This window comes from Pseudomonas syringae group sp. J254-4 (assembly GCF_032586855.1).
GTDB lineage: Bacteria > Pseudomonadota > Gammaproteobacteria > Pseudomonadales > Pseudomonadaceae > Aquipseudomonas > Aquipseudomonas amygdali.
The window spans coordinates 115,344-171,947 of sequence record NZ_JAWHOO010000002.1 but is presented as its reverse complement, the minus strand read 5'-3'; the positions used below and the strand labels follow the sequence as shown (position 1 = coordinate 171,947).

Here is a 56,604-nt window from a genome sequence, read left to right as displayed (position 1 = left end):
TTTAAACCTATGCCGCGCATGCAATAAACGGCGAAATCGCGCAGGCGTCAGCGGTGTTCATTTCGCATTTGATTCTGCACCTCGGTCTGGCACCTCGGGTGACGTCGGTTGAGGCGCTGAACGGACGCAGACGACTGACAATTACTGTCTATGCTTATTCCAAAAAGCACGTTTTAAAAAATTTTATACACGCTTAGGGTATATATACCGGACCACCGGACATCGTGATGTTTTCCAGCCGCACTTGATGCGGTCTACTGCTACGAGGTTCCGATGGTCCCTTTCACAACTACCCCTGTGGATAAACCCAGGGCTGTACCTACTGACGGTGAGCGACGCGAGTCTGATCCGGCGGCGGTAGCAGCCCACCACGTCGAGGCTTCACAAGAGCCTGACGTAGCTCCCCGACTGCTTGCGGCCAAGGTGTTGCAAAACGACGCCGAGGCCATTGCAGCCGCTCATGAACTGGCAGCGTCAGCCAGGATCAATGCTGCAAACCGCGATCGGCAACGCGCTTTGCCGTGGGCTGAAATCGAACAATTCACCCGTAGCGGACTGGGCAGCATATCCATCCCGCGCGCGTACGGCGGTCCGCAAGTATCGTTCGTCACGGTGGCCGAAGTGTTCAGGATCATTTCTGCTGCCGACCCCGCATTGGGACAAATTCCGCAAAACCAGTTTGGCATTCTGCACCTGCTGCAGGGCAGCGCCACCGAACAGCAGAAAAAAACACTGTTTCAGAGCGTCCTGGACGGCTGGCGCATTGGCAACGCCGGGCCGGAACGCGGCACCAAAAACACGCTGGAACTCAAGGCACGGATCACCGCCAATGGCGACCGCCTGACCATCACCGGACAGAAGTTCTATTCCACCGGCGCATTGTTTGCGCATTGGGTCGCGGTCAAGGCGCTGGATGATCAGGGCCGACAGATCATGGCCTTCGTCAAACGTGGCACACCGGGCCTGCGCATCGTCGATGACTGGTCGGGCTTTGGCCAGCGCACCACCGCGAGCGGCACCGTGCTGCTCGACAACGTTGCGGTCGACGCCGGGCAGGTGGTCGACAACTGGCGTCTGGCCCTGACGCCCAATATTCAGGGTGCGGTATCGCAGTTGATCCAGGCCGCGATAGACGCGGGCATTGCTCGCGGTGCAATTGATGATGCGATTGCGTTCGTTCGCGAGAAATCCCGTCCGTGGATCGACGCCAACGTCGAGCGTGCCAGCGACGATCTCTACGTGATTGCCGACATCGGCAAGCTGAAACTTGAGCTGCACGCCGCCGAAGCGTTACTGCGCAAGGCGGGTCAGGAACTCGACGAAATCAACGCTGCGCCCATAGACGAGCACTCGGCAGCGCGCGCTTCCATTGCCGTGGCGCGTGCCAAGGTACTGACCACCGAAATCTCCTTGTTGGCCAGCGAAAAGCTGTTCGAACTGGCGGGCAGCCGCGCGACCCTGGCCGAGTTCAATCTCGACCGCCACTGGCGTAACGCACGCGTCCATACCCTCCACGACCCGGTGCGCTGGAAATACCACGCAGTCGGCACCTGGCATTTGAACGGCACCCTGCCTGCTCGCCATTCCTGGATCTGAACCAGACCACTGGAGAACACCTTTGATGAGTTCCAACCTTCAGGCGCGCGACAACGCAGCGCTGATTACCAGTGACGTTCAGGCCCTGCAAACAGCCCGCGAACTGGCCCTGTACTTCAAGACCGACAGCGCGCAACGCGACCGCGAGCGTCGTCTGCCTCATGCCGAACTCGACCTGTTCAGTCAGTCCGGTCTGTGGGGCATCAGTGTCCCGAAGGCCTTTGGCGGCGCGGGTGTTTCAAACGTGACGCTGGCCAAGGTGATACAGCTGATTTCCGAAGCCGATGGCTCGCTGGGCCAGATTCCGCAAAACCATTTCTACGCCCTCGAGGTGTTGCGCGTGAACGGCAACCCGCAGCAACAGGCGCAACTGTATGCCGAGGCGCTGGCTGGCGTGCGGTTCGGCAACGCGCTGGCCGAACTGGGGACCAAAACGGCACATGACCGCACCACTCGCCTGACCCGTGACGGCGACGGTTATCGCATCAACGGCCGCAAGTTCTATGCGACCGGCGCGCTGTATGCGCAACGTATTCCCACCTCGGTGATCGACGACGAAGGCGTGCAGCAACTGGTTTTCGTCGCGCATGACAGCGAGGGCCTGAGCGTCATCGACGACTGGAGCGGTTTTGGGCAGCGCACCACGGGCAGCGGCTCGGTGGTATTCGACAACGTGTACGTCCGCGCCAACGACATCGTGCCGTTCCAGAGCGCTTTCCAGCGCCCCACTACAGTCGGGCCGCTGGCGCAGATTCTTCATGCCGCGATCGACACCGGCATCGCCCGCGCAGCCTTTGAGGACGCCTTGACCTTCGTGCAGACGCGCACCCGGCCTTGGATCGACTCGGGTATCGAAAAGGCCGTGGACGACCCGCTGACGCTGCACAGCTTCGGCAAGCTGGGTATTCGCCTGCACGCCGCCGAAGCACTGCTGGAGCGGGCCGGGGAGTTTCTCGACGTTGCCCAGGCAGACAGCAATGCCCGCACCGTGGCCGCCGCATCAATAGCCGTGGCCGAAGCCCGCGCCATCAGCACGGAGATTTCCCTGGCGGCTGGCAGCACGTTGTTCGAACTGGCTGGCAGTCAATCGACACTGGCTGAACACGGCCTGGATCGCCACTGGCGCAATGCGCGCGTTCATACGCTGCACGACCCGGTACGCTGGAAGTTTCACGCCATCGGCAATTACTACCTCAACGACACCAATCCTCCGTTGCGGGGGACGATCTGATGGCGCGTAAAAAGATCCTCCTCAACGCGTTCAACATGAACTGCATCGGCCATATCAATCATGGTCTGTGGACGCATCCGCGTGACACCTCAACGCAATTCAACAGCCTGGAATACTGGACCGAGCTGGCGAAACTGTTGGAGCGTGGTCTGTTTGACGGTTTGTTCATCGCCGACATCGTGGGCGTGTACGACGTCTATCAGAACTCGGTGGACGTCACCCTCAAGGAAGCCATCCAGTTGCCGGTCAACGACCCGCTGCTGCTGGTTTCGGCGATGGCTGGCGTGACCAGACACCTGGGCTTCGGCCTGACAGCCAACCTGACCTACGACGCGCCCTATCTGTTCGCCAGACGCATGTCGACACTCGATCATCTGAGCCGTGGCCGGGTGGGCTGGAACATCGTGACCGGCTACCTCGACAGCGCGGCTCGGGCGATGGGTCTCACCGAGCAGAACGAGCACGACCGCCGTTACGATCAGGCCGATGAATACCTGGAGGTGCTCTACAAGCTCTGGGAAGGCAGCTGGGAAGACGATGCCGTCATCAACGACCGCGAGCAGCGCGTCTATGCCCAGCCAGGCAAGGTGCACAAGGTACGGCACCAGGGCGAGTTCTATCAGGTCGAGGGCTACCACCTGTGCGAGCCGTCACCGCAACGCACGCCGGTGCTGTTTCAGGCTGGCAGTTCGGAGCGCGGCCTGCAGTTTGCCGGGCAGAACGCAGAATGCGTGTTCATCAGCGGCCAGAACAAGACCGCGACCCGCGAGCAGGTAGACAAGGTGCGCGCCAGCGCAGTGAAGGCCGGGCGCAACCCGGAGGACATCAAGGTGTTCATGGGCCTTAACGTCATTGTCGCCGCGACCGAGGCGCTGGCTCGGGAGAAACACGCCGAGTACCGCCACCATGCCAGCGCCGAAGCAGGCGTGGCGCACTTTGCGGCATCGACCGGTATCGATTTTGCCGAATACGAACTGGACGAACCCATTCAATACGTGAAGAGCAACGCCATTCAGTCCGCGACCAGAAACCTGAAAAACAACGACTGGACCCGCCAGAAACTGCTCGATCAGCACGCGCTGGGCGGCCGTTATATCACCCTGGTCGGCTCGCCTGAACAGGTCGCTGATGAGCTGGAATCGTGGATTGCAGAAACCGGCCTGGACGGTTTCAACCTGACCCGCATCGTCACGCCAGAGAGCTACGAGGACTTCATCGATCTGGTGATCCCGGAGCTGCAACGCCGCGGGTCCTACAAGACCGCTTACGAAGACGGCAGCCTGCGCAAAAAACTGTTTCCGGAAGGCACGGATCGATTGCCGCAACGGCACGCGGGAGCGGGCTTCAGAGCTTGATTATCGTACCAATGCTCCGCGTTGGCACGCCGTTCAGGACGCTCCGCGTCACGACATGCATTCCCACGCTGGAGCGTGAGGAACGAGACTTTATTAAAGGACCGCACCATGAGCAAAACCCTCGCTGCACTGGCCCTCGGGCTGTTGACCCTGACCGCTTACGCTGACGACAAGCCCTTGAAAGTCGGCACCACGGCAGCCTTCGCCATACCGCTTGAAGCCGCTGTCGAAGAAGCTGGCAAGCAGGGCCTGAAAGTCGAGCTGGTCGAATTCACCGACTGGATCGCGCCCAACGTCACCCTCGCCGCAGGCGATATCGACGTGAACTACTTCCAGCACATCCCTTTCCTGACCAACGCCAATGAAGCCGCCGGTTTCGGCCTAGTGCCCTATGCGCCGGGGATCATCAACAACGTGGGTCTGTACTCGAAAAAGTACAAAAGCTTTGATGAGCTGCCGACCGGCGCTACCGTGGCCATTGCCAATGACCCGATCAACAGCGGACGCGGCCTGCAATTGCTGGCCAAGGCCGGGCTGATCACCCTCAAGCAAGGCGTCGGCTACAAGGCGACCGAGGAAGACATCACCGCCAACCCGAAAAAGCTCAAGATCATTCAGGTTGAAGCCGTGCAACTGGTGCGCGCCTACGATGACGCCGATCTGGTACAGGGCTACCCTGCCTATATCCGTCTGGCCAAGACCTTTCCCGCCGACTCGGCCATCCTGTTCGATGGTCTGGACCACCCGGAATACGTCATTCAGTTCGTGATCAAACCTGATCATAAAGATGATCCGCGCCTGGCGAAATTCGTCGATATCTATCAGCACTCGCCCGTCGTCCGCGCTTCGCTCGACAAGGTCAACGGCAAGCTTTACCAGGCGGGATGGAAAGAATGACCGCAACCGCGCAACGCCAACTGCCAATCAACACCCCGAGCGCAAGCACACTGGCGCAACAGGCCGAACTGCATCCGGAACTGAATCGCGCCCATGTGCGGTTCATCAACCTGGGCAAGACCTATCACGGCAAGCAAGGCCCCGTTGAAGCGCTGGGCAATATCGACCTGGCTGTCCAGCGCGGCGAGATATTCGGCATCATTGGCCGCAGCGGCGCAGGCAAGTCCTCGCTGATCCGCACCATTAACCGCCTGGAACAACCCAGCAGCGGCCGGGTGCTGATCGATCAGGTGGACATCGGTGAGTTCGACGAAGACAAACTGGTGGAGCTGCGCCGACGCATCGGCATGATCTTCCAGCACTTCAACCTGATGTCGGCCAAGACCGTCTGGCAGAACGTCGAACTGCCGCTCAAGGTCGCCGGTGTGCCCAAGGAGCAACGCGCGCGCAAGGTCGCGCAGTTGCTGGAACTGGTGGGTTTACAGGACAAGCACAAGGCGTACCCCGCGCAACTGTCCGGCGGACAGAAACAGCGTGTCGGCATCGCCCGCGCGCTGGTGCATGACCCAGCAATTCTGTTGTGCGACGAAGCCACTTCAGCACTGGACCCGGAAACCACTCAGTCGATCTTGGACCTGTTGCGCGAGATCAACCAGCGCCTGGGCCTGACCATCGTGCTGATCACCCATGAAATGGCGGTTATCCGTGATATCTGCCACCGCGTGGTGGTGCTGGAACAGGGGCGAGTCGTCGAGCAGGGGCCGGTATGGCAGGTGTTTGGCGACCCGCAGCACGACGTCAGCAAAACCTTGCTGGCTCCGCTGCAAACCGGGCTGCCCAAGGAGTGGGCCGAGCGTCTGAGCGATCAGCCGCAACGACCTGATGCAGCCCTGCTGCTGGACGTGCATTTCACCGGTGTCAGTGACCAGGGGCCGGATCTGGCCGCGCTGTTTGCCGCGCTGGGCGGCAAGGTGCAATTGCTGCAGGGCGGGGTCGAGCGCATTCACGAGCGGGCCATCGGCCACTTGATTCTGTCGGTCGCCGGCTCGCCGCACAGCCGGGACGAACTGCTGGCACGCGCCCGTCAACTGGCGCCACGCGCGGAGGTATTGGGTTATGTGGGTTGATCGCTTGCTGCAAGGCACCCTCGACACGTTTCTGATGGTCGGTGTGTCGTCACTGATCGCACTGCTGCTGGGCATCCCGCTGGCGGTGATTCTGGTCACCAGTTCCAAAGGCGGCATCTATGAGGCACCGGGGATCAACCGCGTGCTGGGTGCCTTCGTGAACCTGTTTCGCTCTATTCCCTTCCTGATCCTGATGGTCGCGCTGATCCCGTTCACGCGGATGATCGTCGGCACCACGTACGGGGTCTGGGCAGCCGTCGTACCGCTGACCATTGCTGCCACGCCGTTCTTTGCGCGAATTGCCGAAGTCAGCCTGCGCGAGGTCGATCACGGCCTGGTCGAAGCGGCGCAAGCGATGGGCTGTCGGCGCTGGCACATCATCTGGCACGTATTGCTGCCAGAAGCGCGCCCCGGCATCGTCGGCGGCTTTACCATCACGCTGGTGACGATGATCAACTCATCAGCCATGGCCGGTGCCATCGGCGCAGGCGGGCTGGGCGACATTGCCTATCGCTACGGCTATCAGCGCTTCGATACGCAGGTGATGCTGACCGTAATCGTCTTGCTGGTGGCGGTCGTAGCGCTGGTGCAACTGGGCGGTGACCGGCTGGCGCGCAGCTTCGACAGGCGCTGAGCAGCCGAAACGCAGCGAGGGTATATTGGCGGTCTTCCTTTACCGGACCGCCCCTGATGAAACTCGACCCTCAGACGCTTGCGCAGATTACCTCGACCACCGTCAGCCATTACAACAGCGTGGCCGACGAATTTCGCGAAGGCACACGCGACCACGACGTCAGCCAGAATATCGATGCCCTGTTGCGGCATATCGAAGGCCCGGCACCGTGGCAGATTCTCGACTTCGGCTGCGGGCCGGGGCGTGATTTGAAGACGTTCACAGCGATGGGCCATATGGCGGTCGGGCTCGACGGCTCCGAACGTTTCGCCGAAATGGCCCGCGCCGAGACCGGTTGCGAAGTGCTACAGCAGAACTTCCTCGAACTCGACCTGCCGCAAGGCCGCTTCGATGGCCTCTTCGCCAACGCAGTGCTGTTCCACATCCCCAGACAGGAACTGCCACGCGTGCTGCGCGAACTGTATGCCACGCTCAAACCGGGCGGCGTGCTGTTCAGCTCCAACCCGCGTGGTGAGAATCAGGAAGGCTGGAACGGCGAGCGTTACGGCGCGTACCACGACCTCGAAACATGGCGCGAACTGCTGACCGAAGCCGGGTTTAGCGAGCTGGAACACTACTACCGCCCCGCCGGGTTGCCGAGAGAGCAGCAGCCTTGGCTGGCAAGCGTCTGGCGGCGTCAGTGATGTGCGGCGCTGCGCAGTTCGTGTGCTGGTACTTCTGACAGTATCGTTCAGCAACCGGTGCGCCTTAGGATAGATTCAGCCACTTAAACAGGCGGCTTGTATCCCTCCGAATCGATCAAAGGAACTGATCATGGCGACCGAATATCTGAAAAATGGCGATTTCAGCGACAATCTTACTCACTGGACAGCCCCAGCGGGCTTTGAGCCAGATTTCAGGCCCATGGAAGGTGAAGGTCAAAGCATCAAGCTGAATACCGGAGTGACCGTAAGCCAGTCGATTATTGAACTGCCCCCCCAGCGTCTGCATCTCGAGTTCGACGTTCATAACGCAGAGAACGTAGGCGAGGTGTTTTTCGTTGTAGTCGTGGGCGGCTACAACATTGAGGGCACGATTAATCTGACGCAGGTCGTAAACTTCGCAACTCAGGAATGGGTGCATTATTCTGGCGACTTCGATTTCCAGGCGCAGCTCAGGAAATGCTTCTTGAATATATCTGCCCCGGCGGACACCTCCAGCTTTTCGCCTTCAGGCCTGACAAAGGCCTCGCCGTTCGGCCCAGTGCGGTTCGCCAACCTTAGCCTGACTTTGTCCGACTAATTACCGCACCAGCGACTCTGCCACCTTTCAAAGGTGGCAGAACACATATTACTCAATGCGCAAGCCGTACCTGCTCATCGTCATCCTTGTCCGCCGCTTCGCGACGCTGTTCGTCGGTTGGTTCCTTGATGCGGTACCAGGCCACGTACAACGCAGGCAGGAATAGCAGGGTCAGCAACGTGGCGATGATGATGCCACCGATCATGGCGTAGGCCATCGGGCCCCAGAACACTTCCCGCGCAATGGGGATCATGCCCAGGCTCGCCGCGGCCGCGGTCAGCAAAATCGGGCGGCGGCGGTGCTCGGTGGCTTCGACTACGGCGTCCCACGGCAGGTAGCCGCTCTTTTCATAGGCATCGATCTGGGTCACCAGAATCACCGAGTTGCGGATGATGATGCCGATCAGCGCCAGTACACCGAGAATCGCCACGAACCCCAGTGGCGTCCCTGTCGGAATCAGCGCCAGTACCACGCCGATCAAGCCCAGAGGCGCGACACTGGCCACCAGAAACATCTTCTGAATGCTGTGCAACTGAATCATCAGGAACGTTGCCATGAGGAACAGCATCAGCGGCGCAACGCTGGCGATCGGCCCCTGCGCCTTGCTGCTTTCTTCGACCGTGCCGCCCGTTGCAACCTTGTAGCCGACCGGCAGGCCAGCGGCGAACTTGTCGATTTCAGGTTGCAGCTGTTTGACCAGATCGGTTGGCTGAATCGCGTCCCGTACCGCGCCTTTCACGGTGATGGTCGGCATGCGATCGCGGCGCCAGACCAACGGCTGCTCCAGCTCGTAACCAACGGTGGCGAACGCCAGCAGCGGAATGGATGCTCCAGTCTGGGTCACGATTTGCAGGTTCTGCAGGGTTTCCGGCGTGCCGCGTTCTGCGTCTTCAGCACGTCCGATCACATTGATCAGATAGATATCATCACGCACCTGGGTCACGGTAGAACCGCTGACCACGCTGTTCATCAGCTTGGCGACGTCTTCCGACGACAGGCCCAACTGCCGGGCCTTGTCCTGATTGATATCGATGCGCAGCACCTTGCCCGGCTCGTTCCAGTCGTAGATCACTTCGCCCACATGCGAGTTGTGATCGAGCAGTTTGGCCAGCTCGATGGCGTGCTGGCGCACCTTGTCGATGTTCTCGCCGCTGACGCGATACTGCAACGGACGACCTACCGGAGGGCCCATCTCCAGCGCCTGCACATACGAACCGATGCCGACGAAGTCATCACGCAAGCGTTTTTGCAGACGGGCAGTCAACGCGCCCCGCTCCTCCAGGCCTTTGCTGACAATCACCAGCTGGGCGTAGAACGGATTTTCCAGCTGCTGATCGAGTGGCAGGTAGAAACGCAACGCGCCCTGGCCGATGTAGGTGCTCCAGCGCTCGATATCCGGATCGTCCTTGAGGCTCGCTTCAAAACGATCCACCACCTTGCGCGTTTCGTTGATCGAGGCGTTCTGCGGCAGGTTCAGGTCGACCAGAATTTCCGGGCGGTCCGAAGACGGGAAGAACTGGTTCTGCACGAACTGCATGGAGAACAGCGACGCGGCGAACAACCCTACCGTGATGGCAATTGCCAGCCAGCGATGGCGCATGGCCCAGAGCATGCTGCCGTTGAATGCCCGGCCGATGCGGCCCGGCTCTTCGGACTTCGGCTTGATGTTGGCGCTCAGAATGTGCACGCCGATCACCGGTGCGAACAGAACGGCGACCAGCCACGACACCAGCATCGCCACGGCAATGACAGCAAACAGCGTGAATGTGTATTCCCCCGCAGAGCTGTTGTTCAGGCCGATCGGCACAAAGCCGGCCACGGTCACCAGCGTACCGGTGAGCATCGGGAACGCTGTCGAGGTATAGGCGTACGTTGCGGCCTGCTCCTTGGATTCCCCCATTTCCAGCCGTGTGACCATCATTTCCACGGTAATCATGGCGTCATCCACCAGCAGGCCGAGGGCGATGATCAGCGCGCCGAGGGAAATCCGCTGCATGGTGATGCCGCTGTATTCCATGAACACGAACACCATCGCCAACACCAGCGGAATCGAACACGCGACCACCAACCCTGCGCGAAACCCGAGGCTGACGAAGCTGACCAACAGCACGATAATCACTGCCTCGAACAACGCGCTGGTGAAGCCGCCCACAGCCTTGTTCACCACCTCGGCCTGATCCGACACCTTGTGCACGCCAATGCCGACTGGCAGCTCCGCTGTGGTAGCGTCCATACGTTCGTGCAGCGCCTTGCCGAACGACTGGATATTGCCGCCCTTCTGCATCGCGATGGCCAGGCCGATCGCCGGTTTGCCATCGAAGCGGAACAGCGGCTTGGGCGGGTCGGTGTAGCCACGGGTTATGTCAGCAATGTCGCTCAGACGATAAAAACGGTCATTGATGCGCAGATTGACTGCAGCCAGATCCTTCTCGGACGCGAACTGGCCTGAGGTACGCACCGAGATCCGCTCCGGCCCGGCTTCTATCACCCCGGCAGGCGTCACCGCGTTCTGCGATTGCAGGCTTTGCACCACCTGGCTCTGGTCGATGCCCAATGCCGCGAGCTTGCGTGTCGAGAAGTTCAGGTACACCACTTCGTCCTGCTGACCGATCATCTCGACCTTGCCCAGCCCGGGCACGTCGCGGATGTCGGCGCGAACCTTCTCGACGTAGTCACGCAACTGGCGCATCGAGAAACCGTCTGCGGTAAACGCATAGATCGAGCCGTACACATCGCCGAACTCGTCGTTGAACGACGGGCCTTGCAGCCCCTGCGGGAACTGGCCACGGATGTCATCGACCTTCTTGCGCACCTGATACCAGATCTCCGGTATCGCCTTGGCGCTGGTGGTGTCACGCAGGTAGACGAAGACCGTGGACTCGCCCGGTCGGGTATAGCTCTTCACGTAGTCCAGCGAGTCCAGCTCTTCGAGCTTCTTCTCGATGCGGTCGGTGACTTGCTCGAGAGTCTCATCCACCGTCGCGCCCGGCCAGCGGGTCTGGATAATCATGGTCTTGATGGTGAAGGACGGGTCTTCCTCGCGCCCAAGCTTCATGTAGGAAAACACGCCCATCAGCAGCGCGACAAACATCAGATACCAGACAAACGATTGATGCTTGATGGCCCACTCAGACAGATTGAAATTCCCTTTCATCGCGGGCTTTCCTCATCGACTTTGACTTTCTGGCCCGGCTTGAGGCTGTTGACGCCCGCGCTCACCACTTTTTCACCTGCCTTGACGCCATCGGCCAGCACGAAACTGTTGCTGTCACGGCTGATAATGTTCACAGCCCTCGGGTTCACCGTCTGGTTTTGCGGGTCGACGATCCATATCTGGCTTTTGCCATCGGCCTGCTGCAAGGCATTGATCGGCAAACGCATGCGCGGCGTGATGGTCGAGCTGAGCGTCACGCTGATGGCCGTCCCCAGCCGGAACGCCGCTGGCGTTTGCGCCAGCGTCAGACGTGCACGGCGGGTACGTGTGGTGCGGTCGGCCTGAGGTTCGATTTCACGAATGGTGGCGGTGGTGTTCACTTCCGGGTTCAGTTGACTGGCGACAGTGAATACCACGTCGGACGGCAGCTGGTCGGCCAGTGTGTCAGGGAGGTCGATCACCGCTTCCTTGATGTCCGGCCGCGCCAGGGTCACGACTTCCTGCCCGGCCGTAACAACCTGACCGGCTTCGACTTTCCATTCGGTGACCACAGCATCGTGATCACTGCGCAGCTCGCTGTAGCTCAATTGATCGCGGGCCTGTTGTGCAGCGGCTTTGGCCTGTTCCTGCGACGAGCTGGCGGTCTTCAGATCGGTCAGGGCGATGTCCAGTTGCGCCTGGGCACCCACACCGCGATCAAACAGTTCCTGCTGGCGGCGAGCATTGGCCTGAGCGTTGATCAACTGCGCCTGCACATTGGCCAAGTCGCCCTGCCGGGCACGCACTGTATTCTGCTGATCGGTCGGATCAAGGGTGGCGAGCAAATCGCCTTTCTTCACTTCAGCGCCTACGTCGACGTTGCGCCGGGCAATACGTCCCGCCACACGAAAACCCAACACGCTCTGATAACGCGCCTGAATATTGCCGGCAAAACGCCCGAAATCCTGATTTGACTCAGGCTTGGCTTCGACGAACACGACAGGACGCACCGGCTCCGGAGGGGCCTCGTCCTTGCCGCAGCCACTCAACAGAAAGCCACTGGACAGAAGGCCACCCAGCAACAGGCATGACGACAAACGCTTCATGGCTGCACCTGCGCGTTCTGCTGTTTGGGCTGTTCGGCAATCTCGACCTGCATGTCCGGGTGTAACAACTGTCCGCCTGCCACCACGACTTTCTCTCCACTTTTAAGCCCGTCGCCGATGATGACTTTGGCAGTCAGATAACGAGTAACCGTGACCTTGCGCAAATTGACTTTGCCCTGCTCGTCCACCACCCACACGGCAGGCTTGCCCAACTGCTCGCCAAGGTCCTTGGTCAGCGCCGCCCAAGGCAGCTCGACACTTGCATTGGCCGGTGCGCTCAGCGCCACGCTGACTACCGAGCCCAGGTCCATGCCTTCAGGCAGCGGATCGAGCGCGATCTTGACCTGTAAAGTGCCGGTTTGCGCCGAGACTGCCGGGGTCACTTCGCGTACTTTGCCGCTGACCTTGATGTCCGGGTTGTCGAGCAGCGTGACCTGCACAGGCTGATTGGTCGGCGGCTGAACGAACAGGGACTCGTAGACATTGAACACCGCATCCCGATCACCGTCGCGTGCCAGATCGAAAATCGGCATCGTGGCCTGCACCACCTGCCCGACTTCAGCCTGACGCGCGGTGATCACACCCGGCGCATCCGCGACCAGTGCGGTATACCCCAATTGTTCACGGGCATTGGCCAGTTGCGCTTGCGCAGCCTTCAACGAGCTTTCGCTGCCGCGCAAGGCGGCCTGGGCCGAGTCATATTCACTACGGCTGGTATAGCCTTTGGGCAACAGCTTTTGTTGCCGGACAAAAGCGGCGCGGGCCTGATTCACGCGGGCCTGCTCGGCGGCCACAGAGGCTGCGGCCGAATCGACATTGATCTGCAGATCCTTGGGGTCGAGCCGGGCCAGCACCTGCCGGGCAGTGACCCGGTCGCCCACATCGACATTACGCTGAATGATCTTGCCATTGACCCGGAATGAAAGCCGGGTCTGCACCCGCGCCTGAACATCACCGGTCAGGGCGACACTGGCGGCGAAGTCGGCACTTTTTACCGTTTGCACATAAACCCTGGGCAGTTCGGGCGCCGCCGGTTTTTCCTCGCCACACCCCGTTAACATCGCCAAGGCAGCAGCGAGACCGAATGTAACCAGTCTAGAAGGAAGAACGGGCATGCAGACTCCTTGTGCGGCTGCCGGATGTGGGCGCGATAGGGCGAGAGAATAGCGTGACTATGCGACTGTGCGCGAGAGGGAGGGTTCATTAACTGGGCAGAGGTTGCGCGGGAGAGGCCCGCAGCAGCTTTCTTTTGAATGTGGTCAGTTCAAACTCCTGCAGAGACACTGTCTTGAATGTCTCTGCCGAACTTGAACATAGTGTATATATCAAACCACCGATTCATGCCCCCCACGGATTGAATGCGAGGGCTGTTCAGATATAGTTGGCATCCTATCTACTTCATACAAATACTCTTGAAAAACAGGCCTTCTTATATTTCGGTATTTAGGATAGCCCGTTCTGCGAATAGTAGCCGACCGTGTCGGCGCGACGCTTGATGGTAATAGCCGTGGTCGTGGTAATGCAAAGGATGCGGCCGGTAAATCAGCACTGGATTGCGGAGGGCGTTGATTTGGAAATAGTAGCGAATTTCTGCCTGCCGGACGCTGGTTCTGTCTAGCAAGCCCGAAACTCTCCAGCCTGGAGGTTGAACGCCCCACTCCAGCAGCCTTCTTTACAATTGAACTCAGAGCAAAACCAACGCCCGCAACAGCTAACACACTGCCCACGCCGATAAGCACCCCACTGAGCGTTGGATTCGATTCTTTTACGTGCGTAGACACATAAATTGACCCACCTCCAGTGAGCAATAACCCAGCCGCCAAAACCCCACTTAAGAAAGACGAAAAATGCCCGGTCGGGTCTATGTATTTGATCGGATTGTTTAGCCCATACGCATACGCATTCAACCCACCCTCACCAAACGGGCTAAAACTGTCCGGGCTGTTAAAGCGCATCAGCACCGGGTTGTAGGCGCGATAGCCATTGCCGAGCAGGTAATGGCCGGTTACCAGGTCAGGCTGCTCGCCGTTGAAACCGGGTAGTTCTGCAATAGCCTGCTCGGCTTGACGATGCCCGAACGCGTGTAGGCGATATCAGCCTGCCTCCCGTCTTCGCTCGCGTGCAGAACGCTGTTGCGCAGGTCACTGGCGATCATCGTCGTCACGACCTCTTCGCCCTCGCGACTCTGCTGCGCCAGTAACTGGCCGCCTGCGCGGACACAGGTTCGTTGCCTGTCGCCCTGCAACTCGGTCATCAGTTGCTCGCCGTTGTAGAACCGGTTGGAGATGGCCTGAGCCAGCGGGTTCAATGTGGAGACACGGTCCAGCGGGTCATAGGTGTACGTGCAGAGGAGAGCCATGATCGATCCTTGATGATGGAGTAAGCGTTCAGGTGAATCAGGCTGGAGAAATCATGTACAGATAAACGTATCAGTACATCATGCGACTCAATTCGTCTGCCGGATCACCCCAAGGGCGTGTTTCTCGAATGGCGCTAGCGGTATCAGCGAACTCACTTTTTAAACTTGAACGCCTATCATTGAGCAGTTTTATATCTGCCCCTGCATCTTCCCAACGCTTGATGCGCGGGTTGAATGTCCGAACGGCCAGCACTGGAATCACAATGCCTATTGCAGTCGCGAGCAAAACATCCTTGGCAGGGCCGTCAGGGTCGACCGCGTTGATTACACGGCTTACGGTAAACACGGTGCTCGCTGCGATCTGGCCGAGTGCCGAGGAAGCTGTCAGTTTCGTCGATAGCGAAGCATTGCCCTTGGCGACAGCCTTTATCGCAGGAACAGCCGCTTTTACACCCAGGTAAGCACCGAACAAACCGAGCCCTATCCACACAAATGAAAGTATCTGACTCTCATCTATCTTATGCCCGGTCGGATCAGACCGATTAACCGGATCACCCGCGCAGTACGCATAGGCATTCATACCGCCCTTGCCAAACGGGCTCAGGCTGTCCGGGCTGTTGAAGCGCATCAGAACGGGGTTGTAGGCGCGATAACCATTGCCCAACAGATAATGACCGGTCAATGGGTCGGGGCGCTCACCGTTGAAGCCTCGCAGTTGGTTCAACGCTTGCCTATGCCCATAGGGGGTGTAAGCGATAGCGTCAGGCAAGCCGGCCGATACGGTGTGGAGCACGCTGTGCTGTTGATCCGAGCCGATCAACAGCGTGGCCAGCGTTGACTGCATGGCCAGTAACTGACGGTCGCGATGCAGGAAACGAAGGTGTTCTGCGCCCTGAATCTCGCTGACCAGGGTGTCGGACTGATAAAACGAGCGGGCAATGGCACCTGCCATCGGCGTACGAGTCGCGAGCCGGTCAAGCGCGTCATAGCGGTAACGGCATAGGGTAGTTTGCTGGCGCATGGAGGGTAACCGGAGTGGTCTTGATCAGCGAGGCAGGCCTCTTCAGGAACACAATGCATTGCCGGGACCGCAGCGGCTACTCGTAGAACTGCTAGGTTGCGTCAGGGGCTGTCAGTGGCTCTGAACACATTCCAGCGAGCGCTCCAGCTCGGCTTTGGCCATGTTGATCAGATGCACCACCGAGAACGCAAGATCACGTTTCAGGCCCTCGAGGTTGTCACCGGTTTCAGAAGCGGTGGCAGAGGCACAGCGCAGTATTTCGCTGACCTGTATCAGGGAATCTTCAAGAGGGGTCGAGTTGATCATCGCTTATTCCTTTAGCTGACAAGACCACCAGATGCCTGCTGCTAAACAAACAAGGGTGGCGACTTTGACGCGGGTTAGCAGACCGGTGTGGAACAAGCGCAAGCAACCGGCGCACCCGAAGGTGCCCCACGCAAAGCCGCCATAAACGGCACTTGCGCCACTTGTAATCCACAAACAGGCTGCTAAACCCGATCGCTGAAAAATCAGCGACCGACGCAGCCTAGTGCGCAGAGTTGGCAGGCACAAGGGCCCGGGATTTTCTAGGAAAGGTCATACGCAGGAAAGAGAAAAGACTGAAAGAAATGTCCCGCAGGACAGGTTTTTCGTGAGCGGAAGTAACCTGATTTGTTCAGAAGAGGACGCAGAGCGTCCAGAACGGCATTCCCACGCTGGAGCGTGAGGAACGATAAGCGCCCGGGAGATCTTCTATCGTTCCTCACGCTCCGCGTGGGAATGCCCTTCGTGACGCTCCGCGTCGTCCTCAAACCGCCCGGATTAACTGCCCTCTGTGCCGTGCGCCTCTTCGAAGAAGTAGTCCTTCCAGCTCGCCGCCTTGTTTTTCAGCACGCCCAGTTCATGCAGTTTTTCGGCGTAGATGAAGGTGCGCTGCGGGGTAACGGTGAAGTCGATTTCCGGGTCGGCGACGATTTTCTCTACCAGCGGCAACGGCAGTTTCGATTGCTCGACGCGGATGTAGGTCTGTGCGGCAGCGGGCTTGTCGGCCTTGATGATCTTCTCGGCTTCGGCCAGCGCGTCGTAGAACGCCTTGTAGGTTTTGGGGTTTTCGTCGTGGAATTTCTCGGTGGTGTAGAGCACGTTGAACGTCGCCTGACCGCCCAGCACGTCATAGGAACTGAGCACTTTGTGGACGTTGGGGTTTTCCAGCGCCTGATACTGGAACGGCGGGCTGGAGAAGTGCGAGTTGATTTCCGAGCCGCCCGCCAGCAGCGCTGCGGTGGCATCCGGGTGCGCCAGGCTCACCGAGATGTTGTCGAATTTCTTGTAGTTGTCGTTACCGAACACCTTGGCGGTCTCGATCTGCAAGGTACGCGACTGAAAGCCCACACCAGCAGCCGGCACAGCGATGCGGTCCTTGTCAGTGAAGTCCTTGATGGTTTTCACGTTGGGGTTGTTGGTCAGCAGGTAGTTGGGCATCGAACCCAACGAAGCAATCGCCTTGACGTTCTGTTTGCCCTTGGTGCGATCCCAGACGGTCAGCATCGGCGGCACGCCTGCCGACACCACGTCAAGCGCGCCGGCCAGCAGCGCTTCGTTCATCGCCGTGGCACCGGAGATGCTGTTCCAGTCGACCTTGATGTCCAGCCCCTGTTCCTTGCCATGTTTCTCGATCAGTTTCTGATCGCGCACCACGTCGAGGATCAGGTAGCCGATACCGAATTGCTGAGCGATGCTGATCTTGCCTTCCGCCTGCGCGCCACTGCTGAGCAGGGCACCGAACAGGCCAAGTGTCGCCGCCAATGCAGTCAGCGCCGGACGATGAAATGCTGTTGTCATGTGGTTCTCACCCTGATTTTTCAAAAAAAGATGGTGCTTCAACGCTGCATGCCCCAGCGCTTGACGGTCAGGCGCTCGATATTGGCGAACAGCAGGTTCTCGACCAGCAGGCCGATGAGAATGACTGCCGCCAGACCTGCAAAAACCTTGTCGGTATACAGCTCGTTACGATTCTGGAAGATGTACCAACCCAACCCGCCCTTGCCGGACGACGCACCAAACACCAGCTCGGCGGCGATCAGCGTGCGCCAGGCGAAAGCCCAGCCGATTTTCAAGCCGGCGAGGATCGATGGCAGCGCAGCGGGAATCAGGATGTGCCAGACAAAGCGCAAGCCCTTAAGGCCATAGTTGCGCCCGGCCATACGCTGGGTTTCCGAAACGCCGAGAAAACCTGCGTAGGTATTGAGCGCCAGCGCCCACAGCACCGAATGCACAAGAACAAAAATCAGACTGTTCTGCCCCAGCCCGAACCACAGCAACGCCAGCGGCAGCAGGGCAATGGCCGGTAGCGGGTTGAACATGGCGGTCAGCGTGCTGAGCAGGTCGCGGCCCAGTTGCGTAGACACTGCCAGCGTGGTCAGGGCGAACGCCAGCACGATGCCGATCAAGTAGCCCTGAATCAGTACGGTCAGGGAGATCCAGACCTTGCCCGGCAACTCGCCGGAAATCAGCCCGTCATAAAAGGCGGCTGCCGTTTGCAGAAAGCTCGGCAACAGCAGGTCGTTGTTCTGCAGGCGCGCGGCAAGCTCCCAGATGACGGCCAGCCCGATCATGATCACGCATTTGCGCACCCAGCCCAGTTGCCAGATGCGCTGCGCCAGGGGCAGGTCGCGGGCCAGGTCTTCCTGAGTGAAAGGCTCCAGCGTGATTTCATACTCTTCGCGAGCGGGAGGTGCGAGGCTCATGATTCGGGTTTCCCGGTAATCGTGTAGATAGGACGCGGAGCGTCCTGAAAGGCATTACCACGCGGAGCGTGGGAACGATCAAGGCAGTCGCCTAGTAAGCAATCCGGATGTCCTGAAAATTCAGATCCTGGTCCACCGGCCCGGCCTCACCCTCATCGAACAACAGGCGATGAATGCGCTGCGCGGTTTGCTGGAAACCAACCCCGCCGAGGCTTTTCAGGTCGTATTGATGGCTGTTGATTTCAGCCCGCACGCGGCCCGGATGCGGTGACAACAGGAGGATGCGGTTGCCCACCACCAGCGCTTCTTCAATGGAATGGGTAACGAACAGCAGCGTGAAACGCACCTCGTCCCACAGCTCCAGCAGTTCTTCCTGCATCTTGCGCCGGGTCAGTGCATCGAGCGCGGCGAACGGCTCGTCCATCAAGAGGATTTTCGGCTGCATGGCCAGGGCTCGGGCAATTGCCACGCGTGCTTTCATGCCACCGGACAAGGTATGCGGATAGGCATCGGCAAACGCGCTGAGGCCGACTTTTTCCAGGTAATAGCGAGCGCGCTCCAGCGCCTCGGGACGCTTCAGGGTGCGTGACGCCAGCAGCGGAAACATGACGTTCTCGATCACGGTTTTCCAAGGCGGCAACTGATCGAATTCCTGAAACACCACAATGCGGTCCGGACCGGGCTCGGTGACCTGGTGGCCGGCCAGACGAATCTCGCCTTCGCTGGGCTGAATGAACCCGGCCACCGCCTTGAGCAACGTCGACTTGCCGCAGCCCGACGGGCCGAGCAAGACGAAACGATCAGCCGGGTCGACCTCGAAACTGACCTGATGCGTCGCCCGTACCACGCGCTCTGGCGTGCGGTATTCCAGGCTTACACCACGAACGTGCAACAAGGCTTCAGTGGTGTGCTGAACAGTCGGTTGCGGTTGGGCGCTCGTGCTGGCCGTGTGGCCTTGCGCGACAGCATTCATGAACGGCTCTCCTGAATCAAAATGGCGCAGTGCCTTGAATGGTCGTGCGATGCAGTTTGCGTCGCAGATGGGCCGGGCAGCCGGCAGCCAGGTGAATCAGGGAACGGTTGTCCCAGAACACCATGTCGTTGGCTTGCCACTGATGCCTATAGATGTGCTCGGGCTTCACGCTGTGGGCGTAGATCTCGTTGAGAATCTGGCGGCTCTCGTCTTCCGGCAGGTCAAGAATCCGGGTGGTGAAACCTTCGCTGACAAACAACGCCTTGCGACCGGTTTCAGGATGCGTGCGAACAATCGGGTGGCTGACTTCGACCACCTGGGCCAGTTGCTCGGCGGTCAGGGTCGGACGCCAGTTGGCCGCGTTATGGCCCTCGGCGTAGCGCGCGGTGTAACTGTGAACCGCCGAGCGCCCTTCGACGGCATCACGCAGGTGTTGCGGCAAGGTGTCCCACGCTTGATGCATGTCGGCGAACAGCGTGTCGCCACCTTCGCTCGGCAACTCTTGTGCGTAAAGCATCGAACCCAGGCTTGGCAGCTCTTTATAAGACAGGTCCGAATGCCAGTATTTACCGGCATCACCCAGCCCCACAGGCTTCTCGTTCTCGACAATGTTGGAAACGATCAGGATTTCCGGATGGTTGGCCAGCAGAAACTGCTTGAGCACGTGGATCTGCAACACCCCAAAACGACGGCTGAAATCGACCTGCTGCTGTGGCGTGATCTGCTGATCGCGGAACACCACAACGTGGTAATCCAGATGCGCCTGATGCACTCGCGCAAAATCTGCGTCGTTCAACGGCCTGGACAGATCCAGCCCGACGATTTCAGCGCCCACCTTTCCGGTGAATGGACGCACTTCGAACGATTGCGAAGCAGGTTGAGCGGGCGATGAAGCGAGGGAGGCTGCTGGCATGAGAACTCCGACTCCAGAACAGTGTGACTGAAAGACGAAACTCTATAGATATAAGAAAGAGATTTTAAATACCGTTAAGGAATATCCATAGTGCTGAATTTTTCGCAGGCTCACTGTGTAGCTTCGGCCAGCATAAATGTGTCATGGCAGATACATCCAAGTGTAAGACCGCCTTGCTAGGGTCGGCGCCTTATCCAGATTGAGTACAGGCGCTCACCATGCGATGTAATAAACCGGTTGCCCACGTAATGATGTCGTCGTTGATACTTTCACTGCTTGCGGTATCGGTACAGGCAGCGAGCCGTGCAAATGACGACCGGATCAACGGGGTCGATCTGCTTTCCGGGTTCAACACGTTGTGGACGACCGGCGCGACCTGGGATACCGGCACACCGACCGCGCTGGGGCAGAGCCTGCTGCGACGCAACCTGCAGATCGTGGTCGACCGCGCCAACTCGCGCACGCTTGCGCAGGAAACCGCCGCTTACTTCGATGACCGTCGCGATCAGAGCTACAGCGCCATCAGCGGTCTGGGCTCATTGAGTGATGCCTATAAAGCAGGCGCAGGGGCCTTCACCACCATCACGCAATTTGACGACAGCAATAAAACCGTCAAGTACGACGACAAGGGCAATGGCGCAGGCAGTTCGTCTTCAGCGCTGGGCAAAGTGGTCGATCTGGTCGGCGCCGTGCGCAATGACGCCTCCACGACCCCGGCCAAGTCCCACTATCTGTATCCACGGCCATGGCGGCAGAGCCTCGACGGACAGAACCTGGCGTTCGTCGTCGCGCCGTCATTGCGCCCGGCCGAAAGCACCACGCCGGCCAGTGACTCGGGGTTCCCCAGCGGCCATACCAACGCCGCCTACCTGTCTGCCTACGCGTTGGCCTACGCGATCCCCGAGCGGTTCAGCGAGTTGATGCTGCGTGCTTCGGAGATTGGCGACAACCGCATCGAAGCAGGCATGCACTCGCCCCTTGACGTGATCGGCGGGCGTATCACGGCGACCTATTTCGCCATCGACAACCTGTCCAACTCAGCCAACGCACAGTTGCGCGCCGACGCCCGCGCCCAAGCACTGACTTATTTCACCGCGCAATGCGGCGGCAACATCAACAACTGCATGGCGAGTATCGACCCGGCCACTGACCGCACCTCCCAGCACGCTCAGGACAAAGCGCTGTATACCTCGCGCATGACCTACGGTTTCGATCCGGTCGGCCCCACCAACCTGGCTCCGGTAGTGCCGACCAATGCAGAAGTGCTGCTGGAAACCCGCTTTCCGTACCTCGACGCCAGCCAACGCCGCGAGGTTCTGGGGACCACTGAAATATCTTCGGGCTACGCGGTAATCGACCAGTCAGGTGGTTACGGTCGCTTGAATCTGTATGCCGCAGGCGATGGTTACGGCGCGTTCAATTCCAACGTCACCGTCAACATGAACGCCAGCCTGGGCGGCTATAACGCCATTGACGCCTGGCGCAACGACATCAGCGGCAGTGGCGCACTGATCAAAAACGGCACCGGCAACCTGATACTGACAGGCAACAACACCTACTCGGGCGGCACCGTGATCAACGGCGGCACCCTGACCGGCCATGCCCAGGCCTTCGGCAGCGGAACGATCACCGACAACGCAACGCTGGTGCTCGATCAGTCCACCAACGACACCCTCGCCAACACCCTGGCGGGCAGCGGCGCGTTGATCAAGCGCGGTGCCGGTTCGCTTAACCTGACCGGCAACAGCAGCCTGTCCGGCGCGACGACCGTGCAGGCCGGTCGCCTCGCAGTTAATGGCAACCTCGGCAACTCCATCGTCAGCGTGCAGCAAGGCGCAACGCTGGGGGGCAACGGCACCGTCGGCGGCATCAACGTCGCTCAGGGCGGTGTGGTTGCACCGGGTAATTCGGTGGGCCAGTTGAACGTCAACGGTGACGTCAATCTGGCTCAGGGCTCGGTTTACCAAGTGGAGTCGGACGCCAATGGCAATGCCGACCGCATCGTCGCCAGCGGCCGTGCGACCATCAATAACAGCACGCTGTCATTGGTTGAAGGCGGTAACTGGGTAGCAGCAAGCCGTTACTCGATTATCTCCGCAGCCGGTGGCGTCAGCGGTGCATTTGCGGCCGTGCAAACCAACTTCGCGTTCCTTACGCCGACGCTGAACTACACCGCGACAGACGTCGGGCTGACGCTGAATCGCAACGCACAAACCTTCGCCAGTCTGGCGACCACGCGCAATGCCAGTGCCGTTGCTCAGGGGCTCGACAGCGCGGGGGCAGGCAATGCCCTGTGGCGACAGGTGGTGCAGGACGACGCAGCAACCGCACAGGCGACCTTCAAGGCGCTGTCCAACGAGCTGCACGCATCGACTCAATCTGCGCTGATCGAAGACAGCCGTCTGGTGCGCAACGCCATGAACGATCGCATGCAGCAGGCGCAGTCCGCGCAGTCATTCGGCAGCACTACGCAAACCCTGGCTGGTGATGCCTCGCGTGGCGTGGTGTGGACTCAAGCCATCGGCGCGACCGGTCAAACCGACAGCAGCCGCGACGCTTCAGGCCTGGAAACCCGCACCAGCGGCCTGCTGTTCGGCGCCGACGTACCGCTCGACGACACCTGGCGCATAGGCGCGCTGGCAGGCTTCAGCAACAGCAGCTTCGACGTGCGCCACGCGTCTGGCTCGACCGACAGCGACAACTATCATCTGGGTGTCTACGGCGGCGCGAAATGGGGCCAACTGGGCTTGCGTCTCGGCGCAGTGCGCACCTGGCATGAACTGACCGCCAAGCGCACGCTGGACCTGCCGGGCTCGTCCGAGCACTTCAAGGAAGACTACAAAGCAGCGACCAATCAGGTCTTCGGTGAACTGGGCTACTCCATCGAAATGGGCAATGCGCTGCTCGAACCCTTCGCCAACCTCGCACACGTACGCCTCGACACCGACGCCTTCGACGAGAACAGCAACGCCATCAGCCTGCAGAACAAATCCCAGGACAACCACATCACCTTCAGCACCCTGGGCCTGCGTGCAGCGACCCGCCTGAGCGCTGGCAGCGTGACGATCAAACCCAACGCCACACTGGGCTGGCGTCGTGCCTACGGCGACGTCACCCCGGAAAGCCGCTCAGCCTTCAGCGGCGGCAGCACCTTCGAACTCTCCGGCGCACCGATTGCCCGCAGCGCCGCAGTGCTCGGCGCAGGTGTCGATCTGGGGTTGAACGATACCTTGAGCGTGGGCCTGAGTTACGACGGTCAGGTGAGCAACGATGCTTCGGATCAGTCACTGAATGCCCGGGTGACATTGGCGTTTTAAAGGCAGGTAATGGTGCTGCTCTCTGTAGGTTCAGAGGGCAGCATGCGGGTCTCATACCCCAAGCGGTTTGCGTGTTTCGCTAGTGTTAATGCCTTTCCTCAAAAGCCCTGACTCCATCCAGATTCAGCGAAACGGATTCAGCCCCATTTTCATTTCCCGGCCTCCCGATTCGCCTCAACAATCGAGGCAGAGAACGGGCCGCGCGCTTTTGCAAACCACCACATCGCACCTGCCCCGAGAAGGGAAGTCAGCACGGCCAGCATCAGGATGACCTGCCGGGTGCCCAAGGGTGCGGCCAGCAAAGCCACAAGCAAACCTGCCAAGGGCTGGGACATGTTATTAAGCAGCGTGATCACGCCCACTGTCTTGCCGAAGTCCTGGGGCGGTATCACCCGCTGCCGGAGGGTGCGCATGTAGACGTTGAACATCTTGTCGAAGCCGACGATCAACAGAAAACCCAGCGCATAGCCCATCAGGTTCGGGCTCAGGGCGCTGATAAATGCCCCGATCGCGATCATTGAATACCCGACACCGCCCAGCACCCGCAAAGGCAGCACCACACGGGCCAGGAAGAACAGGATCACGATAGTAGTCACTGCCCCCGCCGCCTGCAGCCCTGCGTAGTTATCCTTGCCTGCGCTGTACTCGCCGATGACCATGGCTGCTGAGGTCGCCAGCGTGACGCCGACGATCAGGTTGACCCCTACTGCCAGTGTGATGATCTTTTTCAACTCGGCCAGGCCACGGATATGCCCGAACGCAATCCGCAAGGGCTGCAGCCAGATGTCTTGATGCTGCTCGAACACTTCCAGCTTAAAACGGCCAAGACGTTGCCACGCCAACATGCAGAGGTCTGCCAGGAGGAATAGTCCGGCGATCCAGAGCACTACCCAGTGCCAGGCCCACACTTCAAGCATCAGTGCCGCCACCAGCGGCCCGAGGACCAGCCCTGACTGGTCGGCGATCTGGGAATAGGACAACGTTTTGGTGTAGCTGTAGTGCTGAAAGATACGCGGCATGAGCACTTCGCGCGCCATGATGCCTTGCGTGGTCAGCACCCCGCATAATGCCGAGAGCACCACGAGCCATCCAATGCCACCAAAGATAGCGTAGAGCACCATCGCCAGCACGCAGAGCAATGCCCGGTAGACCTGGCTGATATGCAGAATTCTGATAGGCGAATACTTGTCGCACAGCGCGCCGCATAACGGAAACGCGAGAAACCTCGGTAACGATTCAACGAAAAACGCCAGCCCGGCCCATGAAGCGCTGTCGGTGGTCTGGAACACCACCAGCGGCACTATGAACAACAGGATCTGATCCGCCAGCCTGGACAGGAAAAGCGAGAAGAAGAAAGCGAGGTAATCCTTGCGCATGAAGAACTCCGTTCAGTACCGGCAGCGCGTGCGTCAGTTATCATCGCTCAGGTCATAATCGGCTTGATACATCGATGCTGATGCGCCCTCTCCTGTCAGCTTGTGGAGAAATACCGATGAACTCATCGCCAAGGTATTCGGCCGTTCTGGCCACCCTGTTGATGGTCCTGCTCGCAGCTTGCAGCGCAGTGCCAGGCACTTCCATGAAAACTGTCGCCGTTGCCCAGTCAGACCCGGGCGAAGGTGGTGTTCCCGCATTTTACACATGGCCGGATAAAATGCCGTCGACACCGGGCCAACTGCTGCGCTCGGAACCGCTGACGACTACGCAAAGCCTTGAGAATGCCGGACAGAATGTTCGCATCCTGTACACCTCAACAGACGGGCTCAACAACCAGCCAGTCGCAGTGTCAGGAGCCTTGTTCATGCCCAAGGGCCCGCCGCCAAAGGGCGGATGGCCGCTGATGGCGTGGGCGCATGGCACGGTTGGTAGCGCGGACATCTGTGCGCCTTCCTTTGCCGGGCGCAGTGATCGCGACACGCGCTATCTGAATGAATGGCTCGGGCGTGGCTATGCGATTGTGGCTACTGATTACCAGGGTTTGGGCACGCCGGGGCTGCACCCGTTCGGGCTGAGCAGTCCGCTGGCGTATGGTGTGCTCGACAGCATTCGTGCGGTTCAGAAGGCGGACTTCAATCTGTCTTCGCAGGTCGTTGTGTTCGGGCAGTCGCAAGGTGGCCGTGCCGCTTTCGCAACGGCCGTCTACCAGAAGACTTATGCGCCCGAATTGAACATTGTCGGTGTAGTCGCGACCGGGACGCCGTATCCGATGGCTCAATCGCGTGAGAAACATGCCGGACCGGACACCTTCCGCGATCAGGTCACGCCGTCGCAGGCCTATAACCTGTTGCGACTGAGCACTGTCGCACTGATCGACCCGTCGCTGCATCCTGCCGATTACCTGAGCGACCGCGCAAAGCCCGCGTTCGAAACCAGTCAGCGTGAATGCCTGCAAGCCATCGAGCGCAAGGTGGTCGCGGATGGACTGACATTCAACAACAGTTTCAAACGCTCACCCGATAAGGCGCTTGATCAGGTCAATCGCCAATCGGACTACCCGACGTTAAAGTCGGACATTCCGGTTTTTATCGGTACGGGAGGCAAGGATGTCATTTCACCTGTTCGCAGCCAGATCGCGCTGGTGAAAGACGCGTGCAAGGTCGGCGACCGCATCGAGTGGCATTACTACCCGCAGCTGGATCACTCGGGAGCGGTGAATGGCTCGCTGCCGGACTCGACACGTTTTGTCGAGAAAGCGTTTTCGGGGGAGTTTATGGCGGGGAATTGTGGGGCGACGCGGAGCGTCGCCCGACAGTGAGATGATCGTTCCTCACGCTCCAGCGCAGGAATGCCTTGCGTGACGCTCTGCGTCACAGGTCTGCGCCGCGCCGCCTGTTCAAGACCGGACGCGGAGCTTCCAGAACGGCATGCGACGCGAAGCGTCGCACGATAGTTGGATTACGCACGACACTCAGTGGGTCAGAACGCAGGCAGTACCGCGCCGTCGTACTTCTTGTTGATGAAGTCTTTGACTTCCTGGCTAGTCAACGCTTTCGACAGTTTTTCGATGGCGTCGGTGTGAGCGTTGTCTTCGCGGGTGACGAGGAAGTTAACGTACGGCGAATCGGCACCTTCGATGATCAGCGCGTCTTTCTTCGGATTGAGCTTGGCTTCCAGCGCGTAGTTGGTGTTGATCAGGGCAAGGTCAACCTGCTTCAACGCACGTGGCAGTACAGCCGATTCCAGTTCGCGAAATTTGAATTTCTTCGGGTTGGTTGCGATGTCTTTCGGCGTGGACAGGGCGTTGGTCGGATCCTTCAGGGTGATCAGGCCACCTTTTTGCAACAGCAACAGCGCGCGGCCTGCGTTGCTGCCTTCGTTTGGAATGGCGATGGTTGCGCCTTCAGGCAAATCAGCCAGTTTCTTGTACTTGCTGGAGTAGCCGCCGAACGGTTCGACGTGTACGCCCACGCCAGTCACCAGATTGGTACCTTTGCCCTTATTGAAGCCATCCAGATAAGGCTTGGTTTGAAAATAGTTGGCATCCAGACGCTTTTCGCTCAATTGAACGTTTGGCTGCACGTAGTCAGTGAAGACCTTGATTTCCAGGTCCACGCCTTCTTTGGCCAGGGTCGGCTGGATCAGCTTCAGGATTTCCGCATGCGGCACGGGCGTTGCACCGACCACCAGTTTTTCGCCTGCGTGAGCCAGGCCAATCGAGAACGCAGCCGCCAGAGCGGTCATCAGAAACGTCTTTTTCATGCAATGTCCTTAGCGAAATCCGGGAGCGTCATCAGAAAATGACGCTTTATTACTCAATGGTTTGCCGTCGCGCGATCCAAACCCTGCGACATCATGCTGACATTACCGAGATTTTATATTCCGATAAAAGACTTTTTAATCGAGTACTTATATCTTTTTGTCTCACGCCTTCACGCAGGGTTCTGCTCAAGCTGCGACGTCACCGTTTCGAGCAATCGCCGCAGCGCGCAAAGCTGCTCGCGATCCCCGCTGCTGACCAACAACCTGGCCTGACGCTCGATCAGCGTCAGCGGCGCGGCAATATCCGGCAGATTGATATCTTCAGCCCGAATTTCGTCGCCACTGCTGACCAGCAAGGCAAAGTGAATGACGTTCTCCAGCTCACGGGTGTTGCCGGGCCAGCTGTGGGCTTCAAGCGTGCGCTGCGCGTCTTCGCTGATCAGCTGCACAGGCAGGCTGAGGCGCTGGCTGTAGATACCGACAAAATATTCGGCCAGCGGCAGGATATTGCCCGGTTGCTCGCGCAACGCCGGTAGGTCAAGACGGCCCTCGCTCAGGTAGTGATAAAGCCGCTCGTGAAATTTTCCGGCAGCCACCGCCTGTGCCAGATCGATACTGGTGGCGGCTACCAGACGCACATCGACCGGGCTCGGCTGGTGCGCGCCCACTCGCGTGACTTCGTGGTTTTCCAGGGCGGCGAGCAGCTTGACCTGAATGGGCAGCGGCAAGTCGCCGATTTCATCCAGATACAAAGTGCCGCCGTTGGCCGAGCCAAACCAGCCGGCCCGACTGCTGACCGAACCGCTGTGCGCTCCGGCGGCATAACCGAACAACTCCGCATCGGCGTAAGTCGGGCTGATGGCACCGCAGTTGACTGAAACGAACAAGCCCGAGCGATCACTGCCGCGATGAATATGCCGCGCCAGTAATTCCTTGCCGGTCCCGGACTCGCCACGGATCAAGACCGGCAGCGAACGAGGCGCCAGCTGTTCCATTTCTTCGCGTAAACGGCGCGAGCGCGGGTCGATGAATACCAGCGCCTTGGCACGAATGCTCAGCGGGCTTTTTTCTGCATCGGGGAAAGTCAGCAGCGGCTGACCGAAATTTTCGTGAAGGCTCATGACACACTCCCGCCTGAGCCCTTGCGACGGCTCAAGCGTTTAAAAGACAGGACCCGTTGGGTCGATAAACAAGCTGCCGCTCATGCGCGCCGACGCGCATGCTGCTCCAGACGGTTTTGCAGCCGGTACAGGTAGGCGAACCCCTGCTCCCAGCGCTGATGACCGGACTTGACGTTGATATGCCCGGCCTGACTCAGAAACCCGACTTCCGCGCCCCAGTGACGGGCCATTTCCATGGCGCGCTGGGAGCTGACCGCAGGGTCATTGTCAGAGCTGACAATCTGTGTCGGAAACGGCAGCAGATCATCAGGGATCGGCGCAAAATTACGCAATGCAGGCGGGCAATTCGGACGTTCGACGTCGGCAGGTGCTACCAGCAACGCGCCTTGCACCTGACGCAGGGTCTCCAGCGGTGCGAGTTGTGCCCAATGCGCTACTGTCACGCAACCCAGGCTGTGAGCGATCAGGATCACCGGCGTGCTGTGCGCTGCAATCGTGCGTTGCAACTCGCCCACCCAGTCCTCACGGCGTGGTTTGAGCCAGTCGGCCTGCTCCACGCGCGTACTGTTGGGCAGGCTGTTTTGCCAGTGGGTCTGCCAATGATCATCAGGAGACCCTTGCCAGCCTGGCACGATCAGATACCGGATCGACTCGTTATGCATGGATTCGCCTCCTGCATGTATGCGTTCATGAGACGAGTATAGGGATGGAAGTTATATTCGCTAAGGAATAAGAAGCTATTTATTAATTCCTAAAACGAATATCAGCTATCAGATAAAAAAAGAAGCCGTCCCCTGCCTTCGAGGAACGGCCTCTAATAAAAAATCACTTTCAGAGCAGAGAATATCCGCACTTCGTTACAGGATTACGACGGCCTCACGTTGCGGGAACAGTTCGAGAACCTGATTCATCAACGCTCAGCGCCACGGCCTCGTCGTTCTGCGGCACTTCGCGGGCGACGGTCCACACCACAATGGCGGCGACAATATCGAAAATCGCCAGCACCACGAACAGCGGGCTGTAGCCGATTTTGGTGACCAGCACGCCGAACACCATGGTGAACGCCGCCGCCCCGAAAAAGCCGAACATTCCGCCCATCCCGGTCGCTGTGGCCACCTCGTTCTTGCCGAATGAATCCGAGGTGATCGAATACAGCGCGCCCGACAGGGTCTGGTGGGCAAAACCGCCGATGCACAGCAATGCGATAGCGGTGTAAGGGCTTTCGACCAGCCCGATACAGGCCGGGCCGATCATGCACGAACAGCCGAACAGCATGACCATCTTGCGAGATGTGAACAGCGACACCTTGCAGTATTTGTGAAACAGCGGGCTCAGATAGCCGCCCAGTACACAGCCGATGTCAGCCGCCAGAAACGGCAGCCAGGCGAACATCGCGACTTCCTTGATGTTCATGTGGCGTTCGGTCATCAGGTACAGCGGGATCCACGCGTTGAAGGTTTGCCAGGCAGGCTCGGACAGGATGCGCGCCGAAGCGATAGCGTAGAAATTGCGGTTCTTGAACAGGCGTTTCCAACTGCCTTTCTGGGCAGGTGCATCCTTGAGGCGCGATTCCTGGCCGCTGAGAATATAGTCACGTTCGGCATCGCCCAGACGCTTCTGGTCACGCGGGTGCTTGTACAACAGCAGCCATAGCCCGCTCCACACGATCCCCAGACCACCGACAATCAGAAACGCCAGCTCCCAGCCGCTTTGCAGAATGGCCCAAACCACCAGCGGGGGCGCAAGCAATGCACCGAACGACGAACCGATGTTGAACCAGCCGATGGCGACTGAACGCTCCTTGGCTGGAAACCATTCAGTCGTGGCCTTGACGCCTGCGGGCAGGCCCGCCGCTTCGGTCAGCCCGAGCATGCCACGGAAGATGGCCAGGCTCTGCCAGCCCGTTGCGAACGCTGCGGCAGCGCAGGCAGCCGACCAGGCAATGGCGAAAATCGCAAAGCCCATCTTGGTGCCGATGGCGTCGATGATGTAGCCCGCCACCGGTTGCATGATGGCGTAGCACAGCTGCCAGGCGACAACGATGTGCGCGTACTGCTCGGTGGAAATGCTCAGTTCGCTCATGAGCGTCGGCGCTGCGACGGACAGCGTGTTGCGTGCAAGGTAGTTGACGACCAGGCCAGCTGTTACCAGCCCCACCATCCACCATCGAATGCCTTTTATTTTCATCTCTTCACCCTGTTTATTTTTAGATTGGCGATGAGCGTCCCGCGGCCATGACCGTGAGGCGGCTGGTTTTATGTAACTTCAGGTTACGGGCTTTTTAAGCAGGGTTATCGAGGTAATTCGCCGACAATCGTGCGAAAATTTCGACAAAATGGGGGATATAAACTTTTTTACTGCCTGAGAAATCAGACTGGTCATGGACTTGTTACTCTTTGAATTATTTTTGTGGTTGTAATTTTCTGCAAGTCTTAGGTTGTCGTACAACATGGCGCATTTATAGTCATTTGCCATGCCAGTGTCAAATGACATAAACGCCAGGCCTCCGCTGAATAGCGGTTATCGGAGTTTTACTGGGAAGGCTCGGATTTTTTGTTATACGATAACTGCTTGATCGAAGCGTGTTCATAGTCCGCTTTTACCTATTCAGCGCTGCCCGACGCTCTCCCGACCGTGACGATTGCCGCCCGATGGCAAGAAACGCGTCTATAAGGCTTGCACAACTGTCACAAAAGCTTTCATTCTTGGTCACGGCGTCAGGCAAGGGAAATGCCCCGTGAAACCTTGTCCGCACTGCTAGACGCTGAATCACCTCATGTCAGGGAGAGGCGTCCACATGCCTGAGCCAAGCAGTCTCGCCAGCTGGACCCCTGCACTGCGCAAGCAGCTCGATGCCTTGGGCGTGGACAGCAACGCGTTGTGCCAGAGCGCGGGCATAGACCCGCATATGCTGGATGATCCCGGAGCACAGTTTCCCTCAGACATCACCGCCGCCCTCTGGCAGCGAGCGGTACAGGCCTGCCTCGATCCAACCCTGGGTTTACGTGTCTCGCGTTTTGTCAGCCCCACGTCGTTCCACGCGCTGGGCTATACGCTGGTGGCCAGCGGTTCACTGCGCGAGGTTTTCGAGCGCATCGTACGTTACCGCTCAATGGCCGAGGACTCTCTGGAGCTGGATTTCAGAACGGTGGGCGAGCGCTATGAATTCCGCTTCGGCACGCCGAAATCGTGTCAGTTGCCCGCTCATGAGTTGCTGGATGCATTCGCCGCCATTTATGTGCGTACCTGCCGCAACCGGTTAGGCAGGAGCTACGCGCCGCTGGCGGTGCATCTGCAACGTCCCGCGCCTGATAACCCGCAGCCCTGGCAGGATCTGTTCCGCTCACCGGTGATGTTTGCGGCGCAGGAGAATTTGCTGGAATTTGGCGGTGATCAGTTCGACAGCCACCTGGACGACGGCCCGGTACAGGTAAACGGGCAGGAATCCAGGGGCGATCCGTTACCTTCGCTGATCTGGGAACAGCGCGTGCGCTCGGCCATCGAAACCCTTCTGCCGGATGGCGAGCCCACCGCAAAAACCATCGCCGAAGCCCTGCACCTGAGCACGCGCAGTTTGCAACGTCATCTGGCCGACGAGGGCTGCTGTTACGACCTGCTGCTCAATCAATGCCGCCAGAACCTGGCATTGCTGCACATGAACGACCCGCACAGCTCGCTGAGCGAAATCGCCTACCTGCTGGGCTTTACCGACACAACCAGCCTGAGCCGCGCCTTCAAACGCTGGACCGGACTGACACCGGGGCAGTATCGCAACGGATTGGTGCGCTGAGCATGAGGAACGATCATCAACTATCGTGCGACGCTCCGCGTCGCATGCCGTTCTGGACGCTCTGCGTCCTCTCTTGATTAAGCGGCGCGGCGCACACGCAAGGCATTCCTACGCTGGAGCGTGAGGAACGATCATCAACTATCGTGCCGACGCTCCGCATCCGACCCTATAGGGTAGTGGCGGGCTCAATCCGCGCCAGCTCAGGCAAATCTCCCGACAACCCTAACGCTTCGCGCACGAACAGTGCCTTGGCTTCGGGCATCCGGTTGACCATTTTCAAACCGGTGTTACGCAACCAGCGCAGTGGCAATTGGTTGGCCTGAAACAGCCGTTCGAAGCCTTCCATTGCGGCCATCAATGCCAGGTTGTGCGGCATGCGACGACGCTCGTAGCGGCCCAGCACGCGCAGGTCAGACCAGCGTTCGCCACGCCCGGCAGCGTGGGTCAGGACTTGCGCCAGCACGGCTGCGTCGAGAAAACCCAGGTTCACGCCCTGCCCGGCCAGCGGGTGAATGGTATGTGCCGCATCGCCAATCAGCGCCAACCCCCTGGCAACGTAACGCTTGGCATGACGCTGACGCAGTGGCACACAAACGCGCTCATCGGCAGACACTACCTGGCCCAGACTCCCCTCGAATGCCTGCTCCAGTTCACGACAGAACAGGTCATCTTCCAGCACCATCAGGCGCTCGGCTTCAGCCGGTGTGACTGACCAGACAATAGAGCACCAGTGCTCGCCCTCACGCTCCAGTGGCAGAAAAGCCAAGGGGCCGTCGTCGGTAAAACGCTGCCAGGCAGTTTTCCTGTGGGAATCAGCGGTACGCACACTGGTGACGATGGCGTGATGCAGGTAATCCCATTCACGGGTCGGCGTTTCGGTCAGCCGGCGCACGGCGGAATTGGCACCATCGGCCGCCACCACCAGCGGTGCACGCAACTGGCGACCGTCGGCCAGGGTCAGCAGCCAGTCATCTCCGGAGTGGCGCATCTGCTCAAGCCGCGCATTGGCCAGCAAGCCGATGTCGCTGTCATGCAGGCGATCGAGCAACGCATCCTGCACCACACGGTTCTCGACGATATGGCCCAGCACATCAGCGTGCACGCTGGAGGCAGAGAAGTGGATCTGCCCGGTGCCGCTGCCATCCCAGACCTGCATGTGCGCGTAGGGGCTGATGCGGCGGGCCGCGATGCCTTCCCATACGCCCAGCCGCTGAAGAATTCGCTGACTGGCTGTCGACAAGGCACTGACGCGTGGCTCGAAAGCCGAGTGCTGGTCAAAGGGTTTGACGCTCAGCGGCCCACCGTCGACCACCAGCACATCAAGACCGCTGCCCTGCAACGCCAGAGCAAGGGCACTGCCGACCATTCCGGCTCCGACAATCAGCACATCTGCGCGCGTTTCCATGGTCAAACCGTTCTCGCTTGCGGCCGAAGCCGTGTGTTTAAAGTGTGTGATTCACACATCGGATCGAGTCCCCAGGCCCATCGCCTGACGGGCAAACCAGCGCTTGGCGGCTGGCAACAGGTCCAGGCCCAGCAACCCGACGTTACGCCCGGCGGCAACCGCCGACCGGGAGCTGCCGAACAGGCGTGTCACCTTGTCGGAGAAGCCCACGGTCAATTGCTGATCCTGACGCTGACGCTCACGGTAGAGCTGCAGAGTAGACAACTCACCGGGCGGCGCGGCGCTGTCCAGCAGCGTCTCGGCCAGTGCATCGGCGTCACGCAAGGACAGATTGAACCCCTGCCCGGCAACCGGATGCAGGCTGTGTGCCGCATTACCCAGAATCACCAGATGCGAACGCACCTGCTCTTCGGCCTCGATCAGCGCCAGGGGGTAGACATGCCGTGCACCGACCTGACGCAGCGTGCCCAGGCGATAGCCAAACACGCCCTGCAGCTCTTCCAGAAAACTGCGGTCGTCCAGCTCGGCCAGGCGCTGGGTATCGTTGCCCGGACGCGTCCAGACCAGCGCACAGCGGTTTTCCGGCAATGGCAGCAGCGCCATCGGCCCGTCCTCGGTAAAACGTTCGAACGCCTGCCCGCAGTGAGCTTCGCTCGGCGTGATATTGGCAATCAGCGCATGCTGGTCGTAGGGCCGTTGCCGCACTCCAATACCCAGCTGCTCGCGCAGGCTGGAGCGACCGCCATCGGCCAGCACGGCCAGATCACAATCCAGTTCGGTTTCGTCACTGAGGCTCAGGCGATAACCATCGGCCAGCGGCTGCATGTGCCTGACCTCGGCCGGCACACGCCAACTGACGACATCACGATCCAGCGCCGCCCACAGTGCCTGACCGAGCCAGGCGTTCTCGACTACGTAGCCGAGCGCCGGAACACCCTCTTCGATCGCAGACAAACGGGTAGCGCCGAAGCGGCCACGGTCCGAGACCTGAATTTGCAGAATCGGTTCGGCGCGGCGGGATATCTGCTGCCAGAGGCCAAGCCGCTCATAGATGCGTCGCGAGCCGAACGACAGTGCCGAAGAACGCGCATCGTAGCTGGGCTGCCAGGCTTCACCCGGCGCAAAGGGTTCGATGAGCACGATCTTCCAGCCACGTGCCCTGGCACCGGCCTGCAGTGAAAGCGCGAGACTTGCGCCCACCAATCCGCCGCCGACGATGGCAATATTAAAGCGGCTCATGCGACCTGCGCCTTTGCAGCCGCCATCAGCGCCTCGATCTCGGCGACGGTCTTGGGCACGCCACCGGACAGAATTTCACAGCCCTGCCTGGTTACAACCACGTCGTCTTCGATTCGCACACCAATACCTCGCCATTTCTTCGCGACGTCCAGATTGTCGGGGGATATGTAGATCCCGGGTTCAACAGTCAGCGTCATGCCGACCTCCAGTACACGCCACTCGCCGCCGACCTTGTATTCACCGACGTCGTGTACATCCATGCCCAGCCAGTGACCGGCACGGTGCATGTAAAACATCTTGTAGGCCTCGCTCTCGATCAACTGATCGACGTCGCCTCGCAGCAAACCCAGCTCGACCAGCCCTGCGGTAATCACCTTGACCGTCGCTTCGTGCGCCTGGTTCCAGTGCTTGTCGGGGCCGATGGCCTCGAAAGCCGCATACTGAGACTTGAGCACCAACTCGTAGATGGCTTTTTGTTCGGGAGAAAACTTGCCGCTCACCGGAAACGTCCGGGTGATGTCACTGGCATAGCAGTCGATTTCGCAGCCCGCATCGATCAGCACCAGATCGCCATCCTTGAGAACGGCATCGTTCTGCTGGTAATGCAGGATGCAACCGTTGCGCCCCGAGGCCACGATCGAGCCGTAGGCAGGCATCTTCGAACCGCCCTTGCGAAATTCGTAATCCAGCTCGGCTTCCAGGCTGAACTCGTGCAGGCCTGCGCGACAGGCCTGCATTGCTCGCACATGGGCACGCGCAGAGATGTCCGCCGCGCTGCGCATGACTTTGATTTCCGCCGCCGATTTGTACAGGCGCATGTCGTGCAACAGATGATCCAGCGCGACAAATTCCTTGGGCGGCTGAGCACCGAGGTGCGCCTTGGAGCGGATCACGTTGATCCAGTCCATCAGGTGCCGGTCGAATTCAGGGTTGCTGCCCATCGCCGAATACACCCGGTCACGGCCCTCGATGAGGCCCGGCAGAATTTCGTCGATGTCGTTGATCGGGAATGCATCGTCTGCACCGAAATCGCGGATCGCGCCTTCCTGTCCGGCGCGCAGACCTTCCCACAATTCGCGCTCGGGGTTGCGTTCACGGCAGAACAAAACGTACTCGCCATATTCGCGTCCGGGAATCAGCACCACCACCGCTTCCGGCTCGGGAAAGCCGCTGAGGTACTGAAAGTCACTGTCCTGCCGGTAGATATGCTCGACATCACGATTGCGAATGGCAACCGCAGCAGCGGGCAGGATGGCAATGCTGTCCGGCTCCATCTGAGCCATCAGAGCCTTGCGGCGGCGGGCGTATTCGGACTTCGGGATCTGAATCATGGGCAGCAGGAGTCCTGATGGAGTCTACCGGGCCGCACTGTCGTCAGCGCGGCGCGGTGTCGCAGTGATGGGCAATCAGTGCAGAGAAGGCTTGGGTTGCGGCGCAGCAGGCTCATTGAATTCGGTGAACAGCAACAATGGCGCTACGCGCATGTATTCCATGACCTCCATATAGTCGGTCTCGCCGTCTTCGGACTCGTCCAGTGCGTCCTGAACCTGGGCAATGGCCGCCAGATCCTCAAGAACATCCTTGGCTTCGGTGCCGAGGGTCTTGTCGCCAATGGCCAGACCGAAGCCTGCCAGAAACCCCTGACACCATTGGCCCAGTGCGGCAGCACGCTCGGTCAGCGGCTCTTCGTCGCCCGGCAGCAACAGCACGACGGTCATGTCGTCACCGGTGAGTTCGCCCTTGACCATCTCTTGCAAGCCGATAAGCGCCTGGCGGATATTTTCTTGCGGCTCGGTTTCCAGCAGCACCGAAGCATCGGCAAACCAGCCTTCGTTATCGAAACCGGCACCTGCGCAACTGCGCCCCAGCAGCAGGCCATGCAGCTCGGCAGGGGATACCTGGTGACCGCCACTGTTAAGCAGAGTGGCGAACGCTTTGTACGGAGAATTCTGAATGGGCATGGGTAGCTAGTCGCCAAACGGCGCAATGTCTAGAATGAAGGCCTTGTATCCTAGACTATCCGCGCGACAAGATCACCCGGACGGCGGTTCGAGCTTGAGCACAAGCATCGCCTCCCCTGCCATTCATCAGAAAGTATTCAGTGGAAAACAATGGAAGACACCGACCTGCAAGCGCTGATGAAACGTGTGGAGCTGCTCCTGAAGTATGCCGAGCAACTTAAAGGCCAAAATGCACTCCTATTAGCTCAGGAAAAGACCTGGCGCGAGGAACGCGCCCAACTCATTGAAAAAAACGAAATCGCCCGGCAGAAGGTCGAGTCAATGATTTCGCGCCTCAAAGCCCTGGAGCAAGACTCATGAGCAATGGCAACAGCGTTACCGTTCAGATCCTCGACAAGGAATACTCGATCATCTGCCCTCAGGAAGAGCGCACCAACCTGGTCAGCGCCGCCCGTTATCTGGACGGCAAGATGCGTGAAATCCGCAGCAGCGGCAAAGTCATCGGTGCCGATCGCATCGCCGTGATGGCCGCGCTCAACATCACTCACGACCTGCTGCATAAAGAACATTTGCCTGACGTACAGACCAGCGGTTCGACTCGCGAACAGGTCCGCGATCTGCTCGACAAGGTCGATCTGGTGCTGGCCACAGACACGCCCGGCACACCGGATTCAACTCGGGGCTGATTATTGCGGGGCATTTCTGTATACTCGCGCTGCTCCCTGGAGTGCTTGCCAGTCGGTCATGTCCCTGAGCCGATACGCACAACCACGGGGGTTGCACGTTGGGGTTGGTGTGCATGTCCGCTCGACGGAAAGCCTTAAAACCTCCTGCAATCTCCACCTTGAACTTTCGGGTTCAAGGGCTAAACCGACAGCGGTTCGTCGGGGAGTCCATATTCAGTTCGTTGCCAGCCCTGCTGTCTGGCAACGACGATCCTGCCCTGGTTTCAACACCCTTCCCGGATCAGCCTGCATGACCTTCTGCTCATGATCAGCGCCCAATCGCTCACCCGTCCACAACTGCGCCGCCAGCTACGCAAGGCACGCAGGGCGTTGAGTCGCAGCCAGCAACGCGCAGCCGCCCGCGATGTTTACCGCCAATTGGCGCAGCACCCGCTGTTTCGACGTGCCCGACATGTTTCGCTGTACCTGCCGATGGATGGCGAGATCGACCCGCGGCTGTTACTGCGTGAAGCACAACGACGCGGCAAGGCCACTTACCTGCCGGTGCTCAATGCATGGCCGCGCACGCGCATGGTTTTTCAGCGCGTGCGTCCCGGCGAGAAATTCATCCCCAATCGCTTCCGCATCCCCGAGCCGCTTATCAACCGTACGAAACAACGCCATGTGTGGGCACTCGATCTGGTGCTGATGCCATTGGTAGGGTTCGATAACGAAGGCGGTCGCCTGGGCATGGGCGGTGGGTTTTATGACCGCAGCCTGGCGTATCTGGCACGCAGAAAGGCCTGGCGCAAACCGGTTCTACTCGGGCTGGCTCACGAATGTCAGAAAGTGGATCGACTGGCGCAGGCCAGTTGGGATGTACCGCTGCAAGGCACGGTATCTGATAAAGGCTGGTATCTGACACAGATACTCTGATCGTTCAGCCAACAGGGCAATCAACGATCAGAGCAGAAGCAGGGCTTAATGCCTGCCGGGGATTTTTTGCTGTTGTTGAGTGATTTCGACTGGAGCGTCATCCTTGCTGGTCCATAAGCTTTGCGCATAACCGGTTGTCACGACACCCAAGCCAAACAGAATAACCAGAATCCAGAGTAAATCAGGCTTGCGTTTCATTGACTGCCCTCCTTAGGCAAATCAATACGATGTCAGCATCGGTTTTTGTATAGGCCGTGCAACAGCGTGGAGCTTTAAAGGGCGGCATTTTGCGGTAACGTGAACCAGTACGCAAATAGTGGCGCAAGCCGACTGTCGGTTTGTCATCAAACTGTCGGTAATACCGTGAACTTTTGTCTCTGGAGAGAGAGCAATGGCCTATTGGCTGATGAAGTCCGAGCCTGACGAATTCTCGATCAGCGACCTGCAAAAACGGGGTAACGCCCGCTGGGACGGGGTGCGCAACTATCAGGCGCGTAATTTTCTAAGGAGCATGGCAGAGGGCGACGAATTCTTTTTCTACCACTCCAGTTGCCCGGAGCCGGGAATCGCCGGCATCGGCAAAATCGCCAAAGCCGCTTATCCGGACCCCACTGCACTGGACCCCGACAGCCACTATCACGACGCCAAGGCCAGCGCGGATAAAAACCCGTGGAGCGCCATAGACGTCGAGTTTGTGGATATCTTCAAGAACGTCCTGGGGCTCGGTTATCTGAAGCAACAAAGCCAGCTGGAGCAACTGCCTCTGGTGCAAAAAGGCAGTCGGCTTTCAGTGATGCCGGTTACCGCCGAACAATGGACGGCGATCCTGGCACTGCGCTGACACGCGTTATTGAACGATGAAGTTATTGAACAGCAAGTCTTCGACAATCGGCTTGCCTTCTTCATCGTTCATGACGCGCTGCACCTGCTTGAGCGCTTCCTGACGAATGTTTTCCTTCGCCTCGGCACTGCTCATGGAATCAACCGTCTGCTGAGTGAACAACGACACCAGTTGATTACGGATCAAGGCGTCATTGCGTTTCACCGCCGCCTCGGCATCGGCACCCGTTACACGCAACGCGATGTCAGCCTTGTAGACGCGCAGCTTGGGGCCGCCATCCAGCGCGTAGTTGCCCACGAACGGCGGCGTCAGCGAGACATAGGCCGCTTTGGGCGGGCCGCCTTCTTCCTTGGCTTCCTCTTGCGCCATGACAGGCAATGACAAGGCCAGCAATACCAGAATCCACGCTTTCACAGTCCACTCCTTAATACGGTTTGCCACGTAGCTTACAGCTTATGTGTGCTTATCAGGCCGGGCCATGCTTGTTGACCCGAGAACCCACTTAACTCACTTTATCGGCCATTACCGAAAAAGGAATAGCCTAATGAAAGCCCTGTTATGCAAAGCCTTCGGTCCGGCCAGCACGCTGGTGCTTGAAGACGTGCCTGGCCCCGAGATCAAAAAGAACGAAATCCTCCTCGACGTACACGCCGCCGGGGTCAACTTTCCCGACACGTTGATCATTGAGGGCAAATACCAGTTCAAGCCACCCTTCCCTTTCTCGCCGGGTGGCGAGGCAGCAGGCGTGATATCAGCCGTCGGGGAAAAGGTAACCCATCTCAAGCCCGGCGACCGCGTGATGGCGCTCACCGGCTGGGGCAGTTTTGCCGAGCAGGTCGCTGTACCCGGTTACAACGTACTGCCGATACCGACGAGCATGGACTTCACCACCGCTGCAGCGTTCAGCATGACCTACGGCACCTCCATGCATGCGCTCAATCAACGCGCCAACCTGCAAGCCGGCGAAACCCTGCTGGTGCTCGGCGCATCCGGCGGCGTGGGCCTGGCCGCCGTGGAAATTGGTAAAGCCCTCGGCGCACGCGTCATCGCCGCCGCCAGCAGCGCTGAAAAACTTGAAGTCGCCAAAAACGCAGGCGCAGACGAACTGATCAACTACAGCGAAACCAGCCTCAAGGACGAAGTAAAACGCCTCACCAACGGCAACGGCGCCGACATCATCTACGACCCGGTCGGCGGCGACCTTTTTGACCAGGCCATCCGCGCCATCGCCTGGAACGGCCGCCTGCTGGTCGTCGGCTTCGCCAGCGGCCGCATCCCGGACCTGCCCGTCAACCTGACCCTGCTTAAGGGCGCATCGGTGGTCGGCGTGTTCTGGGGCTCGTTTGCTCAGCGGCAACCGCAGGACAATGCGGCGAACTTCAAGCAGCTGTTTGCGTGGTTTGAAGAAGGGAAATTGAAGCCGCTGGTGTCGACGGTTTATCCGCTGGAAAAGGCTGGGGAGGCGATTGATTTGTTGGGTGAGCGCAGGGCTGTGGGGAAGGTGGTGGTTTTGGTGAATTGATGCCTTGAGCCTGTACTATTAAGTAAATCGTTAGTATCAAGTCGAAACTGTTAAGAAAAATATATATCTACACCACCTAACCACTCTTGAGGAAATACTGTATCGCCATACACAAACAAGGACTTAATGTATGGCAGACCAAAACCCTAATGAACAAGAACAAAAGCATCTATACGTAGTACCTAACATGGGAGGTAACAAAAGCGTAAATACCAGTATTACTGGACCTGGAAGTAACACGGGCGGCGGAATTGAAGTAAAGGTCAGCCCTCAGCATCCCGGCGCCCCTGATGCTACTCACGGATCCAGAACACGCCAGGGTGGCGATTGGTCGTTCGGCTTCAACAGTGGAACTGGTGGTGGCTTCAATGGAGGACTCAGCGGCGGCTTTGGTGGCTCAAGTAGTAAAAGAGCCAAAAAACGCGCCCGCGCTCGCGCTCAAGCCAGATCAGAAGCTCAGGCTTCGGCCCAGCGGCAAGCGGAAGAACACGCGGCCCACCTCGCAAGACTAGACGCTGAGGCACATGCCCAGGCAATGGCAGAAGCCGCCGAGCGAGAACGTATTGAAGCGCAAGTACGTGCACAGGCCGAAAAGGATCAGGCTCATCGACTGGCTCTTGAAGCGCTGACGAATGCCTACCCGTCGTTACAATCTGGATTTGCACAAAACTATTTACTGGCTTCTGCGTCGCTGCCGAATACTCTTCAAAAAGAAATAGCGCCGGGTCATGACCTGAATGTTGATTACCCAGGCGACAAGCAGGCTCTTGAGCTGATACTTCAGAAAAAAACCAGCGTTAACTACTTACTCGCAACCAAACAGCCTTTACTGGAAGAGCGTCGCACTCAGGCTATTAGTCTGACCGGTCAAGAACTTGACCATGCCACACAAAAGGACCACCTCAACTATTTGGTGTACTTCAGCCAGGGTGACCCTCTACGTGTGCAGCAGGCCCATGAAGCGTGGGTAAACGCGTTATCTCAAACCTACGAAGCAAAGCTTCTTGCCGAGTCGGTCACGCTGCTCAATGAACAATCAGCAGCACTTTCCATGCGCCATGCTGAACTGTCGCTAGCCGATAAAACGGCGAGTCAGGATGCAGATCGGACATCATCCCGACAGGCCGCTGGCATCAACAAGCTGTGGTCAGTTATTGCCCCCGCGTCAACCACCACCGCAGCACCGGGCATCAGGACCGTTGCGACCAACATCGCGAAAGACCAGCTCATCAGGATCGCGACCAGAACGCTTGGCAGCAATCTGGTCACCTTGCTGGCGATGTATCCACAACCGTTGGGCGACTCAGAGCTGCCGCCTGCTGTGATCGCCACACCTCTGTCGCAGCTCAACCTGCCACCGCATATCGATCTGCAGTACCTTGCCAGTGTCAAAGGCACGCTGGATGTGCCTCATCGACTGACGTCCGATGGAGCTGGCGCAAGCGGCGCTGCACGCTGGGTAGCTGCGGATGGCGTGAAAGTAGGTACCAAGGTTCGCGTAAGAACTTTCACGTATAACGCACTGAACAATTCCTACGAGTTTATCCGAGACGGGGAATCGACACCGGCCCTTATATGGACGCCAATAGCACAACCGGCGGACAGTTCGACAAGCTCACCCGCAGGGCCACCCGCGTTGCCGAAAGATCCAGGCAACGTGGTGACACCTTTTGTACCCGAGCTTGAAGCTTACCCGGCGATTGATCGAGATGATCCTGATGATTACATTCTCATATCGCCGATTGATTCAGGGCTGCCGAATAGCTACCTGCTGTTCAAGGACCCGAGGTCGATTCCGGGGGTTGCGAGTGGGTATGGTGAAGCGGTGACTGGAGTTTGGCTAGGAGACAGAACGCGTGCAGAAGGCGCATCGATTCCGACGCATATTGCAGATCAACTGCGCGGACGACGATTTGGTGATTTTGCTTCACTGAGGAAAGCAACCTGGATAGCCGTAGCCGATGATCCCGAGCTAGGGAAACAGTTTACTCAGAATAACCTTGAAATAATGCGAGGTGGTGGTGCGCCCCACCCTAGACTCAGCGACCAAGCCGGAGGCCGTACGAGATTTGAAATCCATCATAAAAATTATATTTCAAAAGGCGGCGCGGTTTATGACATCGACAACTTGGTTATTATGACACCAAGGCAACATATTGATCATCACAGGAGCCAAAAAAATGATCTTTAAAGAAAAGCTAGAAGATTACACCGAAGAAGAATTCCTGGAATTTTTGAGGGGACTCTCTTCTCAACACATTCAACTTCATGGTGATGAGTTTGTTAAGCACATGGATCGTTTAGTTAAGCACTTTGTAAAGGTGACAGAGCATCCAGCGCAAACAGACGTAATCTTTTATCCCGAGGAAGGTCAGGAGGACACCCCGGAGGGTATTTTAAAAACAATCAAAGAATGGCGAGCTAAAAATGGCAAGCCGGGATTCAAAGAGTAAGAACCCCATACACAAACAGCTCTAACACTATAAAAAAGGAAATCATCCATGGAAGAATTACATCATCACCTCCAGCAATTACCTGGCTTTCTGCAAGCCGAGCTTGCGGCTCACGTCGGCGACTGGAACGGAACACGTTACATCGATATAACCGATAAACACATACACGCTATCAATCATCTGGTTGCCAGCAAACGCGCTCCCTTGCAACAGGACCACATCGACAATTCGTATTTTTTGTGGGGCACTGATCCCTGGGATAAATCGTCTCTTGAGTTAAACGCACAGATGCGGGGTATGCCAGGCGGGGTGCCCACTGATTTTTACTATATGACGGGAGACGCCCGTTTTCATATGGAGAGCATCCGCTTTCTAAACGAACTCAAAGGCAATCTCGAATCGCTGCATGCTCGGCTAATAGAACAGGAACGCGAGTATAACGAGCGCATGGCCCAAGAAGCCGCACACCGCCAAGCCGAAGAAGCAGCGCGCGCAAGAGCCGAGGCTGAAGCGGCAGCTCGACGACTCGCGGAGGAACAAGCAGCGCAGCAGCGGGCCATAGAGGCCGCGTTACAACTTGCACAGCGTCAGGTCGAAGAAGCCAAGCACGCTTTGGCCTTGCGCAACGCCGAGGAAGCTCGCGCTAAAGAGGCCGAATCCCGCCATGCGGTCGAGGTGACATTTGGACCTGAAGCGTCGCGAGAAATCGATAATGCAATCAAGGTACTGAGAGGCACTATCGAAATCGCGATCACAGACTTCTCGAACGCGATCAACGCTCACGGCGCGCTCGGACTGAGCCAGCTTGAAACAATTCAACATATGAACGCCACTCACTAATCTTTCGCGACAAGGCCGGGACCAAGGCGATGACGCTTTGGTCCCGGCACTGTGCATCAAGTGGAACTGACACAAGGCATCAAAACAGACCTGATCGCTACTCAAATCATGCTCGACCCTGACCTCCGCCTCCTTGAAATAACTGATAGCAACTTCGCCGTTAACACGATTAAAGCTGTGAGAAAATAGCCGCTTTCCCGACTCGGGCCTTGCTTGTTACGGACGACTTGATTTTGTCAGCATTAACGCCGCCGACCGAGCCTGACTTGGCTTACCAGGTAACGCAGACTGTTTTGGCCACTGCGGATATGCCGACAGCTTATGACTTTTCCACTCTAGACAAAGATTATTGCATCCCTCACCCGACCTCAGGAGAGTTGAGCTTCGGTTACATTTCTATGTACGAAAGCCGCAACCTGACCTTGCCAGGCGGAGAAATTTATTTGCGTGTAGGTAAGCATTTCGGCTTCAGTAGCGGTTTTGGAGTCAACCACATTTGGCAGGGGCACGGTCATGAACTGGCCAAGTCTGGCTGCAAAACCATTCAGGATGTATCTGCATTTGTTGCCGGAATTTTAAGTGCAGGTGCACAGATTTATTGCGAGGGTTATCAGACGCGTGATGGGCATCGACTTACGGTCATACGCAATGCCAGAGGGTGCGCAATTTTGTCGCCACAAGAAGAAGCTGAACGAGGATTTTTCTACTCGGTGGTCACCGCCTACAAAATACTTAGGAGGCGACCGGCGATCAAAGTAGGGACTCTGAAACCAAAAAAAGCGCCATAGGCGCCTTTTTCAGAGTACGAGAGGGCTGGTAGTCGCAGCGCTTGCTTAGCACGTCCAGACAAGAGGCCTGAAAGGGGTCGAAAGCCAACCGTTGTCGCCAGTTGCCGCTACCGCACGAGTGACGCCTCGCACAATCCACACCTGCTCGCCGGTATCGTCATTGAATCGAGCAGGCCCTGCTCTTATTGAGCCCTCGCGAGCATTCTGATGAAACACAGGGTCGTCGTCAACCACAGGGCTGCATTCTGAAACTGCTTTGATACTGGCACTTCGCTGATGCCCCGCCCTTCCTACAACACCTTCCTCACATTCTCCGGCAAATAATCCACATACTTACGCATCGGATTCTTTTGACATTGGGCGATAATGCCCGGCGCCGCCTCCAGCAATTCAACAACCAATGCCTGACGTTCGTCCAGGGTGAGAAATTGCTCTATGACCGGACCGCTCGACAGGTATAACTCTGTCCGCATTAGCGCATCCGGCTTGACGTCCTTGCGCCATTTGCGACCCTCGAACATTTCCCTGTTCAACTGCCAGCACAACTCCTGCTTCAGCTCGGCATTGGATGTCAGCGGCGGGTTGGTGTGTGGTCGCCCTGTGAAGGTAAACGTGACCATAACTGCTTCGCCCTCGGGATGAGAGGCCGGTGGCTCCCAGGGTTCAAAGGTCCATAGCTCAACAGCACTTCGGGTCAGGCTGATGAACCTCGGATCAGTTGCCCCCCGCACTTCAAGAAAGCGCACGCCGCCATCGGCCTGAATGAAAATCCTGACGGTGACACTGTTTTTTACCAAGGCATAACGCATCGACGCCGGATAGTCCGGCTCCGGCATATACAACGGCACCGGATACGACGGCAACGCCTGTGCTGTCCCCGCCGAGAGTATCCCTGCCAACACGATCACACTCAGCACACGGCTCATTCGCTGCCCTCCGCTTGCTCAGCCAACCCGACCATCAACGCCTTGATCGGTGCTGGCAGATAGTCGCCGTACAAACGATCGGGATTGCTTCTGCAATTGCTGACCATCATCGGTATCGCGGCGCCCAGTTGCTCAAGCAGGACCTGGCGTTGGGGCTCGCTACGCAGGTGGGCAACATGACTGCCGAACAGCGCCTGCCCGGTGTACCAGAACACGTCGACTTTACTCAGCGGCTCTTTGGGATAGTCCTGGCGGGCGGACTTCACTTCGTGGTTGAGGTAACCGCAACGGATGTTGCCCAGGCCGACGGTGACTTCGGTATTGAAACGCCTATAGCCATGGGAGCCGAAAATCACCGGCACGGTGATCGTGGTCATGGGCGGCGCGCCGACTGTTCCCACCCAAGGCTTGTAGCGCCATTGACGTAGCGCCTGCTCCACCGCTTCGGCGAGTTGCAGGTGGCCGCTCTCTACGGCCCTGACTTCGCGGACCTGACCGTCGGAGTTTATCCACAGCTGTGCCCGGACCTTGCCTGCGTAGCGGGTCTTGACCAGTTCAGGAGGAAACACTGGTGTCGGCGTGTACACCGGCACCAGAAATGACTCCGTCGCGCCAACGTGCGGGGCCAGTGCGACGGCAATCATGAAGGCGAAAATTCTCATTGTTGTATGGGCTCATCGTCGTGGTGCGCCGCTGCGGCGCAATGACGACGATGGTAAAAGTCTGCCGAAAGGCCAGTAAGCACGCGGCTTCCGATACGCCTGTAGGACCCATCCCAAACTTTTGAAACACATACAAACGCTCGCCAAATGTTCATAAAAGAACAGGAAAACGTCTGTATCTCCTACAAAAAATCAGTCCAAAGGCACTGCTTTTTTCTGTAATGAAAATGTAATATTCGCATTCGCAAAAAAACAATAATCAGGAGCTTCTCCATGTTTGGGTTTTTCCGCCCTGCCAGGCATCAGGCACCCCTTCCCGAAGAAAAGGTCGATAGCACTTATCGGCGTCTGCGCTGGCAGATCTTCGCAGGCATCTTTATCGGCTATGCCGGTTACTACCTGCTGCGCAAGAATTTCTCGCTGGCGATGCCGTATCTGATCGACGAGGGCTATACGCGTGGTCAGTTGGGCGTTGCGATGTCGGCCATCGCAATTGCCTATGGCTTGTCGAAATTCCTCATGGGGATCGTTTCAGACCGCTCCAACCCGCGCTACTTCCTGCCCTTCGGCCTGCTGGTATCTGCCGGGATCATGTTCATCTTCGGCTTCGCGCCGTGGGCGACGTCCAGTGTCACGATCATGTTCGTGCTGTTGTTCATCAATGGCTGGGCCCAGGGCATGGGCTGGCCGCCGAGCGGGCGGACGATGGTCCACTGGTGGTCGCAGAAAGAGCGCGGCGGCGTGGTGTCTGTGTGGAACGTGGCGCACAACGTTGGCGGCGGCCTGATCGGCCCGCTGTTCCTGCTCGGCATGGGCTGGACCAACGACTGGCATGCGGCGTTCTACGTGCCGGCGGCGGTTGCGTTGCTGGTCGCGGTGTTCGCATTCGCGACCATGCGTGACACCCCGCAATCGGTCGGCCTGCCGCCTATCGAGCACTACAAGAACGATTACCCGGAAGGCTACGATGCCAGCCACGAAGAGGAATTCAGCGCCCGGGAAATCTTCGTCAAGTACGTGCTGCGCAACAAGTTCCTGTGGTACATCGCCATGGCCAACGTGTTCGTTTATCTGCTGCGCTACGGCGTGCTGGACTGGGCGCCAACCTATCTGAAAGAAGCCAAGCACTTCACGGTCGACAAGACCTCATGGGCCTATTTTCTGTACGAGTGGGCGGGTATTCCGGGCACGCTGCTGTGCGGCTGGATGTCGGACAAGATCTTCAAGGGCAATCGCGGCCTGACCGGCATGGTGTTCATGTTTCTGGTGACCATTGCCACGCTGGTGTATTGGCTGAACCCTGAAGGCAACCCGACCGTCGACATGATCGCGCTGGTATCCATCGGCTTCCTGATCTATGGCCCGGTCATGCTGATCGGCCTGCAGGCGCTGGAACTGGCGCCGAAGAAGGCAGCGGGTACGGCAGCCGGCTTTACCGGGCTGTTCGGCTATCTGGGCGGGTCGGTTGCGGCGAGTGCGGCGATGGGCTACACGGTCGACCACTTCGGCTGGGACGGCGGCTTTGTGCTGCTGATCGGCGCGTGCATTCTGGCGATGGCATTCCTTGCGCCGACGCTGCGGCACAAACAGGTCGCCAGCACCTCGCGCGATACCAAGGACTGACCCAAAGGCCGGTCAGGCGGTCTCTGACTTGCAGCGCTTGAGCCGCGCCTCCAGATTCAGGTCTGGCATGGCGTGGCTACGCAGGGCCTTGGCAGTCTGTTCCACGTACTCGCGGGTGGTTCCATAGCGCCCGCTGGCGCTGGCCAGCACCTGACTCAACACACTGTCGGGCAGGTTGCCCGCGTAGCTGGGCAAATGCCGTTCCAGCACGAAGCCCAGCGCCTGTACCTTCCTGCCGTCTTCAATGCGGCAATTGAGCCAGTGCGGGCGATACGAGGGATATGGCATCTCACGCTCCCACAAGGCCAGCAGCGATTTCTCCAGGCACTCATCCGGCAGGCGATAGGCAAAACCGGTGCATGAACCGCCGCGATCCAGCCCGAATACCAGGCCCGGCACCTCCGGCGTACCGCGATGCTCGTGCGACCACAGGTAAAGCCCGCGGTGATAACCGTGCACTCGACCGCGCTGGCTCTCTACGGCGGTGCACTCGGGACGCCAGATCAGCGAGCCGTAGGCGAACAGCCAGACCGGGCCGCCTTTATGAAGACGCATGGTGGCGTCCATTGATGCGAGCAGTTGCTCGCGGGTAAGCTGCGGACCCAGATCGATAACGGGCGGATACGTCAGCCCAAGGCCGTCATGCACTGCAGCGGCCAACTCATTGATTGGATTCTCCATTTGCCTCCCTGACAGTCTGACTGTCAGTTTTTACCGAGCCCCGCTGACTCGCTCGTGGGTGAGCGGCATCAGGGTGTCGTGGTTCGGTTGTTGCCACAGGCCAAAGGCCTGTTTCTACAAAAAGTTGTCTGGCGACGAATTGACATCGCCGTAAGCTATAAGCAGCTAAAGCAATTTACACTCCAGTTATGCAGCCGTCAGTCCGGCATCACGGACGCGGTGCGTAGGCGAATACGTCTGCGCGCATCTGGTGGGCGTCCATTCCGGCACTGACAAGAGCGTCCAGCGTTCCGTAAACCATGGCAGGTGAGCCGCTGGCGTAGACGTAAACCGCCGACAGGTCCTTGATGTCTTCGCAAACCGCCTCGTGCAGCAGACCACAACGCCCTTCCCAGCCACACAGGTCACTGACGACCTTGTGCAGGAACAGGTTCGGCAGTTTCGCCCACTCATCCCAGTGGCTGACCTGGTAAAAGTCCTCGGGCCGACGCACGCCCCAGTACAAATGCACCGGGTGACTGAAGCCTGCTGAGCGACAGTACTCAAGCAAACTGTTCATTTGCGCCATACCTGTACCGGCAGCAATCAGTACCAAAGGCCCGTCCGGCAGCTCGGCAAGGTGGGTATCGCCAAACGGCAGCTCAACCCGCGCCATTTTGTTGCGTTGCAGTTGCTCGATCAGGCTGCGCGCACTGTCTTCACGAGCCAGTACATGCAATTCCAGATCACGACCGCTGTGCGGTGCCGATGCGATGGAGAATGCCGACTTCTCGCCATTCTCCCGCTCGATCATCAGGTACTGCCCGGCGTGATAACGCGGAGGCTTGCCTGCCGGGGCGCGCAAACCTACCCGCCAGACATCGCCACCGATTTCGACACACTCGCTCACCTGACAGGCAAAGCTGCGCACCGGCAGCTCACCCTTGGCCAGCACGCCATCCCAGAGCACAACACAATCTTCAAGCGGCTCTGCTACACACGTATGAATCTCACCGTGATCAAGCGTCTGACCCGACTGCATCACCCGCCCCTCGACCAGCAAGGCCGAGCAGATATGACAGTTGCCGTTGCGACAGCTCTGCGGGCATTCATAGCCCAGACGCTGCGCAGCATCGAGAATCCGCTCGCCCGGCAGGGTGTCCAGCACCGCACCTGACGGCTGCAAGGTTACGCGCATCAGTCTATTCCCAACTGAGTCCAGATCTCGTCCACCCGGCGCGTGGTGGCTTCGTCCTTGACGATAGCCCTGCCCCATTCACGTGTGGTCTCGCCTGGCCATTTGTTAGTGGCGTCCAGGCCCATTTTTGATCCCAGGCCGGACACCGGAGAGGCAAAATCGAGGTAATCGATGGGCGTGTTGTCGATCATGACCGTGTCGCGTTTGGGGTCCATGCGGGTGGTGATGGCCCATATCACGTCATTCCAGTCACGTGCATTGATGTCGTCGTCGGTGACGATCACGAACTTGGTGTACATGAACTGGCGCAGGAACGACCAGACCCCCAGCATCACGCGCTTGGCATGACCGGGGTACTGTTTCTTGATGGTCACCACCGCCATGCGATAGGAGCAACCTTCAGGCGGCAGGTAAAAATCGACGATCTCTGGAAACTGCTTTTGCAGAATCGGCACGAACACTTCGTTCAGCGCGACACCCAGAATGGCGGGCTCGTCCGGTGGACGCCCGGTGTAGGTGCTGTGGTAGATCGGCTTGATACGGTGCGTGATGCGCTCGACGGTCAACACCGGAAAGCTGTCGACTTCGTTGTAATAGCCGGTGTGGTCGCCATAAGGCCCTTCATTGGCCATCTCGCCCGGATGAATCACACCCTCCAGCACGATCTCGGCGCTGGCTGGCACCTGCAGGTTGCTGCCACGGCACTTGATCAGCTCGGTACGTGACCCACGCAACAGCCCGGCGAAGGCATATTCGGACAGGCTGTCCGGCACTGGCGTCACGGCACCAAGAATGGTCGCCGGGTCAGCACCCAGTGCGACGGCAACCGGATAAGGCTCACCGGGATGCTTGGCGCACCAGTCGCGAAAATCCAGCGCGCCGCCACGATGGCTGAGCCAACGCATGATGATCTTGTTGCGGCCAATGACCTGCTGGCGGTAGATGCCGAGGTTCTGCCGCTCCTTGTTCGGGCCCTTGGTGACCGTCAGGCCCCAGGTAATCAGCGGTGCGACGTCGCCCGGCCAGCAGGTTTGCACGGGCAGCATGCCGAGATCGACGTCATCGCCTTCGATGACAATCTCCTGGCAGGGTGCATCCTTGACCACCTTGGGGGCCATGGCGATGACTTTGCGGAAGATGGGCAGCTTGGACCACGCATCTTTCAGGCCCTTGGGCGGCTCGGGTTCTTTCAGAAACGCCAGCAGCTTGCCGATTTCACGCAACTCACTGACAGCCTCTGCGCCCATGCCCATGGCCACGCGCTCGGGCGTGCCGAACAGGTTGCCCAGCACCGGAATATCAAAGCCGACCGGTTTTTCGAACAGCAGGGCCGGGCCCTTGGCACGCAGGGTACGGTCGCAGATTTCAGTCATTTCCAGCACAGGCGAGATCGGCATCTGGATGCGTTTCAACTCTCCGCGCTGCTCAAGCTGCTGCACGAAATCCCTTAGATCTTTGAATTTCATTAACCCGGCCATTTATCCAAATAGACGCACATCGTACCTGCTCCAGCCCTTCAAGGCAGCTAATCGGCGGCGCGTGGGCAAAAAAAATGGTGCCCCGAAGGACACCATTTTTTGTTTCAGCCTGCCAGTTACTTGCGTTTCATGGACAGGAAGAACTCGTCGTTGGTCTTGGTCTGCTTGAGCTTGTCGATCAGGAACTCGATAGCCGCGACTTCGTCCATCGGGTGCAGCAGCTTGCGCAGGATCCACATGCGCTGCAACTCGTCATCAGCGGTCAACAGCTCTTCACGGCGTGTGCCGGAGCGGTTGATGTTGATGGCCGGGAACACACGCTTCTCTGCGATCTTGCGATCCAGAGGCAGCTCCATGTTGCCAGTACCCTTGAACTCTTCGTAGATGACTTCATCCATCTTCGAACCGGTTTCAACCAGTGCGGTGGCGATGATGGTCAACGAGCCGCCTTCTTCGATGTTTCGCGCAGCACCGAAGAAGCGCTTTGGCTTCTCGAGTGCATGAGCATCGACACCACCGGTCAGTACCTTGCCGGAGCTCGGGATGACGGTGTTGTAGGCGCGAGCCAGACGAGTGATGGAGTCCAGCAGGATAACGACGTCTTTCTTGTGCTCGACCAGGCGCTTGGCCTTCTCGATCACCATTTCGGCAACCTGTACGTGACGGGTTGGCGGTTCGTCGAATGTCGAGGCAACCACTTCGCCGCGCACGGTGCGCTGCATTTCGGTTACTTCTTCCGGACGCTCATCGATCAGCAGAACGATCAGGTGCACTTCCGGGTTGTTACGCGTGATGTTCGACGCGATGTTCTGCAGCATGATGGTCTTGCCCGCTTTCGGCGGAGCAACGATCAGACCACGCTGACCTTTACCGATCGGTGCGCACAGATCGATCACACGACCGGTCAGGTCTTCGGTGGAACCGTTACCGGCTTCCATCTTCATGCGAATCGTCGGGAACAGCGGCGTCAGGTTTTCGAACAGAATCTTGTTCTTGGCGTTTTCCGGACGGTCGTAGTTGATCGTGTCGACCTTGAGCAGAGCGAAATAACGCTCACCTTCCTTTGGTGGACGGATCTTGCCAACGATGGTGTCGCCGGTACGCAGGTTGAAACGGCGGATCTGGCTAGGGGAGACATAGATGTCATCCGGGCCGGCCAGGTAGGAAGCGTCTGCAGAGCGCAGGAAACCGAAGCCGTCCTGGAGAATCTCCAGCACGCCATCACCGGATATTTCCTCGCCACTTTTGGCGTGCCGTTTGAGCAGGGAAAAAATGACGTCCTGCTTGCGCGAACGGGCCATATTTTCTATGCCAGCCTGTTCGGCCATTTCGAGCAATTCGGTAATCGGCTTTTGCTTGAGTTCAGTCAGGTTCATATGGGGAATGACGTAATCATGTATGGAGGGGGAAATTAAGCTTTTGGCTTAATGAGGCCGCGCCGCAGAGAAGGCGACAGGATCGCGTACTAAATCGAAAGGAGAGCGTCGGCGACGGCTAGCAGGGGGCAACGGAGAAGCCGTTGCGGGGCCGAATGTACCACCGGATTTTCCAGGCGTCTAGTGCAGCGCCCGAAAAAAACCCCGCAATTTGCGGGGCTTTGAAACGTCTCAGATGTTGGCGTCGAGAAACGCGGCCAGCTGCGACTTCGACAGCGCACCGACTTTGGTCGCTTCAACGTTGCCATTCTTGAACAGCATCAACGTCGGAATACCGCGCACGCCATGCTTGGCAGGGGTTTCCTGATTTTCATCGATATTCAGCTTGGCAATTGTCAGCTTGCCTGCATAGGTGTCGGCGATTTCGTCCAGCACCGGGGCAATCATCTTGCACGGACCGCACCACTCAGCCCAGTAGTCTACAAGCACAGCACCCTCAGCCTTGAGTACTTCGGCTTCGAAGTTAGCGTCGGTGACGTGTTTGATCTTTTCGTTGCTCATGGAAGTCTCCGAGGTCATAGGCGAAAAACGACGCTCATCATAGCGGGCTGCAAGTCATTCAGGAAGCGAAGGTTCATTGAGTCTGGCTATGGTGGTGCATGACTGGAGTTATGGCAGGGGCTCAGCTGGAAGGCGAAACGAACACGATGCCGGTGCGAAGTGCTGCGCCACGGATATGATCCTGCATGGCCTTTTGCGCGGGCCCCGACGCATGCCGAGCCAGCGCGCGAAGGATCTTGCGGTGCTCCTGCCAGGTTTCCATGACCCTTGCCGCACGTATGAACGGCATTTTCTGGCTCTCAAGGAAGATGTCGGCACCTGCGGTCACGATTCCCAGCATGGCCTGATTGCCACTGGCGACCAGGATGTGCCGGTGAAACTCGAAATCCAGCCGGGCTGCGGCCTCGAAGTCACCGGCACGCAATTCCATACGCATGGCTTCGACATTGTCTTCAAGCACATCCCGTTCATCAGCGGTCAGGGTGACGGCCGCCAGACCCGCGGCGAAGCCTTCCAGCGCGTAACGCAGTTGAAACGTGTCGGCCGGAGAAACCTGTGCCTCAAAAGGCCAGGAAAAACCACTCGTGCGCTGTTCTGGTTCAGAAATGGACTGCACAAACACGCCTTTACCCGGCTGAACGCTGACCACTCCCAATGCGCTGAGCGATGACAAGGCCTCACGCAATGAAGCACGACTGACTCCCAGCAAAACAGCCAGATCGCGTTGCGATGGCAGGCTTTCGCCGGGCTTGTAGCCTTGCTCGGCAATCAACTTGCGAATGGCCCGGAGGGCTGATTCGGGTACTGCGAGTGAGGTGTGGGGCATCACTGTTCAGGCCAGTCAGTCCAGTAAAAATCCCTTTTATCGCCATCCCGAAGATTCGGCAAGCGACGCCCAGTGCTGGGGCGGCAGCGCTTTTCAACGCGCCAAAGCAGGGCGAACCACGCCTTGACTGGTCAGACCAGTAAGACCATAAACACGCTGCAAAGCTTGAGTTATGGCACGTCATCGTCGGATGGCATGCGCTGTGCACTGGAGACAGGCCAACATCCTACGTTTCGCCCGGAGATTTCTATGACCAAGCGTTACAGCGCCCTGCTTGCTGCACTGTTTGCCAGCCTGATGCTGAGCCAGACACCCGCCCACGCCAACGGCCTGGACGACGTTGTAGCGCGTGGCACCCTGAAGGTGGCCGTTCCGCAGGACTTCCCGCCATTCGGCTCGGTCGGCCCGGACATGAAGCCTCGCGGCCTGGACATCGACACCGCGCAACTGCTGGCCGACCAATTGAAGGTCAAGCTGGAACTGACGCCGGTCAACAGCACCAACCGCATCCCGTTCCTGACCACCGGCAAGGTTGATCTGGTGATCTCCAGCCTGGGCAAGAACCCGGATCGCGAGAAAGTCATCGATTTCTCCCGCGCGTACGCGCCGTTCTACCTGGCGGTATTCGGCCCACCTGATTCTCCGGTCAAGGACATCGCTGACCTGAAAGGCAAGACCATCAGTGTTACCCGTGGCGCAATCGAAGACATCGAGCTGTCGAAAGTTGCACCGGAAGGCGCAACCATCAAGCGCTTTGAAGATAACAACTCGACCATCGCCGCCTACCTGGCTGGCCAGACCGACCTGATCGCCAGCGGCAACGTGGTGATGGTCGCTATCAGCGAGCGCAACCCCAAGCGCATTCCAGCGCTGAAAGTGAAACTCAAGGATTCGCCTGTTTATGTCGGCGTGAACAAAGGCCAGCCGGAACTGCTGGGCAAGGTCGACGAGATCCTCAACGCCGCCAAGGCTGACGGCGCGCTGGAAAAAGCGTCGCAGAAATGGCTGAAGCAACCGCTGCCTGCCGATCTCTGATCACTGCTTTCCCGGTCACAGGATTCACCAATGGCTTATCACTTCGACTTCACACCGGTCCTGCAGAACATTGATGTGCTGTTGCGCGGGGCTTTGTTCACGCTGGAACTGACGGCCATTGGCACCCTGCTGGGCGTCAGCCTCGGCATTGTCGGTGCCGTCGTGAGGGCCTGGAAGATCCAGCCCTTTGCGACGATATTTGCGATCTATGTCGAGCTGATCCGCAATACACCGTTTCTGGTCCAGCTGTTCTTCATTTTCTTCGGCCTGCCATCGCTGGGCGTGCAGATCACGGAATGGCAGGCGGCGGTGCTGGCGATGGTCATCAACCTGGGCGCCTACTCGACAGAAATTATTCGGGCAGGCATCCAGGCGATTCCCAAGGGACAGCTTGAAGCGTCGGCAGCGCTGGCGATGAATCGTTATGAAGCGTTTCGCTACGTGGTCCTGGTCCCGGCATTGAGCAAGGTCTGGCCGGCCTTGAGCAGCCAGATCATCATTGTGATGCTGGGCTCGGCGGTCTGCTCGCAGATTGCCACTGAAGAGTTGAGCTTCTTTGCCAACTTCATTCAGTCGCGCAACTTCCGCTCGTTCGAAACCTACATTGTGACCACGCTGATCTACCTGGCCATGGCGCTGCTGATCCGGCAACTGCTGGCCTGGATCGGGCGTCGCTACATATCGAGGAACAGCTGATGGATTTCACCCTCTGGGACATCCTGCGCAATCTGCTGATCGGCCTGCAATGGACCGTTGCCCTGTCGCTGGTGGCCTTCATTGGCGGTGGCTTGATCGGCTTGCTGGTGATGGGCATGCGTACCTCGGAAAAAACCGGCCCGCGTGTGACCGCCAAGCTCTATATAGAACTGTTTCAAGGCACACCACTGCTGATGCAGCTGTTTCTGGTGTTCTTCGGTGTTGCCCTGATGGGCATGAACATTTCGCCCTGGGCAGCGGCAGCGCTGGCCTTGACGCTGTTTACCAGCGCCTACCTCGCCGAGATCTGGCGCGGCTGCGTGGAGTCGATCTCCAAGGGCCAGTGGGAAGCGTCTGCCAGCCTGGCGATGACCCCGTTCGAGCAGATGCGCTACGTGATATTGCCTCAGGCGCTGCGTATCGCAGTTGCGCCAACGGTCGGCTTTTCCGTGCAGGTGGTCAAAGGCACCGCGGTGACGTCGATCATCGGCTTCACCGAACTGACCAAGACCGGCAGCATGCTGGCCAACGCTACGTTCGAACCTTTCATGGTCTATGGCTTCGTTGCTCTGGGCTACTTCATCCTGTGCTACCCCTTGTCGCTGTGCGCGCGCCATCTGGAAAGGAGACTGCA

General features: G+C 58.6%; 53 protein-coding genes, 1 other RNA gene and 1 pseudogene (2 of these 55 running past the window's edge). 26 read left to right on the top strand and 29 right to left on the bottom strand.

Annotated elements, in window-relative coordinates; translation table 11 throughout:
- The first annotated feature begins 423 nt into the window (after positions 1 to 423).
- The 8 genes from RYB09_RS03985 (at position 424) to RYB09_RS03950 (ending at position 8,121) form a co-directional block, all read left to right on the top strand.
- Positions 424 to 1,596 (top strand): SfnB family sulfur acquisition oxidoreductase, encoded by a 1,173-nt coding sequence (locus RYB09_RS03985; protein WP_316887616.1) that lies wholly within the window; start codon positions 424 to 426, stop codon positions 1,594 to 1,596.
- Positions 1,597 to 1,621: 25 nt separating this feature from the next.
- On the top strand, positions 1,622 to 2,827 hold the full coding sequence (locus RYB09_RS03980) for an SfnB family sulfur acquisition oxidoreductase (protein ID WP_316887566.1): 1,206 nt from the start codon (positions 1,622 to 1,624) through the stop codon (positions 2,825 to 2,827).
- Entirely contained in the window at positions 2,827 to 4,182 is a 1,356-nt protein-coding gene (locus RYB09_RS03975; RefSeq protein ID WP_058402799.1) for an LLM class flavin-dependent oxidoreductase, read from the top strand. The genes RYB09_RS03980 and RYB09_RS03975 overlap by 1 nt, the downstream gene beginning before the upstream one ends.
- Positions 4,183 to 4,290: 108 nt before the next feature.
- Positions 4,291 to 5,079: a MetQ/NlpA family ABC transporter substrate-binding protein gene (locus RYB09_RS03970; RefSeq protein ID WP_004654148.1), complete on the top strand. Its 789-nt coding sequence runs from the start codon at positions 4,291 to 4,293 to the stop codon at positions 5,077 to 5,079.
- Positions 5,076 to 6,206 carry a methionine ABC transporter ATP-binding protein gene (locus tag RYB09_RS03965; protein WP_316887565.1) on the top strand — a complete coding sequence of 377 codons (1,131 nt, stop codon included), beginning with the start codon at positions 5,076 to 5,078 and terminating at the stop codon, positions 6,204 to 6,206. Before RYB09_RS03970 ends, RYB09_RS03965 begins: the two co-directional genes overlap by 4 nt.
- The gene (locus RYB09_RS03960; RefSeq protein ID WP_002551596.1) at positions 6,196 to 6,840 is read left to right on the top strand and encodes a methionine ABC transporter permease; all 645 of its coding nucleotides are present in this window, start codon (positions 6,196 to 6,198) and stop codon (positions 6,838 to 6,840) included. The genes RYB09_RS03965 and RYB09_RS03960 overlap by 11 nt, the downstream gene beginning before the upstream one ends.
- 56 nt (positions 6,841 to 6,896) lie before the next feature.
- A complete protein-coding gene (locus RYB09_RS03955) occupies positions 6,897 to 7,523 on the top strand; it encodes a class I SAM-dependent methyltransferase (protein WP_316887564.1) in 627 nt (208 codons plus the stop codon).
- Positions 7,524 to 7,653: 130 nt separating this feature from the next.
- Complete coding sequence (locus RYB09_RS03950) at positions 7,654 to 8,121, top strand: hypothetical protein (RefSeq protein ID WP_316887563.1); 468 nt, start codon at positions 7,654 to 7,656, stop codon at positions 8,119 to 8,121.
- 52 nt (positions 8,122 to 8,173) lie between these two features.
- On the opposite strand, the gene RYB09_RS03945 is transcribed toward RYB09_RS03950, so the two are convergent.
- From RYB09_RS03945 to RYB09_RS03900, 10 genes and pseudogenes are all read right to left on the bottom strand, one after another.
- Positions 8,174 to 11,275, bottom strand: coding sequence for an efflux RND transporter permease subunit (locus RYB09_RS03945; RefSeq protein WP_122258880.1), 3,102 nt, complete (start codon positions 11,273 to 11,275; stop codon positions 8,174 to 8,176).
- On the bottom strand, positions 11,272 to 12,360 hold the full coding sequence (locus RYB09_RS03940; RefSeq protein WP_057404580.1) for an efflux RND transporter periplasmic adaptor subunit: 1,089 nt from the start codon (positions 12,358 to 12,360) through the stop codon (positions 11,272 to 11,274). Before RYB09_RS03940 ends, RYB09_RS03945 begins: the two co-directional genes overlap by 4 nt.
- Positions 12,357 to 13,475 carry an efflux RND transporter periplasmic adaptor subunit gene (locus RYB09_RS03935; protein WP_219170788.1) on the bottom strand — a complete coding sequence of 373 codons (1,119 nt, stop codon included), beginning with the start codon at positions 13,473 to 13,475 and terminating at the stop codon, positions 12,357 to 12,359. The genes RYB09_RS03940 and RYB09_RS03935 overlap by 4 nt, the downstream gene beginning before the upstream one ends.
- A 210-nt stretch (positions 13,476 to 13,685) precedes the next feature.
- A pseudogene (locus tag RYB09_RS03930) lies at positions 13,686 to 14,719 on the bottom strand (RHS repeat-associated core domain-containing protein).
- A gap of 70 nt (positions 14,720 to 14,789) precedes the next feature.
- Entirely contained in the window at positions 14,790 to 15,740 is a 951-nt protein-coding gene (locus RYB09_RS03925) for an RHS repeat-associated core domain-containing protein (protein ID WP_219170787.1), read from the bottom strand.
- A gap of 111 nt (positions 15,741 to 15,851) precedes the next feature.
- A complete protein-coding gene (locus RYB09_RS03920; RefSeq protein ID WP_219170786.1) occupies positions 15,852 to 16,046 on the bottom strand; it encodes a DUF6124 family protein in 195 nt (64 codons plus the stop codon).
- A gap of 495 nt (positions 16,047 to 16,541) precedes the next feature.
- Positions 16,542 to 17,561 (bottom strand): ABC transporter substrate-binding protein, encoded by a 1,020-nt coding sequence (locus tag RYB09_RS03915; protein ID WP_122258898.1) that lies wholly within the window; start codon positions 17,559 to 17,561, stop codon positions 16,542 to 16,544.
- A gap of 38 nt (positions 17,562 to 17,599) precedes the next feature.
- Positions 17,600 to 18,466 (bottom strand): ABC transporter permease, encoded by an 867-nt coding sequence (locus tag RYB09_RS03910; RefSeq protein WP_316887562.1) that lies wholly within the window; start codon positions 18,464 to 18,466, stop codon positions 17,600 to 17,602.
- Between the two features lie 91 nt (positions 18,467 to 18,557).
- Positions 18,558 to 19,439: an ABC transporter ATP-binding protein gene (locus RYB09_RS03905; RefSeq protein WP_316887561.1), complete on the bottom strand. Its 882-nt coding sequence runs from the start codon at positions 19,437 to 19,439 to the stop codon at positions 18,558 to 18,560.
- A gap of 16 nt (positions 19,440 to 19,455) precedes the next feature.
- Complete coding sequence (locus tag RYB09_RS03900; protein WP_122258886.1) at positions 19,456 to 20,352, bottom strand: TauD/TfdA dioxygenase family protein; 897 nt, start codon at positions 20,350 to 20,352, stop codon at positions 19,456 to 19,458.
- 218 nt (positions 20,353 to 20,570) lie between these two features.
- Here RYB09_RS03900 and RYB09_RS03895 point away from each other — a divergent pair, with 218 nt between their 5' ends.
- Positions 20,571 to 23,669 carry an autotransporter domain-containing protein gene (locus RYB09_RS03895; protein WP_316887560.1) on the top strand — a complete coding sequence of 1,033 codons (3,099 nt, stop codon included), beginning with the start codon at positions 20,571 to 20,573 and terminating at the stop codon, positions 23,667 to 23,669.
- 149 nt (positions 23,670 to 23,818) lie between these two features.
- On the opposite strand, the gene RYB09_RS03890 is transcribed toward RYB09_RS03895, so the two are convergent.
- On the bottom strand, positions 23,819 to 25,045 hold the full coding sequence (locus tag RYB09_RS03890) for an MFS transporter (RefSeq protein ID WP_219170781.1): 1,227 nt from the start codon (positions 25,043 to 25,045) through the stop codon (positions 23,819 to 23,821).
- 116 nt (positions 25,046 to 25,161) lie between these two features.
- Here RYB09_RS03890 and RYB09_RS03885 point away from each other — a divergent pair, with 116 nt between their 5' ends.
- Positions 25,162 to 26,424, top strand: a complete 1,263-nt coding sequence (locus RYB09_RS03885) for a lipase family protein (protein WP_316887559.1) — start codon at positions 25,162 to 25,164, stop codon at positions 26,422 to 26,424.
- A 161-nt stretch (positions 26,425 to 26,585) separates the two neighbouring features.
- Here RYB09_RS03885 and RYB09_RS03880 read toward each other — a convergent pair whose 3' ends face one another.
- The 4 genes from RYB09_RS03880 to RYB09_RS03865 form a co-directional block, all read right to left on the bottom strand.
- Positions 26,586 to 27,368, bottom strand: coding sequence for a MetQ/NlpA family ABC transporter substrate-binding protein (locus tag RYB09_RS03880; RefSeq protein WP_122258889.1), 783 nt, complete (start codon positions 27,366 to 27,368; stop codon positions 26,586 to 26,588).
- 170 nt (positions 27,369 to 27,538) lie between these two features.
- On the bottom strand, positions 27,539 to 28,489 hold the full coding sequence (locus RYB09_RS03875) for a sigma 54-interacting transcriptional regulator (protein WP_005744770.1): 951 nt from the start codon (positions 28,487 to 28,489) through the stop codon (positions 27,539 to 27,541).
- An 80-nt stretch (positions 28,490 to 28,569) separates the two neighbouring features.
- Positions 28,570 to 29,151 (bottom strand): alpha/beta hydrolase, encoded by a 582-nt coding sequence (locus tag RYB09_RS03870; RefSeq protein WP_230017322.1) that lies wholly within the window; start codon positions 29,149 to 29,151, stop codon positions 28,570 to 28,572.
- Between the two features lie 214 nt (positions 29,152 to 29,365).
- Positions 29,366 to 30,649 (bottom strand): MFS transporter, encoded by a 1,284-nt coding sequence (locus RYB09_RS03865; RefSeq protein ID WP_004666525.1) that lies wholly within the window; start codon positions 30,647 to 30,649, stop codon positions 29,366 to 29,368.
- 637 nt (positions 30,650 to 31,286) lie between these two features.
- Between RYB09_RS03865 and RYB09_RS03860 the strand changes: the two genes are divergently transcribed.
- Positions 31,287 to 32,279 (top strand): AraC family transcriptional regulator, encoded by a 993-nt coding sequence (locus RYB09_RS03860; RefSeq protein WP_122280501.1) that lies wholly within the window; start codon positions 31,287 to 31,289, stop codon positions 32,277 to 32,279.
- Between the two features lie 166 nt (positions 32,280 to 32,445).
- On the opposite strand, the gene RYB09_RS03855 is transcribed toward RYB09_RS03860, so the two are convergent.
- The 4 genes from RYB09_RS03855 to RYB09_RS03840 form a co-directional block, all read right to left on the bottom strand.
- Positions 32,446 to 33,684, bottom strand: a complete 1,239-nt coding sequence (locus RYB09_RS03855; RefSeq protein ID WP_316887558.1) for a 2-octaprenyl-3-methyl-6-methoxy-1,4-benzoquinol hydroxylase — start codon at positions 33,682 to 33,684, stop codon at positions 32,446 to 32,448.
- A 51-nt stretch (positions 33,685 to 33,735) separates the two neighbouring features.
- Positions 33,736 to 34,923, bottom strand: coding sequence for a 2-octaprenyl-6-methoxyphenyl hydroxylase (gene ubiH, locus RYB09_RS03850; protein ID WP_316887557.1), 1,188 nt, complete (start codon positions 34,921 to 34,923; stop codon positions 33,736 to 33,738).
- Positions 34,920 to 36,254, bottom strand: a complete 1,335-nt coding sequence (pepP, locus tag RYB09_RS03845; RefSeq protein WP_058408245.1) for a Xaa-Pro aminopeptidase — start codon at positions 36,252 to 36,254, stop codon at positions 34,920 to 34,922. The genes ubiH and pepP overlap by 4 nt, the downstream gene beginning before the upstream one ends.
- Positions 36,255 to 36,329: 75 nt before the next feature.
- Positions 36,330 to 36,884, bottom strand: a complete 555-nt coding sequence (locus tag RYB09_RS03840) for a YecA family protein (protein WP_316887555.1) — start codon at positions 36,882 to 36,884, stop codon at positions 36,330 to 36,332.
- 150 nt (positions 36,885 to 37,034) lie between these two features.
- On the opposite strand from RYB09_RS03840, the gene RYB09_RS03835 reads away from it, so the two are divergent.
- The 4 genes from RYB09_RS03835 to RYB09_RS03820 all read left to right on the top strand — a co-directional run bounded on the left by RYB09_RS03835 (position 37,035) and on the right by RYB09_RS03820 (position 38,485).
- Positions 37,035 to 37,244 carry a TIGR02449 family protein gene (locus tag RYB09_RS03835; RefSeq protein ID WP_002551573.1) on the top strand — a complete coding sequence of 70 codons (210 nt, stop codon included), beginning with the start codon at positions 37,035 to 37,037 and terminating at the stop codon, positions 37,242 to 37,244.
- On the top strand, positions 37,241 to 37,570 hold the full coding sequence (locus RYB09_RS03830; protein WP_003317331.1) for a cell division protein ZapA: 330 nt from the start codon (positions 37,241 to 37,243) through the stop codon (positions 37,568 to 37,570). Before RYB09_RS03835 ends, RYB09_RS03830 begins: the two co-directional genes overlap by 4 nt.
- A 30-nt stretch (positions 37,571 to 37,600) precedes the next feature.
- Positions 37,601 to 37,779, top strand: a non-coding RNA gene (ssrS, locus tag RYB09_RS03825) — 6S RNA.
- 94 nt (positions 37,780 to 37,873) lie between these two features.
- The gene (locus RYB09_RS03820; protein WP_058402775.1) at positions 37,874 to 38,485 is read left to right on the top strand and encodes a 5-formyltetrahydrofolate cyclo-ligase; all 612 of its coding nucleotides are present in this window, start codon (positions 37,874 to 37,876) and stop codon (positions 38,483 to 38,485) included.
- Positions 38,486 to 38,530: 45 nt separating this feature from the next.
- On the opposite strand, the gene RYB09_RS03815 is transcribed toward RYB09_RS03820, so the two are convergent.
- A complete protein-coding gene (locus RYB09_RS03815; protein ID WP_058402774.1) occupies positions 38,531 to 38,683 on the bottom strand; it encodes a hypothetical protein in 153 nt (50 codons plus the stop codon).
- A gap of 193 nt (positions 38,684 to 38,876) precedes the next feature.
- Here RYB09_RS03815 and RYB09_RS03810 point away from each other — a divergent pair, with 193 nt between their 5' ends.
- Positions 38,877 to 39,326: an EVE domain-containing protein gene (locus RYB09_RS03810; protein ID WP_058408243.1), complete on the top strand. Its 450-nt coding sequence runs from the start codon at positions 38,877 to 38,879 to the stop codon at positions 39,324 to 39,326.
- A gap of 6 nt (positions 39,327 to 39,332) precedes the next feature.
- On the opposite strand, the gene RYB09_RS03805 is transcribed toward RYB09_RS03810, so the two are convergent.
- Positions 39,333 to 39,740, bottom strand: a complete 408-nt coding sequence (locus RYB09_RS03805; RefSeq protein ID WP_002551568.1) for a flagellar basal body-associated protein FliL — start codon at positions 39,738 to 39,740, stop codon at positions 39,333 to 39,335.
- 130 nt (positions 39,741 to 39,870) lie between these two features.
- Here RYB09_RS03805 and RYB09_RS03800 point away from each other — a divergent pair, with 130 nt between their 5' ends.
- The 5 genes from RYB09_RS03800 to RYB09_RS03780 all read left to right on the top strand — a co-directional run bounded on the left by RYB09_RS03800 (position 39,871) and on the right by RYB09_RS03780 (position 44,929).
- Positions 39,871 to 40,848, top strand: coding sequence for an NADPH:quinone oxidoreductase family protein (locus RYB09_RS03800; protein ID WP_122258892.1), 978 nt, complete (start codon positions 39,871 to 39,873; stop codon positions 40,846 to 40,848).
- 535 nt (positions 40,849 to 41,383) lie between these two features.
- Positions 41,384 to 43,039, top strand: coding sequence for an S-type pyocin domain-containing protein (locus tag RYB09_RS03795; protein ID WP_122280498.1), 1,656 nt, complete (start codon positions 41,384 to 41,386; stop codon positions 43,037 to 43,039).
- On the top strand, positions 43,029 to 43,301 hold the full coding sequence (locus RYB09_RS03790) for a bacteriocin immunity protein (protein WP_230017317.1): 273 nt from the start codon (positions 43,029 to 43,031) through the stop codon (positions 43,299 to 43,301). Before RYB09_RS03795 ends, RYB09_RS03790 begins: the two co-directional genes overlap by 11 nt.
- Positions 43,302 to 43,349: 48 nt before the next feature.
- The gene (locus RYB09_RS03785; RefSeq protein WP_230017316.1) at positions 43,350 to 44,141 is read left to right on the top strand and encodes a hypothetical protein; all 792 of its coding nucleotides are present in this window, start codon (positions 43,350 to 43,352) and stop codon (positions 44,139 to 44,141) included.
- A gap of 209 nt (positions 44,142 to 44,350) precedes the next feature.
- The gene (locus tag RYB09_RS03780) at positions 44,351 to 44,929 is read left to right on the top strand and encodes a hypothetical protein (RefSeq protein WP_223886826.1); all 579 of its coding nucleotides are present in this window, start codon (positions 44,351 to 44,353) and stop codon (positions 44,927 to 44,929) included.
- 290 nt (positions 44,930 to 45,219) lie between these two features.
- Here RYB09_RS03780 and RYB09_RS03775 read toward each other — a convergent pair whose 3' ends face one another.
- Both RYB09_RS03775 and RYB09_RS03770 read right to left on the bottom strand, forming a co-directional pair.
- The gene (locus RYB09_RS03775; RefSeq protein WP_316887554.1) at positions 45,220 to 45,855 is read right to left on the bottom strand and encodes an energy transducer TonB; all 636 of its coding nucleotides are present in this window, start codon (positions 45,853 to 45,855) and stop codon (positions 45,220 to 45,222) included.
- Positions 45,852 to 46,517 (bottom strand): energy transducer TonB, encoded by a 666-nt coding sequence (locus RYB09_RS03770; protein WP_316887553.1) that lies wholly within the window; start codon positions 46,515 to 46,517, stop codon positions 45,852 to 45,854. Before RYB09_RS03770 ends, RYB09_RS03775 begins: the two co-directional genes overlap by 4 nt.
- 273 nt (positions 46,518 to 46,790) lie before the next feature.
- Here RYB09_RS03770 and glpT point away from each other — a divergent pair, with 273 nt between their 5' ends.
- Positions 46,791 to 48,140 carry a glycerol-3-phosphate transporter gene (gene glpT / locus RYB09_RS03765; RefSeq protein WP_005744792.1) on the top strand — a complete coding sequence of 450 codons (1,350 nt, stop codon included), beginning with the start codon at positions 46,791 to 46,793 and terminating at the stop codon, positions 48,138 to 48,140.
- Positions 48,141 to 48,152: 12 nt separating this feature from the next.
- Here the strand turns inward: glpT and RYB09_RS03760 are convergent, their stop codons facing one another.
- From RYB09_RS03760 to RYB09_RS03735, 6 genes are all read right to left on the bottom strand, one after another.
- The gene (locus RYB09_RS03760; RefSeq protein ID WP_316887552.1) at positions 48,153 to 48,821 is read right to left on the bottom strand and encodes a gamma-glutamylcyclotransferase; all 669 of its coding nucleotides are present in this window, start codon (positions 48,819 to 48,821) and stop codon (positions 48,153 to 48,155) included.
- Between the two features lie 208 nt (positions 48,822 to 49,029).
- Entirely contained in the window at positions 49,030 to 49,998 is a 969-nt protein-coding gene (locus RYB09_RS03755; protein ID WP_057401137.1) for a CDP-6-deoxy-delta-3,4-glucoseen reductase, read from the bottom strand.
- Positions 49,998 to 51,464, bottom strand: a complete 1,467-nt coding sequence (ubiD, locus tag RYB09_RS03750) for a 4-hydroxy-3-polyprenylbenzoate decarboxylase (RefSeq protein ID WP_024674574.1) — start codon at positions 51,462 to 51,464, stop codon at positions 49,998 to 50,000. The genes RYB09_RS03755 and ubiD overlap by 1 nt, the downstream gene beginning before the upstream one ends.
- A gap of 128 nt (positions 51,465 to 51,592) precedes the next feature.
- Positions 51,593 to 52,852: a transcription termination factor Rho gene (gene rho, locus RYB09_RS03745; RefSeq protein ID WP_002551560.1), complete on the bottom strand. Its 1,260-nt coding sequence runs from the start codon at positions 52,850 to 52,852 to the stop codon at positions 51,593 to 51,595.
- A gap of 231 nt (positions 52,853 to 53,083) precedes the next feature.
- A complete protein-coding gene (trxA, locus tag RYB09_RS03740; protein WP_004655183.1) occupies positions 53,084 to 53,413 on the bottom strand; it encodes a thioredoxin TrxA in 330 nt (109 codons plus the stop codon).
- Between the two features lie 121 nt (positions 53,414 to 53,534).
- Positions 53,535 to 54,239: a FadR/GntR family transcriptional regulator gene (locus RYB09_RS03735; RefSeq protein ID WP_004655184.1), complete on the bottom strand. Its 705-nt coding sequence runs from the start codon at positions 54,237 to 54,239 to the stop codon at positions 53,535 to 53,537.
- A 249-nt stretch (positions 54,240 to 54,488) separates the two neighbouring features.
- Here RYB09_RS03735 and RYB09_RS03730 point away from each other — a divergent pair, with 249 nt between their 5' ends.
- Complete coding sequence (locus RYB09_RS03730; protein ID WP_002551557.1) at positions 54,489 to 55,274, top strand: transporter substrate-binding domain-containing protein; 786 nt, start codon at positions 54,489 to 54,491, stop codon at positions 55,272 to 55,274.
- A gap of 30 nt (positions 55,275 to 55,304) precedes the next feature.
- Positions 55,305 to 55,970 (top strand): amino acid ABC transporter permease, encoded by a 666-nt coding sequence (locus RYB09_RS03725; RefSeq protein WP_219170773.1) that lies wholly within the window; start codon positions 55,305 to 55,307, stop codon positions 55,968 to 55,970.
- Positions 55,967 to 56,604: the 5' portion of an amino acid ABC transporter permease gene (locus RYB09_RS03720; protein WP_032074436.1), read on the top strand. 13 nt of this gene lie beyond the right edge of the window; 638 of the gene's 651 nt are visible here — the first part of the coding sequence; it begins with the start codon at positions 55,967 to 55,969; its stop codon lies off the right edge, out of view. The genes RYB09_RS03725 and RYB09_RS03720 overlap by 4 nt, the downstream gene beginning before the upstream one ends.
- Position 56,604 carries a 1-nt sliver of an amino acid ABC transporter ATP-binding protein gene (locus RYB09_RS03715; protein ID WP_003317352.1) on the top strand. It continues 734 nt past the right edge of the window, so just 1 of its 735 coding nucleotides falls inside the window; only part of the start codon is in view: it crosses the right edge, with 1 base visible at position 56,604; the stop codon falls past the right edge of the window. Before RYB09_RS03720 ends, RYB09_RS03715 begins: the two co-directional genes overlap by 14 nt.

Excerpts from the sequence above, each read along its gene's own strand:
- RYB09_RS03860 (WP_122280501.1), top strand. The coding sequence starts at position 31,287 with ATGCCTGAGCCAAGCAGTCTCGCCAGCTGGACCCCTGCACTGCGCAAG.
- RYB09_RS03940 (WP_057404580.1), bottom strand. The coding sequence starts at position 12,360 with ATGAAGCGTTTGTCGTCATGCCTGTTGCTGGGTGGCCTTCTGTCCAGT.
- RYB09_RS03775 (WP_316887554.1), bottom strand. The coding sequence starts at position 45,855 with ATGAGCCGTGTGCTGAGTGTGATCGTGTTGGCAGGGATACTCTCGGCG.
- RYB09_RS03855 (WP_316887558.1), bottom strand. The coding sequence starts at position 33,684 with ATGGAAACGCGCGCAGATGTGCTGATTGTCGGAGCCGGAATGGTCGGC.
- RYB09_RS03810 (WP_058408243.1), top strand. The coding sequence starts at position 38,877 with ATGGCCTATTGGCTGATGAAGTCCGAGCCTGACGAATTCTCGATCAGC.
- RYB09_RS03910 (WP_316887562.1), bottom strand. The coding sequence starts at position 18,466 with ATGAGCCTCGCACCTCCCGCTCGCGAAGAGTATGAAATCACGCTGGAG.
- RYB09_RS03830 (WP_003317331.1), top strand. The coding sequence starts at position 37,241 with ATGAGCAATGGCAACAGCGTTACCGTTCAGATCCTCGACAAGGAATAC.
- ubiD (WP_024674574.1), bottom strand. The coding sequence starts at position 51,464 with ATGAAATTCAAAGATCTAAGGGATTTCGTGCAGCAGCTTGAGCAGCGC.
- RYB09_RS03770 (WP_316887553.1), bottom strand. The coding sequence starts at position 46,517 with ATGAGAATTTTCGCCTTCATGATTGCCGTCGCACTGGCCCCGCACGTT.
- RYB09_RS03955 (WP_316887564.1), top strand. The coding sequence starts at position 6,897 with ATGAAACTCGACCCTCAGACGCTTGCGCAGATTACCTCGACCACCGTC.
- RYB09_RS03890 (WP_219170781.1), bottom strand. The coding sequence starts at position 25,045 with ATGCGCAAGGATTACCTCGCTTTCTTCTTCTCGCTTTTCCTGTCCAGG.
- RYB09_RS03865 (WP_004666525.1), bottom strand. The coding sequence starts at position 30,649 with ATGGTGGGGCTGGTAACAGCTGGCCTGGTCGTCAACTACCTTGCACGC.
- RYB09_RS03735 (WP_004655184.1), bottom strand. The coding sequence starts at position 54,239 with ATGCCCCACACCTCACTCGCAGTACCCGAATCAGCCCTCCGGGCCATT.
- RYB09_RS03980 (WP_316887566.1), top strand. The coding sequence starts at position 1,622 with ATGAGTTCCAACCTTCAGGCGCGCGACAACGCAGCGCTGATTACCAGT.
- RYB09_RS03935 (WP_219170788.1), bottom strand. The coding sequence starts at position 13,475 with ATGCCCGTTCTTCCTTCTAGACTGGTTACATTCGGTCTCGCTGCTGCC.
- rho (WP_002551560.1), bottom strand. The coding sequence starts at position 52,852 with ATGAACCTGACTGAACTCAAGCAAAAGCCGATTACCGAATTGCTCGAA.
- RYB09_RS03920 (WP_219170786.1), bottom strand. The coding sequence starts at position 16,046 with ATGATCAACTCGACCCCTCTTGAAGATTCCCTGATACAGGTCAGCGAA.
- RYB09_RS03785 (WP_230017316.1), top strand. The coding sequence starts at position 43,350 with ATGGAAGAATTACATCATCACCTCCAGCAATTACCTGGCTTTCTGCAA.
- RYB09_RS03925 (WP_219170787.1), bottom strand. The coding sequence starts at position 15,740 with ATGCGCCAGCAAACTACCCTATGCCGTTACCGCTATGACGCGCTTGAC.
- RYB09_RS03755 (WP_057401137.1), bottom strand. The coding sequence starts at position 49,998 with ATGCGCGTAACCTTGCAGCCGTCAGGTGCGGTGCTGGACACCCTGCCG.
- RYB09_RS03835 (WP_002551573.1), top strand. The coding sequence starts at position 37,035 with ATGGAAGACACCGACCTGCAAGCGCTGATGAAACGTGTGGAGCTGCTC.
- RYB09_RS03840 (WP_316887555.1), bottom strand. The coding sequence starts at position 36,884 with ATGCCCATTCAGAATTCTCCGTACAAAGCGTTCGCCACTCTGCTTAAC.
- RYB09_RS03815 (WP_058402774.1), bottom strand. The coding sequence starts at position 38,683 with ATGAAACGCAAGCCTGATTTACTCTGGATTCTGGTTATTCTGTTTGGC.
- ubiH (WP_316887557.1), bottom strand. The coding sequence starts at position 34,923 with ATGAGCCGCTTTAATATTGCCATCGTCGGCGGCGGATTGGTGGGCGCA.
- RYB09_RS03950 (WP_316887563.1), top strand. The coding sequence starts at position 7,654 with ATGGCGACCGAATATCTGAAAAATGGCGATTTCAGCGACAATCTTACT.
- RYB09_RS03800 (WP_122258892.1), top strand. The coding sequence starts at position 39,871 with ATGAAAGCCCTGTTATGCAAAGCCTTCGGTCCGGCCAGCACGCTGGTG.
- RYB09_RS03975 (WP_058402799.1), top strand. The coding sequence starts at position 2,827 with ATGGCGCGTAAAAAGATCCTCCTCAACGCGTTCAACATGAACTGCATC.
- RYB09_RS03790 (WP_230017317.1), top strand. The coding sequence starts at position 43,029 with ATGATCTTTAAAGAAAAGCTAGAAGATTACACCGAAGAAGAATTCCTG.
- RYB09_RS03965 (WP_316887565.1), top strand. The coding sequence starts at position 5,076 with ATGACCGCAACCGCGCAACGCCAACTGCCAATCAACACCCCGAGCGCA.
- trxA (WP_004655183.1), bottom strand. The coding sequence starts at position 53,413 with ATGAGCAACGAAAAGATCAAACACGTCACCGACGCTAACTTCGAAGCC.
- RYB09_RS03905 (WP_316887561.1), bottom strand. The coding sequence starts at position 19,439 with ATGAATGCTGTCGCGCAAGGCCACACGGCCAGCACGAGCGCCCAACCG.
- RYB09_RS03820 (WP_058402775.1), top strand. The coding sequence starts at position 37,874 with ATGATCAGCGCCCAATCGCTCACCCGTCCACAACTGCGCCGCCAGCTA.
- RYB09_RS03880 (WP_122258889.1), bottom strand. The coding sequence starts at position 27,368 with ATGAAAAAGACGTTTCTGATGACCGCTCTGGCGGCTGCGTTCTCGATT.
- RYB09_RS03900 (WP_122258886.1), bottom strand. The coding sequence starts at position 20,352 with ATGCCAGCAGCCTCCCTCGCTTCATCGCCCGCTCAACCTGCTTCGCAA.
- RYB09_RS03730 (WP_002551557.1), top strand. The coding sequence starts at position 54,489 with ATGACCAAGCGTTACAGCGCCCTGCTTGCTGCACTGTTTGCCAGCCTG.
- RYB09_RS03725 (WP_219170773.1), top strand. The coding sequence starts at position 55,305 with ATGGCTTATCACTTCGACTTCACACCGGTCCTGCAGAACATTGATGTG.
- RYB09_RS03885 (WP_316887559.1), top strand. The coding sequence starts at position 25,162 with ATGAACTCATCGCCAAGGTATTCGGCCGTTCTGGCCACCCTGTTGATG.
- RYB09_RS03875 (WP_005744770.1), bottom strand. The coding sequence starts at position 28,489 with ATGAGCCTTCACGAAAATTTCGGTCAGCCGCTGCTGACTTTCCCCGAT.
- RYB09_RS03970 (WP_004654148.1), top strand. The coding sequence starts at position 4,291 with ATGAGCAAAACCCTCGCTGCACTGGCCCTCGGGCTGTTGACCCTGACC.
- RYB09_RS03895 (WP_316887560.1), top strand. The coding sequence starts at position 20,571 with ATGCGATGTAATAAACCGGTTGCCCACGTAATGATGTCGTCGTTGATA.
- RYB09_RS03870 (WP_230017322.1), bottom strand. The coding sequence starts at position 29,151 with ATGCATAACGAGTCGATCCGGTATCTGATCGTGCCAGGCTGGCAAGGG.
- pepP (WP_058408245.1), bottom strand. The coding sequence starts at position 36,254 with ATGATTCAGATCCCGAAGTCCGAATACGCCCGCCGCCGCAAGGCTCTG.
- glpT (WP_005744792.1), top strand. The coding sequence starts at position 46,791 with ATGTTTGGGTTTTTCCGCCCTGCCAGGCATCAGGCACCCCTTCCCGAA.
- RYB09_RS03795 (WP_122280498.1), top strand. The coding sequence starts at position 41,384 with ATGGCAGAAGCCGCCGAGCGAGAACGTATTGAAGCGCAAGTACGTGCA.
- RYB09_RS03960 (WP_002551596.1), top strand. The coding sequence starts at position 6,196 with ATGTGGGTTGATCGCTTGCTGCAAGGCACCCTCGACACGTTTCTGATG.
- RYB09_RS03915 (WP_122258898.1), bottom strand. The coding sequence starts at position 17,561 with ATGACAACAGCATTTCATCGTCCGGCGCTGACTGCATTGGCGGCGACA.
- RYB09_RS03760 (WP_316887552.1), bottom strand. The coding sequence starts at position 48,821 with ATGGAGAATCCAATCAATGAGTTGGCCGCTGCAGTGCATGACGGCCTT.
- RYB09_RS03945 (WP_122258880.1), bottom strand. The coding sequence starts at position 11,275 with ATGAAAGGGAATTTCAATCTGTCTGAGTGGGCCATCAAGCATCAATCG.